Consider the following 53,136-nt stretch of genomic DNA (forward strand, 5'->3'; position numbering starts at 1 on the left):
GCTTAATGGTCGTGTAATTCGTCAACATTGGGGTATTGAAAACCAAGTTCATTGGACTTTAGATGTCACTTTTAATGAAGACCAATGCCGCATTCGGTCGTTAAACAGCCCTCAGAACTTGGCTCTTCTAAGACGAATGGCACTTAATGCCATCAATCAAGAAACGACTCTCCGGCGTAGTGTGCGACAAAAAAAGAAACGAGCGGCGATGAATGATGACTATATGATGCAGATTCTCAAATGCTTGTGTCAAGCCTGATTAAGATGCTCTTACCCTGCAACTATTAGAAACAGAACATCAAAGCAAAATCCTCTTCACCAGTCGCGAAAGCTTAGCCGAATTGCCGCCAACTGTCACCCGCGAAATCCAGCTCAACGGATTGAATCGAGATAGCGCAGTTGCCCTCTTGCAATCTTTTAATTTGACTGCAAATGCAGAGGAATTAGCCGAAATGGGCGATCGCTATTCTGGACATCCCAAAGCCTTACAACTCGTCGCAGCCTTGATTCGAGACGATACCGAGTTTCAGGGAAATGTCGGGATTTTTCTGCACCAGAGAGACTGGTTGCTGATTCGAGATATTGAAAGAGCGATCGATGAAATGATAGCGCGTCTGGGCGACGGCGAGCAAACTTGTCTCAGCCGAATTTCTATCTATCAAACCTCAGAATATCCGCTATCTTTTGCAGGAATTAGCGCTCAAATGCCAGAAGTTAGCAAATATGAACTCAAAGAAAATATTATTCAGGCACTCAAACGCCGACAATGGCTATATTACGATCGCCACCTCAAATCCTATCAGTTGCATCCGCTAGTCCGAGAAAAGGGCGAGTACCTGCTAAGTCAACATCCCGAAAATGTCCGTACCGCCCACAGCCAAGCCTATAACTATTATATCAGCATTCCCCTAAAACCAAAATCAGAATGGCAAGATATCGAGGATATTAAGCCGCTAATCAGAGCGCACTATCATGCTTCTCAAGCAGGAGATTTAGAGGCGGCAAATGCGATTATTTCTGAAGTTTGTGAGTATTTGCGACAGTGGAATTGTGCAGAGTTGGTGTGTGGAAATATAGAGTTGCCACTGTTAACAAAGGTTAAAAACATTAGCCTTTCAGGGGCGGGCAAGATGCCCACCCCACAAGAAATTTGATGTGTTGTGGAACGGGCATCTTGCCAGTTTTCTTATTAGTTTGGGCGGGCAAGATGCCCAACCCCTACTCCCCACCATAAACTTGATATATAAACTTCAACCACTAGAATAAATCCCTCTTTCTTGCAGTTGCTGCATAAAAAACTCTTCCAAACTCGGCTTAGCCAAATTCATCCCAATTAGCTGCCCTCCCGTACCGTTCAGACTAGAAAGAAACTCCTTCGGATCGCCCTGCAAATGACCGTACCACAAATCATTATCAACTTCCATATCCGGTATCCATTTTTTCAGGATATTCAAGTGGCCCCCCCTACCTTCAACCCGGTAAGTTTCTGTTTTGCCGAGGATTTCGTCGATCGCACCAATGCAGATTAACTCACCCTTCGCCAAAATTGCCACTCGATCGCAAATCTTCTCCACATCAGACAATATATGCGAATTAAAAAAAATCGTTTTACCTTGATTTTTCAGCGATAAAATTATCTCCCGCATCTGATAGCGCCCCATCGGATCTAAACCAGACATCGGCTCATCTAAAAATACCACATCTGGATTGTTAATCAAAGCTTGAGCCATGCCGATCCGTTGCAGCATTCCCTTAGAATACTGACGCAACTGTTTTTTAATTGCCGCCGATTGAGATAGCCCAACTAAGTCTAGTAAATTCGGAATTCGCTGTCGCTGAATTGAGGGGGGAATTTCAAATAAGCCGGCCGCAAATTGCAAGAATTCCCACCCCGTGAGATAATCGTAAAAGTAGGGATTTTCTGGCAAATAACCGACTCGCTGCTTCACAGTGCGATCGCCCAAAGGCCTCCCCAAAAGCAGCGCCCGCCCAGAAGTCGGCCGCACTATACCCAGCAAAGTTTTCAGCAGCGTAGTTTTTCCCGCTCCATTTTGCCCTAACAACCCGAAAGTTTCCCCCTCAGAGACAGTCAGAGTGCAACTTTTGAGCGATTCAATCTTTTGGTTCATCCAAAAGCCAGTACGGTAGAACTTGCCCAGATTAAATGTTTCCACTACTGGGGTAGCTCCGGGCATCTCCGTGGAAGTTGGCGCATCTATAAGAGGTTCCATTTTCGTAAGCGAAATAAGTAGCACCTGATTATATTCTATGGCATAAGTTCAGTAATAATCGCTCTTTTTAATGTTAAACTAATATTAGCTGCACTTAAAATTTTATGAATATGGATCGTTCAAAAATTATTGCTATTATCACTGGGGTGATTTCTATAATTTTAGCAGTTGCCTACCTGCTGCTCGTCACCCTCCTCGACTTCCGAGGCGAAATGCTGCCCGCACCTCAAAGTCAGTTGCCAGTCTCCATGCCACTTCAGCAATTAGGCACTGCTTACCCGACTTTGCGAGCACCCAGGGTTTATTCTCAATCGTGAAAAAATAATACAATTAAAATTCCGAAATTCCCCCTGTACACGATTTAGACTAAATTACCGATCAACTAACGATAGGTTGAGATAATCGGGTAATAATTCTCACCTATATTTTGGCTAAATCAAGTCAACTTAGCATGATGGAGGACTTTAGATATGAAACCGATAATCCTACTCGTTATCTTAACTCCTTTGTGGTTGACTCCGCCCGCGCCAGCGGAAAATATTACTTGTACCAGACAACGGATTGCCACAAATTACTGCAAAGATCATATTAGTCAAGCTCAGAATATTACTCTCGGACAAGCTTCGGATTTAATTAGCAAGTGGCTGGAGGCAAAGCAGACAATATTTGCTCCTCCATTCGATCGCCAATTGCTGGCTAAAATGACTACAGGTATTTTGTATGCCGATACAGTCAAAGGGATAGACAATCTGACAAACAGCAATTCTCAGTACAGATACGGTGTCCAAAAAGTTGAATCTGTCGAACGCTTTGCAGCATCTGGGAACAAAGCCACTATTGAAGTCAGAGTCACCGAAGATGCCACAGTTTACCGAAATGGCAAAGTCGAGACTAGCAGTTTCAATACTAAGCTAGTGCGCTATACCTTAGAGTATTGGGATGGCATCTGGAAAATTGCCGACTCTCAAATTCTCAGTCATTAGTCCTGGGTTAGTTGTTATTTGTTACTAATGTGAATTAGTAAGTGCTAAAGGTGAGTGGAACTAAGGACCACAGACAAATAAACAAATAACAACTAACCAATAACAACTAACAACTAACTAATAAACATGAATTGCTTTCATCATGTGATATGCAACTAGCAACTGCGTCAAAGCTAGCGGGTAACTTTGCAAAACTTCGCCAGTTGTGCCGATCAGTTTGCCAATTTCTGGGTTGCCTTGGGCGCTGCAAAATCCTCGCAGGTGGGGCAACTCGCTGCACAACATCATTTCCAGTTCGTTTACTTGCTCGCTAGTAGCGTGGGAGTCTACTTCCAAAACGTCAACTGGTTTGCCCATATCCCGATCGAGTCCCAAGCGAATTGCAGGTTTAAAACTCTCACTGCCTCGACCTAAAATCTCAGTAAAATCAGGGTGAGGTATAGTAGGCCTGAGCACTAAACGGACGCTCAAATTCGATTCATTGTCCGCTTCGGGCGGGTAAAAACTAACTACAACGTCGGCAAATTGACGCTGGGGGCGAATGAAGTCTTCTGAATCCGGTTCCCGCTTTTGCATTTCAGCCAGCACCTGTTCTTCAGTATAACCGCGCTTCATGATATCGCGCTTAACTTTCCACTGAGTTCGCAGCTCTTCTGGGGGAGCGAGATACACTTTTACATCGTAAGAATCGCAGATTGTTCGGGTTGAGTAACCCAGCAAACCTTCAACAATTACAAATTTGCTGGGCTTGATGTATTCTGGCGGATCGAATGTACCTGAGTGGTGGTTGTAAATGGGTTTGAGAATTGCTTGTCCGGTACGCAGCAGGCTGAGGTGCTGCTGCATGATGTCGAGGTAATTGCAGTCGGGATGCAATGCTGTGATCCCGATTTCGGCCCGCTGCTTTCTGTCGTAGCGGTGATAGTCGTCAGTGCAAATCACAGTGACATTTTCAGGGCCCAATACTTGGGCAATTCCCCGCGTGAGGGTGGTTTTGCCCGCTGCGCTGTCTCCGACAATACCGAGAATGATTGGTCGATCGCTCATTGTTTTTACCCGGACGGACAATAGCAAATTTTGTTGTGAATCTTCAATCTTATCAAAATTGTGTTCGGTTCGATCAATCTCTCGCATAGTTTGACTTGATCCCCCCCGGAGTCTCCCCCATTTGTAAAATTATTGTAAAATTTCTTAATAAAATTCAACAAAGCAGACTCAGGAAACATCTCATTGAACGATCGTAATTACCCAATTCTCACTTCCCTGTTTGGCTAATTCCCTGTTTGGCCAATTCCCCATTACCAGTCATCCTTTCGCTTGTTGGTGTGGGTTTCCCAATCATCATATTGCGGCGGCTCATACAAAGGTTCGGGTTCTAATTCTGCTGACATTTCTAATTCGGGTTCCGATTCTTGCTGATAGATATTCAGAGGTTCGACAACGCGAGCGATCGCATCTTTGACAAATGCTTTGACAAACTCGTCTTTCCTATTTAACTGAAACTGCCTTTGTACAACTTCGGTGATGCCGCCGTCGCCCCAATCTTGATCATGGCGGAAATATTCAATAAAACTTTTACCGGCAATTCTGGTTAAATAAGCGGCGCTGACTGCTTGAATTGCTTTGCCAAGTACAAACCCGGCTACGCTTAACTGCAACGCCCTTGACACTACTTGAATTACGCCTTCAACTATTCCCAAACTTGCTAGGGTTTTTGCTAGAGATAATGCCAATTCTTTGGCGCGATCGATATTTAATTCGCAGCCGTAAATCTTGGCAATTTCTACTACCATTTGAGCGTTAACTGCTGCTGTAGCTAACAAATCAACAACTGGCAAAGGCGTTACGGCAATTACTCCGGCTCCGATCCACTGAAATCGCTCTACTGCCTTATCAGCTTGCCGCCTTCTTTGAGCATCAATTAACTTGCGCGCTTGGTCACCCAAGTGCTGAGATTGCAGCAAAATATTGTCCGCAATTAAGTCTTCGCCTTCGGCTCGCAAAATCGCAGCAACCCGCCGAATTAATGGCATAATATCCGGGTATGGCTGAAAAATTGTGCCGTCTTCTAGTACAACTTTTTGCGGATTGGCGCTAATCGCTACTACATCCATTCCTGATACAAAACCTTTGACTCGCTGCCGCAGTCGATCGAGAATCTCATCTCTGTCGTTGTCGGGATAAAGGTCAACTTTATTAAAAACCACGATCGACCTTTTGCCAATTTCCGCCAAAGTCCGCAGCGGTTCGTACTCGGATTTTCGCAAATCGCCGTCCAAAACAAATAAGATCAAATCTGCCCTCGCCGCCAACTGCCTCGCCAATTCCTCTCTGTAAGTCCCCGCAACTCCCGCTTCCAAGATACCTGGGGTATCAGTAATTGCTAATTCTCGATCGATTCCTTTCAATTTCAGAGTGTAAGTTTCCCCAACCTCAGTAGTTCCCATCGGCGCGCCCACCTGTCCCGCCATCCGCCCCACCAGCGCATTCACAGCGGAAGTTTTGCCCGCAGAACCGGTCCCGAAAACAACTACTCGAACGCTGCCCCTAGCCATGCTAGCTTCAATTTCGCGAGCTCTCAATAGCAAAGCTTGCCGCGCTACTTCATCTTGAATGCGATCGACTTGTTGCCGAATTGCTTTGAGATTTTCCGAAGCTGCTTCACTTTTTACAACAGGAACCTTCGGAGTAATCGGCCGTTTTCCCTTAACTTTCTGAGGGCGTTGCAGCAGCCTAAAATAGTAAACCAGCGCAAAAATTAGGGTTCCCAAAAGTACAATTATTAGGAAAATCAGCAAATTAGCCAACAGCGGAGAAGCAGACCACGCAACTTGACTGTAAAGCCCTGTTAAGGAACTCACCAGCCCAATAATCAGCCCCAGGGCGAGGCAGAAAGCAGCAATTAAGGTTAACAGGCGCGGCAAAGGCATGAGGGCAGTGGCAAATAAAAGGGTTATGCTTTGATTTTTACATTACGCCGATAGTCATCAGTCATTGCAAATCTAAAATCTAAAATCTAAAATCTAAAATGCCGAAGCGCCCGTTAGCGTTAGCGAAGCGATCCGAAGGAAAGCCCTCGAAGAGGATCGTACTGCCCGAACCCGCAAATCCCGATTCTGTGCGACTGCGGGCGCGATTTGCGGGGTTTTAGTGGTAGCGGGTGCAGATGGAGTGCGATCGCGCCCTAGTCTGCAATTGTAGCTTGCACGAGAACTAAGTAAGTCGGTGGGAAAATTCGCCAGTATGTAACAAAAGATTAAGTAGGGTGATTCGAGTTAAATTTAATAGGTTGTGTAAGGTTGTGTACGGTTTTTTGTTTACCTTCTATCCCATGAATTACCCCAGAAGCAAGCTCTAATTCGGAGTCAAATATTTGCCCTGCTCCTTCATCTTTTTTGATGTGTTGCCACTCCCATGCAAAGCAAATTTATTCCTTCTCAATCTCCATAACGATGCCACCGGACTTTATAGAAAAACTCATGCTAATTGCGGACAATCGGCAGAGTGAGATGTACCGTTGTTTCCTTTTGATAGATACTAGTAATTGAGAACTCTCCTCCTGCCAGTTCGACAATTTTCTGGACAATTTTTAAGCCGATACCGGTGCCCTGCTGCTCATACTTCTTGCGATCAAACTGCATGAAGGCACCAATTTTAGCAATTTGTTCTTCTGTCATGCCCTGCCCCCAGTCATGTACAGATAAATGCAGCATCTCCCCTACGACTTGACTACTAACTTTAATGGTTGTCTCTGGTGAGGAGAATTTCAGTGCATTATCAATTAATTCATGGAGCATCCTTGATAGATATCGCTCTGATAGAGCGATATCAGCTTCCTCAAGCGTTAACAACAGATCGTTGCTACGGTTGACCTTCTGAGCCTGGTATTTCAACTCGGCTTCAATAGCGGAAGCTGAAAATTGAGTCCGGGCAGATTCGATCTTGTGCTGTTGACTTGCCGATAGTTCTAATCCTAAATAAATCAGGAATTTTTTCGTTAATTTTTCTAGGCGACGGGCAGAGTCATGTGCCCAGCCTAAGATCTCACGGATTTGGGCGAGCTCCATGTCTTCGAGCTCGTCCTTGAGCCACGAGATCGTGCCTAAGATGCCATTGAGGGGCGTATTCAGTTCGTGGGATAGAGTAGAAGCTAAGTTGCCACGCAGCTCATTGAGGGTGCTTTCCAAGAGATTGATGGTATTTTCTTGGATGTGGTATAAGTTCTGGATATTATCATACTGTTGCTTGATTCTGAGCATTGAATGCACGCGAGCACGCAGTTCAATAGCATTTACAGGTTTACTAATGAAGTCGTCGGCTCCGGCAGTTAGACAATAGGCAAGGTCTGATTTTGAGCTTAATGCTGTCACCATAATGATGGGAACGGCTTGCCATTTTGACATGGCTTTGATTTGCCGACAAATCTCGATGCCGTCTATTCCCGGCATCATCACATCCAGCAAAATAAGATCCGGATCAAATATGTCGAGGGATGCGATCGCATCTTGCCCGCTGGCAGCGTAATGCAATTGATAATCCTGCTCTGATAACAGGGTTTCAATCACATCAAAGTTATCCGGCTCATCATCAACAATTAAGATAGAGAATTGAAACATAATTGTCACCAGTTCAATAATGTAAAAAGTGTGATGATTTCATGTGATACTCGTCAGCTATGCTGCCAAACTGATTTCAAAAATAGCACCTTGTGGTTGGTTGCTTCTCACGCCAATTTCGCCGCCATGTGCCTCAATGACCATTTTGCAGAAAGCTAAACCCAACCCTATTTGAGAGACATCCGACATCAGATTTCCAATCTCGTATTTCTCAAAAATCTTGTGCCTCAATGTATCAGGAACACCCGGGCCCGAATCTATAACCTGGATTTTGGCGTTGCCCGATGTGAGGAATTCTACATTCACTATGATTTCACTATTGGGTGGGGAAAACTTAATGGCATTCGAGAGGAGATTATCCAGCGTTCGATGTATCATGGTGGCATCAACAGAGACTTTTCTACTGGTTTCTTCTGGTAATTGAGCGACCAGCGACTGATTTTTTTTAGCAGCGATCGCTTCAAAGTTTGATAGGGCAGACTTTACCAGATCGCAAAGATAAACCTCTGTGTAATTGAGACGATTCTTACCGGATTCTAGTAAAGCAATTTGCAATAAATCATCAATTAATAGCTGTATTGCTTGTGCTGACGAGTAAAGTCGAGCCAGTTGCCTTTGTTGTTTTTCTCTAGGATACTCTACGCTTTTTAGGAGTTCCAAACCAAGCAAGATACCAGCCAGGGGATTGCGTAAATCATGGACTACCATTTTAACCATATCTTCCCGCAATTTGAGTAAGCTTTGCAGGTCGTCATACTGGTGCTTAATTCGCAGCATACAGTGAACTCTGGCACGTAGTTCAATAGCATTGACAGGTTTACTAATGAAGTCGTCAGCGCCGGCAGTGAGACAAAGGGCAAGGTCGGATTTTGAGTTTAATGCTGTCACCATAATGATGGGAACGGCTTGCCATTTTAACATGGCTTTGATTTGCCGACAAACTTCGATGCCATCTATTCCTGGCATCATCACATCCAGTAAAATAAGATCAGGCTCAAATATGTCGAGGGATGCGATCGCTTCTTGCCCGCTGGCAGCGTAATGCAATTGATAGTCTTGCTGGCTCAAGAGGGTTTCAATTACATCAAAATTATTGGGATCGTCGTCAATGATTAAAACGGAGGGTCTGTTCACGGCTTATCTTTATTTAGAAGCTAAAAGTTGTTGAATAGTGCTTGCCAATTGCTTCAGCTTGACGGGTTTGGTGAGGTAATCATTGGCTCCGGCGGCAAGACAACGATCGCGATCGCCCGTCATGGCTAAGGCAGTTAGGGCAATGATCGGCAGATCGACTAAGTTTGGCTCGCAGCGGAGCTGCTGCATAGCTTCTAGACCATCCATACCAGGCATTTGAATGTCCATCAAAATTAGATTGGGGTTTTCCGACTTGGCCAGGGCGATCGCCTCTTCTCCATTCTTAGCCAAGAGAATGCGATAGCCTTTAGCTCTCAGGTAGCTCGAAATCGTAGTGATATTGGCTTCGTTGTCTTCCGCCAGCAAGATTAAGGGAGAGCCTCCCTGTTCGGGCTCGCTGGGTTCGATGCTGGGATCTGTCTGGGATTCCAGGTCAGGAGAGGATGGCGCACAAGCAGTGCAGGGAAGGTCGATCGTGAAGCAACTTCCTACACCCACAGTGCTGGTAAGCCCCACCAGCCCGCCGTGGAGTTCGACGATGCGTTTCACCAGGGCAAGCCCCAAGCCAGTGCCTGTATATTGACGATTCAGCGCGCCATCTATTTGGATAAAAGGCTGAAACAGTTTGTTGATATGTTTTGGGGCAATACCAATACCTGTATCGATGACGGCAATTCGCAGAGTCTCTTTGACCAAAAAATGGGGTGGGGAACCGGCAGAATCTGGGTCGGCAGGGCGCTGTTGACGGCTGACTTCTAGGGTGATGCGTCCTCCGTTAGCAGTGAATTTGACAGCGTTATTGAGCAGGTTGATCAAGACTTGGCGCATCCGCCGTTCATCAATTAATAAGTCCGGCAGATGGGGTGGCATTTGAATCTCTAGCTGGATGCGTTTTTGCAGGGCTTGTTGTTTGATAAATGCCAGACTGGATTGACAGAGATGATTGATAGAAACAGGGGTGCGATCGAGTTCCATTTGACCCGATTCAATTTTGGCGACATCCAAAATGTCGTTGATTAACTCTAGCAAGTGAGAGCTACTCCGCTCAATGGTTTGTAAAGCTTTGATTTGTTGTTCGTTGACGATGCCAAAGACTTGCTCCTGTAGCCCCTCGCTCATGCCCAGAATGGCGTTAAGAGGGGTGCGGAGTTCGTGGCTCATGTTTGCCAGGAATTCGTCTTTGAGACGGGTAGCACGGGCGAGTTCTTGGTTAGAGACTCCCAGTTGTTGGTTGCGCTCGGTGAGCTGCTGCTGGGCTTGTTGTCGTTCGGTGAGTTCTTGCTGCAACTGCTCAAATAGGCTAGCTTGTTGAATTGCGATCGCCAACTGGTTGGCAATTTGTTGCAGGAGTTGCGCTTCAGAGTCTTGCCATACTCGTTGTTCTCGACAGGCATGGATGACTAAAACCCCCCAGAGCTTCTTGGTTTGCCCTGGGGCAACCCATCTATGGCTTTCGCTGCTTCGGACTTCTTGCAGGATAGGTGCAACGATTTTGGACTGGACTTGACCAACGGTTGCGTATTCCACCAAGCAATCAGTCCAGATATCTGTCATTACATCGGGGACGATGCGGGGCTTGCCCTGCCAGTACCGGTTGAGGATTTCTTGAGACCACTGTTCGTCCTCCCAGTGATGGTCTTTGAGTGCGGGGAACTCGCTAGACACAGCTTCTTCAACAATTTGACTTCTGCCATCCCCAAATAGCCGGAACACGATGATCCGATCGCCTTGCAAGATTTCTTTGACTTGCTGTGTCACAGCCGCCAAAATTTGGTTAATATCCAACGATTCGCGAATTTGCTGGGCGATGACTCCCAAAGTTCGCTGCCGTTGCAGTTGTAAAGCTATCGCCTTTTCTGTTTGCTTGCGGATAGCCAGTTCTGATTGTACCTGTTCGTAGAGATAAGATTGCTGAATTGCGATCGCTAATTGGTTAGCAATTTGTTTAAGTAAATTGATTTCCCCGTCTTGCCATTGGCGCGGACGATCGCATTGATGAACAATCAGCAACCCCCAGAGGGTTTGATTCTGAATAATTGGAACTACGAGTTTGGCTCGGACCTCGATGTCTGCGAGAAATTCCACCAAGCAAGGTAAGATTGACTCGTTTTCATCTTCCCTATCGTTGAGGGCATAAACTCTTCCTTGGATATAGCGATCGTAGTTCTCTTGGGGGAAAACTTCTTCAGGGAAGAGGATATCTAGGAGCTTAAGCCTATTTTGCGAAACAGATTCAGCAATGGCAGCCCCTGTCCCTTCAGGAAAAACCCGATAAATTAGCGTTCGGTCTGATTGCAAGAGCTGATGGATTTCCTCAACAGTGCTATTGAGAATATCGTCCAGATTCAGAGACGATCGCATCCGTTTAGTAATCGCTCCCAGCAAACGTTCCTGTTTTGCTTGTTGTTGGAATCTCACTTCGACTTCTTTGCGATCGGTGATATCCTGAAACGTGCCTACCAGACCAATAATATTACCTGAGCAGTCTCGCAGGGGAGCCTTGTGGGTTTCGATAAATATTGGTTTACCATTGGGTAGGGTTAGCGTTTCTTCGATCCCTAATATAGCTTCACCCGTTTCCATTAACCGCCGATCCATCGCACAATACTCGTTCGCCTCGACTTCTTCCTGGCAAATATCTAAATCTTTTTTACCTATACTTTCCGTCGTAGATGGCAAGCCTAGAGTTTGGGCAAACTGCTGATTGCATCCTAAAAAAACCGACTCTCGATTCTTCCAAAACACGGCGAGCGGGATGGTATCGAGTACCGTTTGCAGAAACTGCTGAGATTCCTGCAAAGCCTTCTGGGCCTGTTTGCGATCGCTGATGTCTACTAATACACAAATAGTTTGCTCCTCTGAGCCTGGAAGAAGTGCGGCTCCGAGCAGGACAGAAATCCGGCTGCCATCCTTACGGTAGTATTCCTTTTCCAAGGACTCGATCTCGCCATCCTGTGTCAGGCGCTCGATCGCTAAAAAATCAGCGGGGAGATATTCGGGGGGGGTCATGGCATCCCAATGAATCATCCCAGCATTTAATTCCTCCCTAGTGTAGCCAACCATCTGTAAGAAGCGATCGTTGGCATCGGTAATTTTCCCCTGAAAATCGGCAAACATCATGCCGCTCACACTGGAATCAAACACCCGGCGGAAGCGCATTTCACTGCTTTCCCTGGCGAGTTCAGCTTGTTTGCGATCGCTGATATCCGATAAAATTCCCTGGAAGCTAATCAATTCCCCTTCAGCATTTATAACGGGTGTGGCGCTGCTTCTCACCCAGACATAATTGCCATCTCGGTGGCGATGTCGGAACTCATAATCACTTGACTTTTTACCAAATTTGATATTCTCCCGATACTCAGTAACCACCAAAGAGCGATCGTCTGGATGCACCAGATATATAAACGACTTACCAATCCATGCACTCTCATCCCAGCCAAACATCGTCTTGAATTGCGGTGACACATAAGTGAGTAGGCCATCGGGTTCACATGACCAGATCAAATCATTAGCCCCTTCTACCAGCCGCCGGAATTTAGCTTCACTCTCTGCTAATTCGGCTTCGATCTGTTTGCGATCGCTGATATCCCGGCATACACAAATCAATAATCCATCGTCTGTGAAGGTTAGGGATAGCTCTTGGGCAAAGGTAGAGCCATCTTTGCGGAGGGCGATCGCCTCTCCCTCCCAAGGGCGAGCGCGCCTCAGCACCGGCAAGACTTCCCGCTCAAACCGTTCTAACTCCTGTTCGGAATACAAAAGTTTCCAAGATTTGCCCACCAGTTCTTCGGGACTTTCGTAGCCAAACAGTTCTAGATGGGCTTGATTCAAATAGAGGTAGGCATCTCCGTGCATAATCGCAATGCCGTCGATCGCCGCCTCAATTGCCGCCAGTTGTATTTTTAGGGTTTCTTGGGTTTGTTTGACATCGCTAATATCGGCAAAATAGCCAACAATCTCGGTTGGGCGACCTTGTTCATCTCGCACCAGGCGCATTGCATCCCTTATCCAAACGTAGTAACCATCGCGATGCAAAAATCGATATTCATGCTGATGAGTATCGTACTCAAAGAGAGCGGATAGATCTGCAAAAACTCTAGGGGCATCTTCTGGGTGAAGATGGTGAGCCCAGAAGCTGGGGGTCGATACAACTTCTTTTGGCTTGTAGCCCAAAATGGTTTCGATATTTTTGCTGATGAAGGTTGAGTCATAGTCGCCATAGGGCTTACAGCTATAGATCATCGCGGGACTGGATGCCAGAAGAAATTCGAGGCGTTCTTTCAACAGGCGATTTTCTCGCTCTGTCTGTTGGCGATCGGTAATGTCTTGGATCAGGGCCAGCGAATAGAGATGTCCATCATCAGCCGATAGGATAGAGGTGGAAATGGAGATAGTGCGCCGCTGTCCATCTTGACGCTGGATTTCCCTTTCCACTGTGATCGGGTGCATCTGTCTACAGTTGGCGATCGCCTGTTCTCGATCTTCTAGATTCGGGTACAAGGTTTGATACCACCCCAGACGGTTAATTTCTTCTAAGGTGTAACCCGTAATCACTTGCATTTGCTGATTCCAGACTGTGAAGCAGACAAAGGGAAACTCCTCAACTTGATGGAAAACGCACAGCCCTTCTACCATGTTTTCTACAATTTCTTGACGGAAAGTATTTTCCTGCTGAAGCGTTGCTTCGGCCAACTTGCGATCGGTAATGTCGAAGCGAATGGCTAGATACTGAAAAGGTCGCCCTTGTTCGTCCAAAAAGGGGACGATGGTGGTCGCAACCCAGTACAGGCTACCGTTTTTTGCCCGATTGCAAATTTCACCGCGCCAAATCTGACTGCTGTTAATGGTGCGCCACAAGTCTTGGAAAAAAGCAGGTGGATGATAGCCAGAGTTGACAATGCGATGGGTTTGTCCGATCAGTTGATCGCGAGAGTAGCCAGAGACTAAACAGAAGCGATCGTTGACGTAGGATATCACCCCTTCGCCATCGGTGATGACCACAATGGCAGACTGATCCAAGGCCTGTTTAAAGGCTGATAATTCTTGAATTAACTGCTGTCGTTGGAGTTCAGCCTGTTTGCGATCGCTAATATCAAAGTTGATCCCAATCATGCTCTGGGGATTACCTTGGACATCTCGCACCACCACTCCATTGGCTTTAATAAAGTGGATGCTGCCATCGGGATGCAACACTCGAAACTCGGTATCGTATTCTGCCTCTCCTAAGACGGCTTGCTGGAGCAAGGTTTGGGTGGGGATGCGGTCATCGGGATGTAGGCTGTTTTGCCACAAGTCGTAGGTCTGACAGAAATCAGATGGTTGTCTCACAGGAAACAGTTCGTACATCCGCTCATCTGCAAGGATGGTATTCTGTCCAACGTTCCATTCCCAACAGCCGATCGCCCCTGATTTGAGGGACAAAGCGAGGCGATCCGATACTTTCTGTAGTTCCACTTCTGCACGTTTGCGATCGCTAATATCTTGGGCGATGCCTAAAAAGCCGATAATTTGCTGATTGGCATCCTTGAGGGCGGTGATGGATAGCGACACAGGAAATCGAGAACCATCTTTGCGGATATAGCTCCACTCTTCTTCGCTCACCATCCCTTGGCGTGCTTTGGCAACAAAAACCTCAAAGCCGGGAGGAATATTTTGCCCTAGTTCGGCAGATAGTGATGGTGCCCGCTCAATTACCTCATTTGCATCGTGGATGAGTGCGGGGGTGGCTTTGCCGATGATTTCTTGACCACTGTAACCCAGCATCCTTTCGCCTGCAGCATTCAAGGTCTGGATGATGCCAGTTGGGTCAGTGGAGATGATCGAGTAATCAGCACCATCGAGGATGGCGCGTTGCAGGCTGTTGACTTGGGAAAGCTCTTGGGTGCGTTCTGCGACTTTGGTTTCTAGTTGTTGGTTGAGTTCCTGGAGTTGTTGTTCGGCTTGTTTGCGATCGCTAATGTCTGTAGTAGTTCCTATATACCCGATAACTTGCCCGTCTGCATCCAGTTCGGGAACGGACTGCCCATATACCCAAACCACAGCACCGTCGGGATGTTGAAAGCGATATTCGAGTTGGAAAGGGCCCTTTTCTTGGAGAGATTGCTCCCATTCGGCGATCATCCAATCGTGATCGTCGGGGTGTAGCCCTTGTTGCCATCCTTCCCCGATGGCGGTTTTTGGGGTAAGTCCGCTAATCAGACACCACCAATCGTTAACATAGATGCACTTGCCCACAGCATCAGCGCGGAAAATCCCCACAGGTACGGCTTCCACTAGGCTGGCGTAGCGTTTTTCGCTTTCTTGCAGGCGGACTTCAGTTCGTTTGCGATCGCTAATGTCGGTAACGGTGCCTATATAGCCGCTCCGAGGTCCATTGGCATCGAGTTCGGCGACGCACTGCCCATAAACCCACGTTACCTTACCGTCGGGACGTTGAAAGCGATATTCGAGTTCAAAAGAGTCGTTACCTTGGAGGAATTGCTCCCATTGGGCGATGACCCAATCGCGATCGTCGGGGTGCACTCCTTGTTGCCATCCCTGGGCGATAGTGGCTCCTGGTCTGAGTCCGCTGATCTGAAAGTAGCGATCGTTGACATAGGTGCATAGCCCCTCCGCATCGGTGCGAAAAATCCCCACCGGAGCGGCAGCGGCAAGGGCGGCGTAGCGTTGTTCGCTCTCGATCAGGGTGGCTTCGATCCGCTGTCGCTTTACCAGTTCATTCTGCAATTTTTGCTGGATCGTGTCTTGCCCAAGGGCGATCGCCACCTGTAGAGAAACTTGTCGCAGGAGTTCGATCTCGTCAGTCGTCCAAGAGTGTGCAGTGGCTCCATAACTGGCAATCATTAATCCGCGCAGTTGTTCCTCAATCACGATCGGCACCATCAGCTTGGCACGAATATCAAACCCCACTAACAGTTGCTGATGGCACTGGGTCATTTCTGCGCCGTAGATGTCGTTGATGACGCGAATTCTGCCCTGGCGATACGGTTCAAGCCATTCTGGGCTCATACAAGGATCGTGGGCTTCCCTATGGAGTACCGATCGCCCAGGGTCAGTAATCGCTTCCGCAATCACCGTGCCGCTAAAGTCAGGCCGAAACTGGTAAATGATGACGCGATCGCACCCCAGAAGCGAGTGAATTTCCTGCACCGTAGTATGCAGAATATCTGACAACTTCAGGGACGAGCGGATCTGCTCGGCAATGGTATTGAGAAGTTGCTCTCGATCGGCCTTTGCTTTGAGGGCGGCTGTCCCAGCTTCCACCTGCTGCTCGATCTCAACGTTGCGATTTGCCAGCAGCGCTACCTTTTCTGCCTCTAGGCGCACCACCTTTTCTTCCCACTTCTGGACCAGTTTGTATAGCTCCAGCGGGTTGAGGGCTTGCAGCAAACTGGTCTGGGTGACGATGCCTAATAGTTCTCCTAGCTCCCCTGTCACCGCCAACCGACGGATCGATCGCTGCTCCACGATCTGCTGCACAGTCCAAAGCGACTCCTCTGGCTTGACTTTAAAAATCGGTGTACTCATTACCGCCTCAGCCAGACAGCTTTCCAGCTTCAAGCCCAAGGCCTGAAATTGCACCATATCCCGCTCGGTGAGAATCCCCACTGGAATTTGTAGCGGTTCAGTAGAGATTCCGCCTGGGTGTACAATCACCACGGAACTGACGTGATGCTCTGCCATAAGTTGGGCGATCGCCAGTAGGGAAGAATCTGGCGCAGCACAAATAACTTCGCGGGTCATCACTTCTGCTACCATACGCAACCGCAGCAGGTCGATCGGTCGAGAGGTTTGGCGCAGACTTTCGTGAGTCACTAGGCCCACTAGGCGATCGAGCTCGTCCAGGATGGGCAAATGGCGAATGTGGTGCTGTTGGAGCAGGTTAATCGCAAAAAATAAATCGGTGAAGGCGGATTCGCGGAGGGTGACGACGGGGTGTGCCATCACCTCCCGGAGCGCCAAATTCTCCAAGGAACGCTGCTGGGAACTCAGCCGCACCACGTCTCGCTCGGTCAGTAAGCCGACCAATTGCTTGTTTTCCACTACAAACACGCAGCTCGATCGCGCCTCTAGGTGGAGGTCGTCGAGTTGACCATCCGCCGTTTTAGGGGTGTTGCAGAGCGATCGTACGCCGCTCATTTGGGCGATCGCATCCATCACCGTCGTATCGGGCGAAACCACCAAGGGCTCCCGGATGATCGCAGTCCTGAGTTCTATTGGAGTGAGAGCCGTAGTACCACTGAACATGAGTTTATAGGGTTTTCTTGCTGATTATTTTTTTAAACACTTCGCCTTAAACACATGAGCTGATAGCGTAGCCTGGCGTCAGCCATAGTAACGAGAAGAGTTACTTAGCTGCACGACATTCTCTAAATATTATATTTACTTACAGTTCGCTTCTGGATGAAATGAGTTAGGGAAATTTTGCGACTCTAAGGTAACGATCTATTATCAATTTCATGAGATAATAAAAAGAGAAAGTAACGATCTATTATCAATTTCATGAGATAATAAAAAGAGAAAGTGCCGTAAACCCTTTACTCGACTATGTTGAAGCTCGGAGAACCCGCCGTAACGATAAAATTTGTTGACGATTGACGATTACTGTGAATTATACAGAGCATACAGAACACTATTCCCCGAAGTGAGAAATTGTGAGGCGTTTAATTAATTCCCTAGATGAATTTTCTGATATTAAGCGTAAAACACTACTAGCAATATTTCGTGTACTGGGATTAAGCAAGAAACAAAAAATATGGCATTTTCTCAGCAAATTACTTGACAATTAGAACGCTTGATAAATGCTAGATTAAACCTTATTCTACCCGAACTCGCGGCACAATAAATTTTTATAATAATTATTGTTGATAAAGTAGCAAATTCAAAGAAAGGGAAGACAACGATTATCTGAAACGATGTCACCAATCAAATAGAGTTTAAGTAAGTCGGTGTGAAAAAAACGAACTCTGTTAAAAAAACAAGTGAATACAGAGAATGTTTCTACTGAGGCAATTCAATATATGGGCGCTATATTAACAGAAACCCGGTTTTTTAACCCCAGTGCCTCCTGGAAGCTCCGAAAGTAGAAACGAGAAACCCGGTTTCTTAGGCAAGGTAAGAGCGTCCTAATTTACAAAAATTATCACATTAAATATCAATGCGGTACTATCAAATCAGCCGCGAGTTAAGTTAGACTGAATTGTCAGTGCGTGAATTATTCACAGGTTAGCATCTATGCAGCTCAAACATCTGAATCAGCCTTCACAAGAACTCTCTACCTCTTGCGAGCATAACATCAAAGAGAGCCAGCCACTTAAGCCCAATTATTTCGCTCACATAGCCCATTCCTTGGGCAACCTCAGTATTCGCGACAAAATCAGCAGTGGGTACGCACTGGCTCTTTGTGTTGCGATTGGGGGAACGACTGTCGGGATGTTGGTGGGCACTCATTACTATCGCAGAACTAACAATCAAGTACACATCGATCGCGAAAGTCAGCTTTTAAATAACTTGCAGGTGGCTTTGCTGCGGATACAAAATAGCCAAGAGTGGCTGATTTACTGGCTCGACAAGCCAGAAATATTTGACAGGAAATACCAAGAACTACAAAACAATATCTACAGTTTAAAATTTTCCTTATCAGAACTTAAGAATCAGAAACACAGGGACGAACATATAGATGGTTTACAAAGTTTTCAACAAACTTACGGTTCGCTACTGTCTAATTACATTGACCAGCTAGAAGTAGTTAATAAAAAAATAAGTAATTCGCCCAAAAAAGCCGATCAAAAAAGTGTTAAACGCAAGTTGCTGTCTAACTTGGAGCGAGATAAAATTGGGTTGCAACTAGATAGGGCGGTCAATGATATAGCAGAAATTATGGATCGCGCCCAAGAGCAAGAAGATGCTGGGCGGGAAGATCTGCTGCGAGCCCAGGCGCTGCGGGTGCAAATAATTTTGGGTAGCATGGCACTGTCGATCGTCGTTGCAGCAGTGCTGGCGGGCTTCACCAGTCGGGCGATCGCCAAACCCCTAGCCGCTGTAACTAAAATCGCTCAGCGAGTGACTGAAGAATCTAATTTTCAGTTGCAAGTACCAGTTACCAGCACCGATGAAGTGGGAGTATTAGCAGCTTCGCTGAATCAACTGATTCAGAAAGTAAATCAGTTGCTAGAAGAATTGAAATCTGAACAACAAACCCAGATACTTCAAAATGAAAAAATGGCAACTTTGGGGCGGATGTTAGCTGGTGTTGCTCACGAAGTTAACAACCCAATCAATTTTATTTATGCCAATATCGACCCAGCGAGAAATTATGTTGAAGATATTTTAGATTTGCTCAAAACGTACGAAAAAGAAATTGCTAACCCGCCTGCGGCAGTGCTGGCGAAAGGCGAAGAAATAGACATCGATTTTCTCAAAGAAGATTTGATCAAAATATTTGACTCGATGCAAGTAGGCGCTGAAAGAGCCAAAGCTATTATCTTAAGTTTGAAAGATTTTTCTCGCCTCGATGAGGCAGCCCCTCATCCCGTCGATTTGCACGCCTGCATAGACAGCAGTTTGCTGATTCTCAACAGCCGCATCAAACAGGGTATTGAAGTGGTGCGACATTACGGCAATATTCCGACTGTTGAAGGTTATATGGGTTTGCTTTACCAGGTATTTGTTAACCTTCTCAACAATGCACTAGATGCTGTGGAAGAGAAAGTAAAAATTGAGAAAGCCAGCTCTGAAGAGGCGAAAAAACAATCGGCTTCGGACTCAAGAAAACCAGAAGCACCGAGTTTTTCGCCGAGAATTGTGATTGCTACAGAATACTTGGACGACGACTCAGTGGTAGTGCGAATTTCCGATAACGGTATGGGAATAGCGCCAGAGAGTCAAGAAAAAATGTTTGAAACATTCTTTACTACTAAACCGAGAGGTGTAGGTACTGGTTTGGGATTGGCCATTGGTCGCGAAATTATCGTCAAGAAACACGGGGGGACGATTAACTTTTGGTCGGAGGTGGGAACGGGGACGGAATTTTCGATCGCCCTGCCGATTAAGCAGGAGGATTTAATGCCAAATACGCTCTTAGAACCTCAAATTTCTCGCGAATATAATTCCCTAGGTAATGAGAACGTGCCAACCAAATCCGAAAATAGAGGAACTGTAAAAACCAAAAAATAATATTTTTTAGTTTTTTACGAAAAATAATACAACTGCAAGCAAGCTAAAAACTCTGAGGTCATAATTCAGGCCAAATCTCAAATTTCAAATAGCTATGAGATTGCTTACTGACTGGCTGTCGCTATCCCACTCACTGAGTGATAATACGAAAATAAAAACTATTTTCCCTAATCTTTAAAAACAGGATTTGCTATAATTTAAAGTTGAGCAATCACTGTACGGAGCGAAAATTATGGGACTATTTGACCAAATTTTGAGCGCGATCGACAATCCCAACCAACAAGCAAACCCCAATCAGTTGGGCAACATTCTCGGTGCGGTAGAGCAGTTGAGCAGCAACCAGGGCGTCAATACGGGCACGACTCAGCTAGCAATGTCGGTTTTGGGCGGATACGTGCGATCGGCATTACAAGACGTGCGATCGCAATCGGGAGACGCACAAGCTCAAGAAGTTGTCAACCAATTTAGCGGCACAAATCCCAATCCGCAGGCGGTACAGAGTTTGTTCGGAGCCGGGCAACTGACGCAGATAGTGAACGATATCGCCCACAGAACCGGTTTGAATAACGCCACCGTGCAGGCGATGATACCTGTTTTGGTACCGATCGTACTGAATTTGCTACAAACCGGCAGCAACGCTCAGAATCCAGCGCAGGGCGGAAATCCGGTTTTGAATACGTTTTTAGATGGAGATGGAGACGGCGACGTAGATATTACTGACGCAATGTCTATGGCAAGTCGCTTTTTGAATCAGCGCAGTTAATTTGGAATTTTGTAACCGCAGATATCAGCGGATGGACACAGATGAACGCAGATAGGAATTTATCTGCGTTCATCTGCGGTTACAAAAATTCCAACTTTAACCCAAACCCAAATCAGTCACAGCACCAACACTGCTAGAAGAAACCAACTTAGCGTATTTAGCCAAAACGCCCTTAGTATAGCGAGGTTTAGGAGGCTGCCAAAGAGCGCGCCGCTGCTCCAATTCCGCATCAGAAACATTGAGCTGCAACAAGCGATTTTGAGCATCAATTGTAATCGAATCGCCCTCTTTTACCAAAGCAATTGTGCCTCCTACTTGCGCCTCCGGTGCAACGTGACCGACAACCATGCCGTAAGTTCCGCCAGAGAAGCGACCGTCAGTAATTAATCCTACAGAATCGCCCAAACCGGCGCCAATTATTGCCGAAGTTGGTGCTAACATTTCGCGCATTCCCGGCCCGCCTTTGGGGCCTTCGTAGCGGATGATAATCACATCTCCGGCTTGAATATTGCCCGCTAAAATTGCATCCAAACAATTTTCTTCAGATTCAAATACCCGCGCCGGGCCGGTAATTTGCGGTTTTTTAACGCCAGTAATTTTAGCAACGGCTCCTTCGGTTGCTAGATTTCCCCTGAGAATTGCTAAATGTCCTTGGGCGTACATCGGATTATTCCAAGGGCGGATGACATTTTGGTCGGTGCGGGGTTCGACTGGAATATCTGCCAACACTTCCGCAATTGTTTTGCCGGTAATTGTCATGGCGTCTCCGTGCAGCAAACCCTGTTCTAGCAACATTTTCATTACTAGAGGAATGCCGCCGGCTTTGTGCAAGTCGGTTGCTACGTATTTGCCGCTGGGTTTGAGGTCACACAGCACCGGCACTTTTGCTCTAATTGTTTCAAAGTCGTCGAGGGACAGTTCAACGCCGATCGCATTTGAAATGGCTAATAAATGCAGCACAGCGTTGGTTGAACCGCCGATTGCCATAATTACGGCGATCGCATTTTCAAAGGCCTTACGAGTCAAAATTTGGCTCGGTAACAACTGTTTGCGGATCGCTTCCACCACAACTTTTGCAGATTCGGCAGCGCTGTCAGCTTTTTCGGCATCCTCAGCAGCCATTGTCGAAGAATAGGGCAAACTCATGCCCATCGCTTCAAAAGCGCTCGACATCGTATTTGCTGTGTACATTCCGCCGCAGGCACCCGCACCGGGACAAGCTTTTTGTTCCACTGCGTTGAGTTCTGTTTCGTCAATTTTGCCAGCGCTGAATTGACCGACTGCTTCAAAAACGCTGACAACTGTTAAATCGCGTCCGTTGTGGTGTCCGGGTTTTATCGTGCCACCGTAAACAAAAATAGCAGGAATGTTCATGCGGGCGATCGCAATCATCGCCCCCGGCATATTTTTATCGCAACCGCCGACAGCCAGCAACCCGTCCATACTTTGGCCGTTGCAAACAGTTTCGATGGAATCAGCAATCACATCTCTCGACACCAGAGAATATTTCATCCCTTCAGTTCCCATCGAGATCCCGTCGCTGATAGTAATCGTACCGAACATCTGTGGCATGGCCCCGGCTTCCTTTGCACCCGCAACAGCCCGCAAAGCGAGGTCGTTCAATCCCATATTGCAGGGCGTAATCGTGCTGTACCCGTTGGCAATCCCCACAATCGGCTTAGTGAAATCGCCGTCGCCAAAACCGACTGCCCGCAGCATTGCCCGGTTGGGCGAGCGCTGCACGCCCCCAGTCACAGCTTGGCTTCTCAAATTTTCAGGCATTTTAAAATTTCCTTTCTCTGTTGACAGTTGACAGTTGACAGTTGACAGTTGTTCAGTTGTCAACTGCCAGCTCGCCCCAAAACGGATACAAGTTTCCGATAATCGTCGTGGTGAGCCCATAATTTTAGACCAAATTTCCGGCTCCCAGATGAATCTGTGGAGCAAATCTAAAATCTCAAATCTACAATCGACTGACTCAGTGCCCAGTGCCCATAGTTTTACTCTATTGTTGATTTTCTCAGAAGGCTTGATATTTGTCAGGCCCTTTAGGAGCGAGTAGCACAGCATTGCCAGGAAAACAGTGCAAAGATTCTACAGATACTACAGCGTGCAGAGTGAATACCGTGGTTATCTGGGATGATGTGGTAACACCCATCACTCTAACGTTTGAAAACAATTGCGAGGCGAATGACATGGAGGCCGATCGAATTCTGAGGCAATATGCGGCCGGAGAAAGAATTTTTCGAGAAATTAACCTCGCCGGGGCAGACTTAAAAGGGGTAAACCTCAGCGAGGCTAACTTTACCAGAGCGAATTTCCAAGACGCAAACCTCAAAGGCGCTAACCTGACGGGAGCGAACTTGCGCGAGGTGAAATTGACAGGGGTGGACTTGACGGAAGCCAACCTCAGCGAAGCAAATCTCATCGGTACCGATTTGAGTCGCGCCAATCTCAGCGGGGCTAACCTGACGGGAGCCAACCTGCGCGGCTCAATGGCCAGAGAAGTCAACATGACCAAGGCTAATTTGACCGAAGCTAATTTGACCGAAGCCAACTTTACCGAAGCGAATTTGTTTGCGGCCAACTTAACCGACGCTAGCATGATTCGCATTAATTTGATGAAGGCAAATTTGAGTTGGTCAACTCTCAAAGCGGTAAACCTGACAAATGCCATCCTTAGCCAGTCGCTTTTAGAAAGAGCTAACCTGAATCAGGCAATTCTCAGCGGGGCGATGCTCAGCGGGGCTAACCTGACTGGTGCAGACTTGCGCCAAGTAACGATGGTGGGAGCTAATCTCACCGAAGCTAATCTGAGCAATGCTAATTTGAGAGTTGCTAATGTGAGTTGGTCAACGCTAGCAAAAGCTAATTTGAGCGGTGCTAATTTGTACCGTGCCAAGCTGTGCTGGTCTAATTTTAGCGGGGCTGTTTTGGTGGAAGCGGTTTTGATTGACGCTAATCTCAATCGAACTAACTTCCGCGATGCAGATTTGAGGCGGGCAATTATGCCGGACGGCACGACTAATGAGTCTTAAAATTTGATTGTTGACTGTTAACTGTTGACTGTTGACTGTTGACTGTTGATTGTTGATTTTTAACTATTGACTAATGACTATCAGTGAATTATTGATTCTCGGTGTGGCAGGAATTTTTGCGGGAATTCTAGCTGGATTTTTGGGTATCGGCGGCGGTACGGTGCTCGTACCTTTGTTGGTGGCTCTCAATTACGCTCCGGTGCAAGCGGTTGCTACTAGCGGTTTGTCGATCGTCATTACAGCTATTTCTGGCAGCATCCAGAATTGGCGCATGGGCTACCTCAACTTGAGCCAAGTCGCAGGCATCGGATTTCCCGCCGTCATCACAGCACAAATCGGTGCTTATTTGGCGGGGATATTTCCGCCTTACTTGCTGTTACTTACTTTTGGGTTGTTGCTGTGGGTGAATATTTATTTGATTGAAGTTCGCAAGCGCCTGACAGCTAAGAAGAAAGCGGAAGCAGAACAAGGGGAACTAGGAGGAGAAGCCGGACAAGGAGACAATGCTCAATTACCAATTACCAATCACGAATTACCCAATAATTCAAATATTTTATTCAATCCAACTTTTGCTAAAATTGCCACCGGGAGTGCGGCGGGTTTATTAGCGGGTTTGTTCGGCGTAGGCGGCGGCGTAATTATGGTTCCCCTGCAAATTTTGCTGTTAGGAGAAAGCATTAAAACCGCAATTCAAACCAGCTTGGGCGTCATCGTCATTACGGCTATTTCGGCGACGGTGGGACACGCGGCGCGCGGGAATGTTTTGTGGGTTGTGGGGTTAATTCTTGGCGGTGGGGGTTTGTTGGGCGCGCAGGTGAGCACGCGGTTTTTGCCGAGATTGCCCGATCGCATTGTTAGTTTAGCTTTTCGATCGCTTTTGGCAATCTTATCGATTTATGTTTTCTGGCAAGCTTGGCAAAAATTTAGTAACGGGTAATCGGTAATTGGTAAGCTGCGCGGCAGAATAGCCCCCTACGAAAAAATCCCGGAAGGTGCCCGCGCAGCACCCTACGAAAAACTAATAACTAAGACACATCTCCCAAAAAGCCAGTCTGGAACAGGCAGGATGCCTATTCCACAATAATTATTGGAGATGTCTAAGACTAATTTGTTGATAGTTTCTTCACGGCGCGAGTCAGACGCTGCAAATAAGGCTTGACAATTTCTTGATTTTGCCTCTGCAACTCGGAAACTTGCTGCTGCAAATGCTGAATCTCGGTTTGCAGCATCCCTGTGTCTATTGTGGGTCGATCGAGCAAATCCTGTAATTGCTTGAGAGAACCTTGGATTTGATCCAAGTCTACTTCTGTCGATCGCTCCTGTAACTGAGCCGTAATAGTTTTAACTTCAGTTAACTTTTCGCCCATCAATAAAAATCGGACGTTGACATTTTCCCAATCATGCTCTTTGAGGGCGCTAGTTTCCAAAATGCGGAGTTTTTGCTGCAAATCCGACAGTTGCGTGTAGAAATCCTGAGAATCTGCCGGCAGCGCCTGCGCTTGGCGTTCGAGGGAGGCTACGGCAGCTTGTACCTCGGCGATGACGCCGGATTCCAAACCGAGGAGTTTCTGCTGCAAGTCGGAGACGGCGGTGTAGAGTTCCGCAGGTTCTCCAGGTAGTATCTGAACTTGCTGTGATCGACGTTCTACTGCGGCCTGTACGTCCGTAATCGCAGAATTTGCCTTTTGTTGCATTTGTTGCTCGAAACGCTGGCGATTGGCGAGATTCAGCGAGAGTGCTGCGGTTAAGGGGGCGGCAGCGTAGAGAATTTGGCCCGACAATACAGCAGCAATCGTGCCCATCGCTGAACCAGCAACAGAGGCGTATTCTGCAAATTCTAGCCAGTCCGGCTGGTTCGGGGCACTTCTGGAAGCTGGGAATGATGCTTTTTCAATCTTCTGCATAGCCTTTTAGTCGTAGTCGGATAGATGGCGATACGGACATGATAAAAGCGATCGGCAAATAAATCAGGGCTATTTGTCAAAATTTCCGGATTGTGGTATTTTTATTGACCTCGTGCGGAATACCTTGTGCGTTCAAAACGGTCAGTCTCAGGTAAAATTCAGGATTAAGTCGATCGCTCAACAGTTAACCAATAACCGTTAACCGCCATCTGTCAGGAGTATACAGAAAATGGGTCTTAAGATTATTGAAAGCTACGATAGCAGTTTTGTCCTCGAACCAGGGGCTAAAACTGCACTGTTCGGTTTGTTAACCGGTGAAAGCTTTGTCAAACAAATAGCGCTACAATTGCAATGCTCGCGCATTGAGTTTGCCGAGTTACTTTTTCAGCCAGTCCCTTACAGCAGCGAGACGCCGAAGGGAATGCCTGCTGAATTTGAAAAGTATCACGAATCGAGCGATTTTGCGATCGTCAACGTCCCCCCTAATTTCATGTTCCAAGCCAAAATATTTAAACCCAGCCGCCTCTGTGCCGTTTATCGAGTTTTTAAGAGTTAGGTAAAGGCTGGTTAATCTGTGGTTTAATCTAAAATCTAAAATCTAAAATCTAAAATCGGATGACAGAAGACATTCAATCTCTCGCCAGCTTAGAATTCATTTCATACATAGACTCCGAGGGGAAATTGCCCGATTTTCTCCAGGGAAAAATTGGCGTTTACGCAATTTTTGACAACGAGAAAGCCCTGCAATTTGTCGGTTATTCTCGCGACATTTACCTCAGCATTAAACAGCATTTGGTTCGCCAAACCCAATATTGCTACTGGCTTAAAGTCCAAACTATTGACAAGCCCAGCCGCACTATTCTAGAAAGCATCCGCTCAAGTTGGATTACAGAAAATGGTTCGCAGCCCCAAGGCAATGGTGTCGATGCTGCCAAGTGGAACGATCCCATCGACACCAAAACTGTGATGACTGCCCAAGAAACTGCAAATTATGAAGGTATTTTTGCCGATGAAATTGCCAAAGATAAATTGTTGAAAAATGTCGCGCGACGGGTGGAAAATGAAATTTTTTCGCTGTTGAAAGCTCGCGGTGTAACTGAAGAAATCCGGTTTAATCCCAAGCTAAAAACTAGCGGATTGCTGGATTTAAAGTAACTGGAATATCCGGTTAATTCCCCACAATCAACCCTGTTTGTAGGGAGGACTTCAGTCCTCTCTCTAAGGACTAAGGATCGCGAATTAAATAATTTACACATATTTGTGGGATGGGCGTCCCGCCCGTTCTTTATGGACGGGCGGGACGCCCATCCCACAAGAACAATAAAAATTGTAAGTTATTTAATTCTCATTCCTAAAGTCCTCACTACCAACTTATAACATTTTAAGATTTATAGCAACCGCCACAGCGGGCGCGGACATAAATAGCCTAATAAATAGAGCCGATACCCGTCAACCATAAATAGTTTGATTCCCGTACTGTCAACAGTCAACAGTCAACAGTCAACTGTCAACTGTCAACTGCTTTAACAGATATCGGAATCTGCAAAATTAACTCTGTCCCTCGGCCCGGAGCAGAAATACAACTAATTTGACCTCGATGTTTTTCCACTACAATATCGTGACTGATTGCCAACCCTAATCCAGTACCGCGGCCTACAGGCTTCGTAGTAAAAAATGGGTCAAATATCTGGTGGCGCACTTCCTCACTCATCCCACAACCGTTATCGGCAATTAAAATCACAACTGATTGATTGTTTTGAGTGGCTAATATTGAATCGTGATTGTGCAGCGCAGCTTCTGACTCAAAACCTACTGAAGTGCTGATGGTAATTTTTCGGGGAGAAGGTTGAGTTTCCAGGGCATCAATAGCATTACTTAGCAGGTTCATGAACACCTGATTTAACTCACTGGCGTAACAGGTGACTCTTGGGAGTTGGCTGTAGTTTTTAATGACCTCTATCTCACCAGCTTTGTTTGCTCCCTTTAGCCGATGTTGTAAAATAACTAAAGTATTGTCAATGCCTTCATGAATATCCACGGGTTTGTACTTTTGTTCCCCAAGGCGGGAGAAGTTCCGCAAAGACATCACAATTTCGCTAATCCGACAAGCACCCTCTGTCATCGACTTCAGCAGTTTTGGATAATCCTCTGCGATGAATTCGGGTTGAATCTCCTCCAATTCGCCGATAATTTCTGCAACGGGGTGGGGGTAGTAATGTCGGTACAATTCAACGAGGCGAAGCAAATCTCGTGCATACTCCGCCGCTAGAGCAATATTGCCGTAGATAAAGCTGACGGGATTGTTGATTTCGTGAGCAATTCCTGCCGCTAGCTGACCTAAAGAAGCCATTTTTTCTTTCTGTATTAACTGAGCTTGAGTTTTCTTGAGTTCAGTTACGGTTTGTTCGAGTTGCTTGGCATAGGATTGTGTTTGCTGGAACAAGTGGCGCTGCACGATTTGATTTGAGACGCGGGCGAGAACTTCTTGTTCGTGAAACGGTTTTGTGATATAATCTATACCACCAAATTCAAAGGCTTTGACTTTATCTAATACTTCATTCAAAGCACTGATAAAAATAACCGGAATGTCCTTGGTTGTGGGAGAAGCTTTCAATGCTTGGCAGACTTGGTAGCCGTCCATACCGGGCATCATGATGTCGAGCAAAATCAAGTCAGGAGGAGTTAACTCGATTGACCGTAGCGCTAGTTTGCCGTCGGGTGCGGTGCGTGTTTTGTACCCTTGCTGCGAGAGTATTTGAGCTAAAAGTTGCAAATTAGCCGGAATATCATCAACAATTAAAATATTCCCTTTTAAGACGGGAGTTGGTTCGTAATTCATATCTATTTCGGTAAAATAACCTTTATAGGTTTGTAGTGAGTACGATCGCCCGATGGGGTTTTATGAGGACGATCGTACTCACTACAAACCCGATATAATATCATTTTTATTTGGGGTTTCGGGATGGATGAGAGCTAGTATTTGATTGAACTGAAACTCGTTAGCCAATGCGGCTAGAGCGCTAGCTAAAGCGTCATTGCGATCGCGAATTTGCTCAATTTGGATCAGAATTAACTCTAAATCGCACTCAATTGTGGCTTTCTCTAAAGCTGCCAGCCAATCTGCGGGTAAAGCTGCCAGAGTCTCTGGAGTCGGAGCTTCAATTTGAGTTGACTCGGGAACACTCTCCGGTTCATCGTAAATGTAACGCACTCCCAGATGTTTGTGGAGGGTGGCAAAAATTTCTGTATCTCGAAAGGGTTTGTGGATAAAGTCATCGCAATCATCTGATACAGTAACGGTTGGCACTTCCTCGGCGTTACCGGCACTCACGGCAATAATTGCCGTAGCTTGACCTTTAACGGTGGCTTTAATGCGTTTGGTCGCTTCATGTCCATCCATCACGGGCATCGACATATCCATAAAAATTAAGTGTGGCTCAAAACTCGTCCACATTTCAATAGCTTCCATGCCATTGCTGGCTTCTTCGAGTTCAAAGTTAAAGCCAGCGAGGAGTTTGATCAGCAGTTGGCGGTTGTCCGATCGATCGTCCACAATCAAAATACGATAGCGCGGCTGATTGCGTTCCAGGGCTATCACCCGACGCGGTGCCTGTACGGGTTGAGTCGCCGGGGCATCAACGGCGCTGACGGGGATATCAAACGCGAAGGTGGTGCCACGTCCTTCTTCACTGCGTACAGTAATGACGCCGCCCATCAGCTTGACAAACTGTTGGCTGATAGCCAGCCCCAAGCCTGTTCCTTGCTGAGATTTTGTTCCTGTTTTGGTTTGCACAAAGGCTTGAAAAAGCTTATCTAACTCATCGGTGGCCATGCCGGAGCCAGTGTCTTCTATTTCAAAATGTAATTTGTAATTACTGATTTGTAATTGCTGATTTTTACCCTCCATAACCGAACTTACTCTTACCGCAATTCCTCCTTGTTTCGTAAACTTAATTCCGTTAGAAATCAGATTAGTTAAAACTTGGCGCAACTTAAGTTGATCGGTTTGCATGTATTCGGGAATATCTCTAGAACACTCAAATATTAACTGCAATTGTTTGTCTCGTGCCTGGAGTTGGAACATCTCTTCCACCTCGTTCAACAGGCTGCTTAATTGAAAGTTTGTTGGGTTGATTGTAAGGCGTCCCGCCTCTATTTTGGCGAAATCTAATATTTGATTGATTAGAGCGAGCAAGTGTTCTCCGCTGCGGTTGATAATGCGGATATTTTCCTGTTGTTCGCGAGTGAGGTTGGTAGAGCGCTGCATCAATTGGGAGAATCCCAGAATTGCGTTTAGCGGGGTGCGGAGTTCATGGCTCATATTTGCGAGGAAAGTGCTTTTCGCCACGTTGGCCGCTTCGGCTGCCCAGGCGGCTTGTTGAAGCTGTACTGCTTGCTGTTGAGTGGCTTCGAGCAATTGAGCTTGTTGTAAGGCGACTCCCAATTGAGTGCTAATTTGCAGCCCAATATTGATTTCTGCTTCGCGCCAAGTGCGGGGCCCAGAATTTTGATAGCTGGCGAGCAAACCCCAAAGTTGACTGCCGCAAAATATGGGGAAAATAACGTAGGCTCTAGCTTGAAATTGCTCTAACACTTGCAGGTAACAAGGACTCAAGCCAGCGGTGTATATGTCTTCAATTATGTGGTAAGGAACGCCTCTAGCATACATACCGCCTTGATTTCTTTGTAGATAGGTGTCCCGCACTGGTTCAGCGGAGGCTTGCATAGTTTTCACGGTACAGTGAGAGTCTTCGACGAGAGTGTTGGGCAAATTCAAATCGTCGGATTGTTTTTGCATCAGAGAAATCCAGCCCGGAGCCATTGACTCGGCAACAAATTCTCCACTCCAATCAGGATTAAAACGATAGATACCCACACGATCGCATTTTAGGGTTTGTCGCACTTCAGAGGTTGTAGTTTTGAATATTGTGTCAATATCTAAGGATTGACGGATGCGCTCGATCGATCGGGCGATGGCTTGTTCTCCCTGGGTGCTTTCTCGCAAAGCTGACTCGGCTTGTTGGCGATCGCTAATATCCAAGACAGTGCCAGACAAACGGATCAACTGCCCTTTTTCATCATCAAGCGGTTGCCCTCTGACTTGAATGTAACTGAGCGAGTCATCTGTTCGGATCAATTGCTTGAGTTGGCTCTCGCTCTGCGCTAAAGCTTCATTTAAAGATTTTTGGTCTGCCAAAGCCTGTTGCAGTTGTGCTGCCATAAGATTAAAGGAATTGGCGAGTTCTCCGACTTCATCCAAGCGTGTAATTTCTAAAGGTTGATCCCATTTTCCTTTGGCAAAATTTTTGGCGGCGGTATTCAAGCGCATAATTGGCTTTGTCACCCAGCGGGAAGTCAACAATCCGATCGCGATCGCCATCGTACCAGCGCACAACCACAATATGTTGCGGGTATTTGCTTGAATCGGAGCCATGAAATCAGACTCTGGCACCACCACCACAATCAACCAATCCAAACCACGGACATCTCGATAGGGAGTGACGCGGACAAACTGCCTATCGCCCTTGCTCGCTAGGGTAAATTTCTCGGTTGTTTGCAACGTCCGGAATTTGCCAAATCGGTTGGCGAGTTGTCGAGCAATATCTCGCGTGCGGGCATCCTTGCTGTTAGTGGCTAGCAATGGCGTCGGTTGCTTTTTTGCTGGCGTCACCAAGGGTGTTTCTAGTGTGGATGTGGCAATCAGATTGCCCGATCGATCCATAATAAAAGTTTGTCCTGAAGCCGAGAATTGCAGCCTAGCCAGAAAGGTATTGATTGCCGACAGTCCATTATTATCGCTGAGGCGATCGCTAATTCGTTCTCCTACTTGTTCGATTAGCTGATGCGCTACATCCTCGACTGATTCTTGACCACTTTTGAAAGAAAGATAGCCCACTAGCCCAACTACACTTACCGTTTGCAAAACAAACGGAACAATCAGAACCGTTCGCAGCGGCAGCTTGCTGAAAAATTTGGCGGTTAGACGGTTGAGCTGATAAATGGACATGGGTGTGAACCAATTGTGCTGATAATCGTATTTTAACTGCTGTAGCGTGCCTTTCCCGGCAATTGGCGCGCCCTAAAAACTGTGAAATTTTCCGCCCGGTTCAATATAGCCAACTACCAGCGAAGATTGGGCCCTGCTGTCAAAATTTGCTTCTGTCAGTTCTGTTTCTAGCTGTTTGGCATTTGCTTGATTTTTACTGACAATCACTGTCATAAATTTTATATTTTTTTCTGTTTCTCGGCAATTATATCGTTAATTAAAAGCTGTATAAATGGCTGATGAGTGGGCAGGTAACAGCTACACTCCTCAATCTTATACCAATTATTAAAAGTCTAAGCGAACCGTAGGGAAAGGGCATTGCCGTGTCCTACTCCCCGCGCCGGACACGGCAGTGCCGTGTCCCTACAGATGCTTTTCAGAATTGGTATAAGATCGTGTGGGGTCGAGGGATCTCAGTAAAATTAGTTTGTCATGAGGACGAAAGTCCTCAATAATCAGAGGACTTTCGTCCTCACTACAAACATTTTTTATTAACGGTAATTGACCGGATATGATATCAAAGTTTGCAGTAATGCCCGATCGCCCTAATGCAATTTTGTTAACTTGGGTAAAACGGTGGCCAATAGAGCAGGATCGATCGGCTTTGCTAAGTGTTCGTTTTCAGTTGACAGTTGACAGTTTGCCCTGAGCGAAGTCGAAGGGTTGACAGTTGACAGCTTTATAGCGACCTCTACCTGGAAGGAAGAGGATTGGAGTAATGAATAGTCTTCTTTTAATTTCTCCCGACGATCGGGCTTGGGGCTTTAAACCAATTCTTTCTGGTAAAATGTCGATAGCCTTTGGGGCCGTTGCAGCCGCCATTGCCGTCGCCCCCAACTGTTCGATCGCAACAATCAAAAACTGGCGATTGTCGGGTTCCTCGTCAACTACCAACACTTTTAAACCTGCCAAAATACCCGAACCCATTCAATCGAATTTCCTTCCCCCTCTCAACTGCCGCTGCTTACTCCGAGGCTGTTTGAGTGGCAGTATCACCGTAAATGTTGCACCCTGGTCTTTACCGGGACTTTCTGCAGTCACAGTGCCCCCGTGGAGTTGCACCAAGTGCTCGACGATCGCCAATCCCAGTCCCAAACCGCTGTCAGCCTTAGTTTTCGAGGCGTCTGCTTGTCGGAAGCGATCGAACACATAGGGCAGAAACTCAGCAGGAATGCCCTTTCCGGTATCGCTGACAGTAATTTGCACGTAATTTGCGGATGAGGAATCGCTAACAGCCAGCGCCGACAAGCGCAGTTGCACAGTTCCCCCCGAAGGCGTAAACTTCACGGCGTTAGTCAGCAAATTCCACAGTACCTGCTGCAACCTCTGGGCGTCGCCCCACATCAAGCCGACTGCGGGGTCAAGTTCTAACGAAACGGTGACAGACTTGGCCTCGGCTGCCAAACGAACTGAATTATGAGCCGCCTCGATCGTCCTTACCATGTAGAACCAGCCGGGTTTCAGAACCAGCTTGCCTTGAATAATCCGGGAAACGTCGAGCAAATCTTCCACTAGCTGGATCTGCACCTTCGACTGACGCTCAATGGCTTCCAAACCCGAAGCTAATTTATCTTCGTTGTAGGGGTGGGCGCGCAGGATCTGTGCCCACCCCTGAATCACATTTAAAGGCGTTCGCAATTCGTGGGAAAGAGAGTCTAGAAACTCGTCTTTCCGGCGGCTGATAGCTTCTGCTTCCGCCCGCGCGGCCTGTTCGCGTTCGAGCAACTGAGCGCGCCCGGCCTCGATTTGCTTGCGATCGCTGATGTCGGCAACGATCGACATACAGTTGATGTTGCCGTTGCTGTCGCCGACTGGAGTTGCCCACACAGCGAGGTCGATCGAAGTGCCGTCTTTCCTTTGGCGCTGGGTTTCCATTCCGGCGATCGGGTTTCCTTCGCGAATTCCTTCCAAGTTCGCCATGAATTCCTCCCGCTTGTCTGGGGGAATGCTGGGCACAAATTGACCTACCGCCTCTGATTCGGGCCAGCCAAAAATCGTCTCGGCGGCTGGGTTCCACATTTTCACAGTGCCGTCGTCGGCACTGAAAACGGTAATTGCCAGAGGACAAGCCTGAATCAAGGCTTCTAAAGTTTGATTGATCTGCGATCGCGCTGCTTCTGCTTGTTTGCGATCGGTGATATCGACGTTCACCCCGATCATCCGCACAGGCAAACCGATCTCGTCCTGAAACACCTTCGCCCTGCAAGCCATCCAGCCCACGCTTTTGTCCGGGCGGCAGATGCGGAACTCAATGTTTAATTCCTCCCCGGACGCCACCGCAGCCTGCACCTGCTTTTCGGTAACAGCGCGATCGTCTGGATGCACCATTTCCACCCAACTTTGATAGCTGTCGATACTGCCGACAGGCAGCCCGTACAAAGCCTCTAACTCCGCCGTAAAGGCGACCTCGCAGGTTTGGACGTTCAATTCAAAAGTTCCGATTTTGCCGGCTTGCTGAGCGATTTGCAGCCGTTCTTGATTGTGTTTGAGTTCTGCTTCCACGCGGGAGATCTCGGTCAAGTCGATGAAGAATGCCACCATCGTCTCTGGTTCGCGATCGTCCGGACACAGGGTTGTCCCGCCCATCAGAATCGGCACGCGGCTGCCATCTTTGCGGATGTACTCTTTCTTGAAAGGAGTTGCGACTCCGGACGCCCGCAGTTCTTGGGCCGCCAAGGCGTCTAGGTGCAGGTATTCGGGGGGGGTCATCCTGTCCCACCGCATTTGACCGGAGAGCAAGTCTGAGCGGGTGTAGCCCACCATGTTGAGCAGGGATTGGTTGGCGTAGGCGATGCGGCCGGTAAAATCGCCGATCGCGACTCCGAAAATATTTGAATCCATCAGCCGCCGGAATATGGCTTCGCTTTGCTGCATTATCCGTTTTGCTTGGTTGCGATCGGTGATTTCGGCAACCACGGTGCTGACTCCCAACAGTGTTCCTGATTCATCGCTCACTGGGTAAAAGCTGATTTGCCAATCCCGCAAAACTCCCGGCTGTTGCTTGGTTTGGGCCTTAACTTCCAAGTCGAGCACGGGGGTTTGCGTCGCCAGCACTTGGCGGTAAATCCGCTCTACCATATCAGCCCATTCGGGAATGACTTCTCTAACGGTGCGCCCGAGGTGATCTGCGATCGATCGGCCGTTGATCTGAGCGAGGCATTCGTTGATGCGGATGTAGCGCAAATTGGTATCGACAAAGCACAGCCCGACTGGTGTGGTGTTGTAAACTAAGTCGAGTTCTGCTAGTTGGTGGCGAATGCGTATTTCGTTTTCTCGAAGTTGATTTTGAGCTTGTTTGCGATCGGTGATATCTAGTACGAAGAATGCTCCTTTGTCTGTGCATCCTTGGAAGTTTCCGCCGCCTACTAAAACTGGGAACCGGGTGCCGTCTTTGCGGAGATATTCTTTTTCAAAAGGTGTGCAACTTCCTTCTGCTTCGACTTGCGCGAGGGCGATACGATCGAGTTCTGCGTATTCCGGCGCCGTAAGTTCAAGCCAGCAGATCTTTCCCGAAACTAAGTCTTCTTTCGTATATCCGATCATTTCCAGCAAGGCGTCGTTAGCGTCAGTAACTTCGCCGCTGGCATCCCAGAAACCGATGCCGATCATGTTAGACTCTACCACACTGCGGAAGCGCATTTCGCTTTCCCGCAAAGCTAATTCGGTTTGTTTTGATGCGGTAATATCTGTGATAATTAGGCCGACTCCGATTATTTCTTCTCTTTCATTTTTCACTGGGTAGTAGTTGGCGAGCCAGTAGCCTAAAGTTCCTGGTTTTTCAGGAGGTTCCCCGCTCATTTCTAAGTTTAAAACAGGCTGACCTGTTTCTAAAACTTGCTGAATTATCGGCGCAAATTTGGCTGCGGATTCTGGCAACAATTGGCGGAAGTCTTTGCCGAGATGCTGTTCTATCGGCAAACCGTTGAGTTCTGCTAATACTTGATTGATACGGATGAAGCGCATTTCGCGATCGAGAAAGCAAATCGCTAGGGGAGATGCTTCTAACAGCGAGTCAATTAAGGCGAAGGATTGCGATGTTTGAGATAGTGCTTGCTGCGCTTCTGCGTAAAGTCTGGCGTTGTCTAGGGCGATCGCCACGCGATATGCTAAATCTTCTAGCATTGCCATGTCTTCTGCACTGTAGCGGCGGCCCAACTTTGAGGTAAAGCAAGTGATGGAACCCATTACCCGCCCGCGCGCTTTCAGCGGTACGCAAGCATGAGATCCGATATTGAGCGATTCCCTACGGGATAGCTTCGCTTCACGCAATTTTTCTAATTCTGCTGCATTTTCGGCTCCTGCTGCTAAAATTTCCTCATCCACTTCGGCAATTAGTTCGGATATTCCGCTGCGGATTACCAGCGGATAGCCGTTAACAGCATTGTCCGCGATCAAATTGCGGATGCTGAAGTTATTAATAGTCTCAACCATAGAGGGTTCTGCGTGAGCCACAGCGACTAGACGCACTTTTGAGTCGCTTTCGGTCAAATGAATGCAGCACCCGTCGGCGATCGAATTTATTGCTAATTCTGCTACCTTTTGCAGCACCGTTTCCCCGTCAAACCCAGCAGCCAGCATTTTGCTGACTTCTGCTAAAAATGCCGAGCGCTGCTGTTCAACTTCCGCTTTTTCCCTCGCTGTTTGCTCGATTGTTAACTGCAATCTTTGAGTTTCTGCAAGTTTTATTTCTGTAATATCGCGGGCGACAATTAAGGCTGATTCTGGTATGCCATTTTTGTCAAATTCTGGAACTACGCGGGATTGATAATTTCGGAGGCCGTTGATTGAGAAAGCCTGAAATTCGACAATTTCTTCTTGACCTTTTTCTAACACTTTGTGCAGGGTTTCATCCCATATCTGGCACAGTTCCGGCGGCATTCCTATTTCTTGACTGGTTTTACCTAGGAAGAATGAAATTGGTTTTTCTTGGCTTCTTTCAACTGCTTGATTGACATACATATAACGCAGTTCTTTGTCAGTACGGATAATAATATCCGGCGTATTTTCTAGCAGCGTTCTCAGTTGCTGTTCGCTGCTTGCCAATGCTGCTTGCGCTTGTTGTCTTTCCGTGACATCTCTCACCGTGCCCACGTGTCCGATGAGTTCGCCCGAGTCGGAGAACATCGGCGAGCAACAAACGTTAATCCAGCGGACAATTCCCTGTGGTGTTTGCAGGCGATACTCGATCGCATATTCCCCACCTTGCCGAGTATAATCCAACCATCGGGCCAATACGCGATCGCAGTCTTCCGGGTGAATACAATTCTCCCAACCGTTTCCTAAAAGTTCTGCCAAACTCAAGCCGGAAATAGCCTGAAAGCGTGGGTTTGCATAGGTGTAGCGCCCCTCAAAATCTGCCATAAAAATGCCGACAGGCGAACAGGAACTTAAACAGCGAAATCGTTCTTCTTGAGCTTGCAGCGCTTCTTTAGCTACTGTTAGTTCTGCTGTGCGCTCTTTAACGCGGCTTTCTAGCTTAGTGTATGATAAAGCTAGGGCTATTTCTGCTTCTTTGCGGTCAGTAATATCGATCCCCGTTGCTATCACATATTCTACCAAACCCTCGCCATCAAGGGTCACAGTATTAGACCAATAAATTAATCGCTGGTTCCCATTCTTAGTGCGCCAATAGTTTTGATATTCGCTGTTAAAATTTTCGACTTTGAGCTTTGTAAAAACACTTTTAACTGGATCTATTTCTTCGGAGATCAAAAATAAATCCCAAACATATTTATTAATGACTTCTGCTGTCGAGTAGCCTGTAGTTTTTTCGCAAGCTTGGTTAAACCGGACAATCCGTCCTTGGCTGTCGAGAACTACAATCAAGCAAGCCGTCGTGTCAACTATTTTAGAAATAATATTACGTTCTATTTCTAGTTCTTGTTCTGTGGACTTTAAGCCAGCATACCAAGCGCTAACCATTGCAGCGGCCAAAAGTAAGATTGCAAGAGCTGCCTGGAAGGAAAAGAGTAACAGAGTTGTCAGCAGTAAAGCCGTGCCGGCACTAAATGTAGCAATACTGTAAGATTTAATGGGTAAGGGCAAGACCTGAAACCGACTCATTTTTGTTGACCTGTAGCGATGGCGCGATCGCACTATTGCTTATGTCGATGAAACAACCGTGTGAAAACTAACTTAAAACGAAGTATCTATTTTTTCTATACAAAACCACATTTGTCGGTCGTGTGCCATCTTCCCAGAGACAGATTGGCAGCGGGATTGGTGCTGAATCAACTGCTATCATAGATCAAGGGACAAATTAGATTATCTAATTTCTGGGAGCAATAAGCGAGTGAATCACAAGCTGGCCAAAATTATCGGATTATTTTTCGCAGCCACCATCCTCTTTGGATTCGTCGGTTACGCGCTTCAAAATCCCAACCTAGCCAGCAGCTCAGCGATATCGATCGGCTTCCCCAATCTTACCATCGCGACTGTAGGCGCGATCGACAACAAACGATCCCAAATTTATCTCAACGGAACTTGGCAATTTGTCCCCGCAGTTGGCAACCCCCAAAACCCCCCCGTCTCCCCAAGTTGGGGCTCCATCCAGGTGCCCGGAGACTGGCAAAAAGAAAACAACCAATCCGTACCCGGAATCATCACTCGCGGCACCGGCCAAGATTGGGAAAACTTCAACAGCAAACAACTATCAAAAGCTTGGTATCAGACAAATATAGACATTCCCGGCGACTGGACAAACCGCCGAATCTTTATCGACTTAGCCAGAGTCAGTACCGATGCAGTCATCTTTGTCAACGGCATTAACTGCGGTCAAATTGCATGGCCCTACGGCACTATTGAAATTACCAAAGCAGCCAACCTAGGTCAAAACACCCTATCTATTTTAGTCCTGGCAGTATCCGACGAAAAGGAAAAAGCCGTCATCATGGGCCCCACAGAAATCTACACAGAAAAATCCCAGTTGCAATCGCGGGGAATCATCGGCGAAGTGCGGCTTCTAAGCGTTCCCCCAGGCCCGCTAATTAGCGATGTTTTCGTCCAAACTTCCACCCGAAAAAAGCAAGTTAAATTAGATGTAGAACTCAAAGACGTTGCCCAAAACGGTCAAGTTGAATTAATCGCGAAAATGCTCGACGAAAAAGGTAAAGTACAACAAAAATTCACCGCAAATGCCAAGGTTCAAGCTAAACCCATTCAAACCGTACAAGTTCAGTGGAATTGGCCAAATCCCCGTCTTTGGGATGTCGGGCAACCCAACCTTTACACCCTGCAATTAGAAGTAAAAGGCAGCGGCATAGACACGCAATACAACCAGCCTTTTGGCTTCCGCGAATTTTGGATAGAAGGGCGCAAATTTTTCTTAAATGGAACTGAATTTCGGCTGCGACCAAACTTACACTCCGATTCTTGGCAAGGCGGGATATTAGAAGTCTCGGACCGGCTAATTGATGGCTACGTCAAGGCCGGTTTTAACATAACAGAAATGTGGCCTTGGAATCACGACGAACGGGGTAGATGGCACTTCCGAGAGCTGTTTTCCGAAAGAGCAGACCTCAAAGGTTTTCCAATTATGGCTCCCGCTTTAGACATTGGTTCTATCGCTTGGAACAACGGCAGGTGGAAGCACCCCCAGTGGAAAGACCGCTGGAAAGCCCGAATGGTGACTGAAATGCGCCGCTACCGCAATCATCCATCAGTATTAATGTGGGCGACAAGTCCTAATTTTTTCGGCAACGCTGACGACCTAAATCCCCGTCGCATCGGCAAAAGCAAAGTAGAAGGAACTCTCAGTCCCTCCGAAAACGAGCGTTTGCGGGCTAACACTCCCCTAGGAAATGACGCTATAGCTGCGATTAAATCGGCAGACCCAACCAGACCTGTGATGATACACCAAGGCGCCAACTTCGGCGATGTTTATGCGCTGAATTCTTATTTAAATATGATTCCCTTGCAAGAACGGGAAGAGTGGATTTCTGAGTGGAGTAAAACCGGAGAAATGCCCTACATGGCAGTCGAGTTTGGGACTCCTCTGCACGCAACGATGATGCGGAACCGCAAAGGTTTTGGTCAGGCGATTCTCAGCGAACCTTGGATGACTGAGTTTGCGGCAATTTATTTTGGCAAGCAGGCTTACGAGTTGGAAACGGCCGCTTATAAATCTAAAATTCGCGAGCAATTTGTCAAGGCTCAGGAGTATCAAAGCTGGCATTTTAAAAAAGAGTTGGATTTTGCCCCAGCTTTTCAAAAGTTGCAGCAGTTATTCAGTACAAATACTTGGCGGAGTTGGCGGACTTTTGGAATCTCTGGGGGGATGATTCCTTGGAATGACGGACATGGTTGGGAAATTTCCGAAGCTGGCAGAAAAAAGGTGGATATGGGGGCATTTCAACCGGGTAGTCGGGGAGTTTATTTGAAGCAAGTCTCGAATAATCTTTTGAATTATTTGCAGCCCGAAGCTTACACTGTTCATCCTGGGGGCGAGGCAATTATCAATAATAATAGCTCTACTTTGGCTTGGATTGCTGGTGCTAGCCCGCTTTTTACTGCGAAAGATCACAATTTGTTTGTGGGCGGAAAACTGGCAAAGCAAGTAGTGTTAATTAACGATACGCGGGCGCCGCAGGAATTTTCGTTTAATTGGCGAGTTTTTGTGGGGGGTAAAGAAGTAAAAAAACGCGAGGAAAAAGGCACGATTGAGTCGGCAAAAACGCTGTTTTTCCCAATAGATGTAAATTTGCCAAATACCATTTCTAGCAAGGCTGACGGCGAAATTCGCTTGACTGCACGGGTGGGCGAGCGATCGCATTCTGATACATTTGCTTTCCGCGTTTTTCCCACACAATCCAACATCAAAGATTCGGTGACAATTTTCGATCCAGCGGGCAAAACATCGGCCATGTTAAAACAGTTAGGTTATCAGCTTGTACCGTGGAATGGTTCGCAACTTTCATCGCTTTTAATTATTGGTAGGGAAGCATTTTCTAGCGGGGAAAATTTGCCGGGAAGTTTAGAAAATTTTGTCCGAAACGGCGGCAAAGCAATTGTGTTTCCTCAGCGCCGGGAATGGCTGGAAAACATGGGTTTCCGGGTTGCTGCCCACGTCAGCCGCCGTGCTTATCCAGTTGACAGCAACCATGCGGCAATTAGCGGTTTAGACAGTGAAGATTTGCGCGATTGGGTGGGGGAAAGCACGCTTGTTGAAGCTTATCCAGATACGATTCAAACTGGCGCCCATTTGACTCCAGCAAATAAACATTGGTACGGCTGGCGTTGGGGAAATCGGGGCGGTGTCAGTAGCGCTTCAATTGAGAAGCCGCACCGCAGCGGTTGGCGCCCAATTTTGGAATCAGAGTTTGATTTAGCTTATTCGCCACTGATGGAATTGGATTACGGAAAAGGGCGGCTGATTTTAAACGAGTTGGATTTGGAAGACCATTATTCTGTAGATGCTGGGGCGGCGCAGTTAGTGCAAAAAATTGTGAGTTACGGGATGAATTCTCCGGTACTTGGAAAGCCGGATCAAGTGGTTTTAATTGGGGGAGATGAAGATGCCCAAAAGTTGGACAGTTTGGGGGTAATTTATCAGCGCGCTAGTTCGCTTTCTAATGATGTGGGTTTGGTGATTGTGGGGAGAGAATCGAATCTGAAAGATGCAGATTTGCGCGGTTATTTGAATGCTGGTGGGAAGGCATTTTTCTTGCCGCGTCAAGTGCCTGCTGCGGGTTTGGGTGTGGGTTTGCAGCAAGCGCAGGATTTTGGGGGTTCGCTGGCGGTTCCGAGTTGGGATGAGGTGAAGGGGGTTAGTGCTTCAGATTTGCGATCGCGCTCTTTTTATGATACTTGGTTGATTAAGTCTGGGGGAGAACTCGGCGCTGACGGTTTGTTAAGTCGGATAAAAGTTGGCAAGGGTGTGGCGATTTTTTCTCAGATTGAACCGGACAGTTTGAATGCTGATACTAAGACTTATTTCCGTTTTACTCGCTGGCGGCAAACCCGTGCAAATGCTCAGATTTTGGCTAATTTAGGCGCGAGTTTTAAGGCGGATGGAGATATTTTTAACGGTGCGAGTCGGGAGTTTTATCACTGGGATTACAAGACGGAGTTTGAGAATGGGGACGATCCTTATCGGTATTATAGATGGTAGGAAGAAGGAAGTTTAGCAACGGATTCGCTCCAGGGATGTAACCGATGTAACTGAGATGTTGCACCATTCTCAATTACTTGCTTAGGAACAGGCAAGATGTGAGATGTAACGGATTGAAGGAAGAAGGAAGAAGGAATAATGTATGAGTATGCAGCAGTAGCTTCATAGATTCCCTGTCCAAAATTCGTCTGGTAATGGTTCATCAAAATCGTCGCTTGTCCAGATCGATCCTGCGTGCAATCCTGCTGTACGCTGCTTAGTTGGGGATGGGATGGGCGCTAAACGGACAAGAGGAATGCCACCTTCTATGAGAATAACCTCTATGCCTTTAAGTGCTAGAGATAATAACTCTTTTAAATTTGTCTGTGCTTCTTGCACATCTACTGTTTTTGTCAGCATTGCAGTTATCCAAGCTAGGGATTAAAAGTGCGATCGGACAGAGGTTAGCAATTTCAAGCTTAAATTGCTGAGTTTATTATACTGTTAAATATCAAAGGTCAAAGTGTCGCCTGAAGCGCGGGTCTAATTTGTCGGTTTTCTTTTGGTTGCAGGTGCCGCAGAGGGTTTGCAAGTTGCTGATGTCGTTGCTGCCGCCGCGCGCTAGGGGGATGATATGATCGATCGTCAGTTCTGCTTCTAGTTTGGTTTGACCGCAGCTTTGGCACTGGTATTTGTTGCGGGTGAATACGTATTTTCTGACTTCTGGGGGAATGCGAATTCTGGGGGTTTTAGTCATGAATTGTTCGGTTGATTTTCTTGATTGAGGAGTTGGCGGCGCAAATCATCGAGGGGGGATTCTGGTTGGCTAGTTTCTGATTCGTTGTTTTCTGGTGTTTCTTCGACTTCGGGTTCGTCGGGGCAAAACTCTATAGTGACATTGAGTTTGAGCTTAATCTTTCCTTTCTGCCAGCCCTGAGCACCCACTCTGAGAATTTCACAATCTATACCTTCACCAAACCAGTTCTCATATAAACGACGTGTTTGATCGGTAGTTAAAGGTACATCAATATTTAGGGCTTGCTGGCTTAAGAACTGATTGAGTGTTTGTCCTAACCCATTTTCAGGCAAAACTCTATTTACTGTTTCCTTGAGTTTTTCTACTTTAAGCATTGCGTTACCAAAAGATAAAGCATCCTCATTACCGCAGTTGTGAAAATCAAATTTATCTTCCATATTGATATCTAAGTTTTTTAAACTATCATCCTAACTATTTTAGAGTAGTATCTCTCTTTTGGCAATAATCCCGGCGAATAGAATTCGCAGCTATACAAACGATGTCCGCCTGCGCGGACTAAGAATGTTTTCAACCCGCGCAGGCGGGTTTTGTCTGTGTAGCCGCGATTTCCAATCGCCTGGTTTCCAATCGCCGAATTTCAATCATTCACCATCCACCGAAACGCTATCATTTTGTCCAATTACAGGCAACAAATGCTCGTGCAACTTCATCGCTTGCAAACAACTATTAATCCCAGAAACGGCCCGATCGTACTCTTGAATTTTCTGCTCGTTCTCAGCTTGCAGCCGCAGATTCTTAGCAATCTTTTCCTCAGCTTCCTGTGCCAAAGTTTGCTCTAAATAATCGCGGGCTTGACTGTATTTCTGCAAAATATCATCAGCTTGCCTTTGGGCCAGCGGCAACAAATGCTCTTTCAGGGTTTGGTTGACAGTTTGGCGGAAAGTTTGCCGAATAGTTCTAGATACTTTCGGCTCGAAATCTAGCCGCAATAATTGCCGAATTGCGGGTTGGGCATCTACCATGTTTTCGCAGTCGTAACCTTGAGATGTTTGCTGCAATGTTTCCCGGAATTGATAAATGGAAAATGTGCCTTCGTCGTAAAAACGCGGACTTTCTCGCACGTAGCGATCGCACTCAACGCCCGCCGCATTTACCAAAGCATCAGAAACCCGCTTTGATAACTCCTCTAGCTGCTGTTCAATTCCCCCGTCGTTCCCCAACAACCGATAAAGTAATCGATAGTATTCCGACTTGCGAACGCTATCTTTCAAATACTGGAAATAATTATCAACCAGTGACTTAGTAGCCTCTACTAAAATATCTTCCAACTGATTCGCTAGATAATAAAGTGCTTCAACTAAAACAGCAATTAAAGGTGCTGTCGCATTGCGGGGATGATTCCGCAAAGTGCGTCCGTAAGCCGCCTCAACCGAAAATCCGTCTAACAATTCATCCAAGCGGCGGATCATCCGAGATTGCAGTTGCCGAAAGTCTGTATCGAAAATATCGCATTTATTCATAATCATTTCATTGACTTCCTCGGCAATATGTTCGCGAAAATCCTCCCCAACTTGCTGCAATTCTTGATTTAGCCGCAAAAGTTCCTGTGCTTTCATTGCCTCAATTTCGCGGGGCTGGCTGTCCAAATTCCGCTGAATTATTTGGTAATGTTTCCGCAGTTGAATGCACAAATCTTCTAAATCGTCAGCTAGATTTTTGAACAGTTGCGGGCGTTTTTCTTCTGTGAGGTAACGGGTGATGGCTGTCCGAAAATCTTCGATCCCGCTATCTTGAATTAATTGAGTAATTAATGGTTGTCCTTGCTCTGCAAGAATCCGCACGTAGTTTTCATTGGGTGTTTCGTAGCTGTTAACTGAAATGCGAAATCGGCTCGGAGATAGCTTGCCAGAATTCGCACAGTAGCGATTAAATTCACTAACAAATTGCGGAGTTTCTTCACTATTACCGATCAATTCTGAATCTAATTTATCATCTCCAGAAACTCGCTCTTGACTGGTGGCAAAGATTGTATTTAAACCAAAGCGATCGCGCCCTGTTGTCCCTCGAATCAAACTCCCGTAAAATCCCAACAATCCGCTAGTTTTGTAAACTCTCGCAGTATCGCGAAAGTCGGAATTAATCAGATTTTCTAAGCGCTGTCGCAGTTGCGTGTTGTACCAAGTTTCGTCGATGCGGTTGAAAATGTAAAACAGTCGATCGCGAATTCCCGGATTTCCCCGTGTTTTTTCCATCAACTCGGTTTCTTCCGTCGTCATTTCCCCTGACGAAGCTGCTTTCAAAACGCAGACAACCGCCGAAGTATCGGGGCTTTCAATCTTATCATAAGTCAATTCTGCATCCCGCTGCACCGGCGCATCAATTCCCGGCGTATCGATAATAATATTGCCATCTTCCAGCAGCGGATGATAACAGTAATATTCTACTCGCTTGAGTACAGCACTGTTGCTACCGCGACGGGCATAACTAGCAGCTTCTTTGAGATTGGAAAAGTTAAACTGTTCCATCGAGTAGGTAGCGTTTTCGAGAGTTTGGATGCGATCGCGATTTGCCTCAAAACCTTCTAACAGCAGCATCAAAGCCTTAGCTTTTTTGGCTACCTCGGATTTATTTTCGCCACCTTCTGTTTCAATAATTATGTTACATCCCTCAGACAACAGCGACACTACATCTGTTTGATTAATATTAAGTTCAGTAGTTAAACCTAACTGATGGCAAAGCACAGAAGCTTGCTGGCTAATCTCAAACTCGCTCAAAAAAGTTAGAACAACGCGCTCTTTTTCCGGCTCAGCAAAGGCGATATAACATTCCGTACCTGTCGCGTGTCCTTCAGCACTGTAGAGCAATTCCCGCTCCAGCAAAGCATTAATTAACATAGATTTTCCCGCACTGAAAGCGCCAGCAAACACAATTTCAAACTCAGGAGAAATTGCTTTTTTCAAAGAAGCTTGTACCGCCGTGATATCTTGTTGTCGCAAAGACGATTCCTGACGCAGCAGTTGCACTAACGAATCAACTTGCTCTTGCAGATTGTTGCATTGAAGGGGCATTTGAGTCATGGCGGCAGACTGCTCCTGATTGTGGGAAAATTACCTTATTGTTAATTCTCTGCTAGTTCAGGAATAATCGCAACAGTAATTTTACTTATGCGATCGAGGATTGCTGAAAGTACGATCGGCTATTCTGGCGACAAATCATATCGTTTACAATTGTTTCGGAATGATTAAACCGCAGAGGGCGCAGAGGGCGCTGAGGCAGAGAAGAGAGAGATGAATAATTCCGATACCAACGGATTTGTTATTATCTATTTACGGTCAAGTGGCTAAATTTGATATGTCAGTAAAATTTAGCCAAGAATCTCCTAATTTTTCGTACACAGTTAGTAGTAAGGCGTGCCTTATTGCGCCCCTACAAAATTAAACTGGGGCCTTGCGTACTCTACATTAAACCGATAAATCCTGACGCGGTTTAAAAGACTCAACCTGCCGCAACTTTTCGTATAATTCCCGTTCCTCTTCACTAATTTCCTTGGGAATTAACACCTGAATTTCTACCAATTGATCGCCCCGATCGCCATTTCCTGTCGGATAGCCTTTGTTAGCCAGCCGCAACCGCTTTCCCGAGGTTACTCCCGGTGGCAATTTCATTTTCACCCTACCATCCAGCGTCGGCACTTCAATATCTCCACCCAACACCGCTTCGCTGGGAGTCAGTGGCAATTCGCAGCAAATATCCGACATTTCCAATCGAAAAAAGGGATGGAGAGAAACTGTGATTTTTAAATATAAATCTCCGCCGCCAATACCTTGATTTCGCAAGCGAATTCGCTGGCCAGATACCATCGCAGGAGGCAGATTTACCTCGATCGCTCGCCCATCTTCCAGACGAATTCGCTCGGTACCGCCCGAATAAGCCCTTTCCAAAGGCAAAGTCAGCCTGGCCTCAATGTCTCTTCTCGCTTCGCGCTCGACTGTTTCCCTAATTTCTCGTCGCATTTCGCGATCGACTATATCCTGTCGAATTTCGCGATCGACTATATCTCGTCGCATTTCCCGATCGACTATATCCCGTGGCATTTCGCGATCGACTGTTTCTCGTCGCATTTCGCGATCGTCGAAATCCCTTCTAGGTGGGCGAGAATTAGCAACATAACTCGTTTTCTTAGAAGCCGTACTCCACGGTTCAGAGGAGGCTACTCCCGGTGCATCATTCGCTGTCGCCATCCTCACTTCCCGGCGTCTTCCGAGCACTTGATCGAGAAATTTATTAAAATCTGAGTAATCGCTAAAATCGACATCTTCGGCCGGTTTTTTGCGAGTAGTTTTACTGTTTCCCCAAGTTTTGAAATTGGGAAGTCGCACCCCTTGCTTTCCTTGAAATCCCTTTTGTTTCCAGAATTTACTAAACTGATCGTATTGAGCGCGCTTGTCGAGATCGGAAAGAATATCATAAGCTTCATTAATATCCTTAAACCTATCTTCAGCAGATTTGTCCCCCGGATTCACGTCAGGGTGCAACTGCCTCGCCAGTCGTCGATAGGCTTTTTTTATCTCATCAGCCGTAGCATCTTTGGGCACTCCCAAAATTAGATAGTAATTGCGAAAATTCTGCATAATTAGTCATTAGTCATTAGTTATTAGTCATTAGTTATTAATTATTAGTCATTAGTCATTAGTCATCCTGCTTCCCTGCTTCAAACTAGGGACTAATGACTAGGGACTAATGACTAACCACTAATTAGAGCCAATCGTCGTCATCATCCCAATCATCGCTTTGATTTTGATAAGGGCGACTTGGGCGATTAGCACTGCTTCTACGATCGCCCATACGATCGCCCATACGATCGCCCATACGATCGCCGGTGCGATCATATGGACGATCGGGAATTGGATCGACAGTCGATCGCCTGTACGGTTTAGCATTTTGATAATAGCTGCTGTCATCGCTGCGCCGCTTAGTACCGTCGCCCGTAAAAGTCCGCTTCACAGACTCAAAGAAATCATCATCATCGTCATCCATCGCAAACGCGGAAACTTCCCGGCTCAAATCGTAAAGAGCATCCTGCAAATCAGAACCAACTTGGTCAACTCCCCGCTCATCATTGCGTTCCAAACTGTCTCGCAATTCCCGAATTAAAGTTTCAATTCGCTGGCGACTTCTTTGAGCAAACTGCATTCCGCGATCGAGCGCAACTTCTCGCAACTGCCGCTCAGCTTGATAAGCTAAAGCTTCAGCGCGATTGCGTTTTTCCACCTTTTCCCGCTGCAACTTATCAGCTTGAGCAAACTGTTCCGCATCGCGAATCATTTGATTCACTTCCTGCTGAGTCAGCGTCGAAGCACCTTGCACAGTAATGCTTTGTTCCCTGCCGGTAGTTTTGTCCAAAGCAGTCACCAACAGCATCCCATTAGCATCAATATCAAAAGCTACTTGTACCTGCGGAATCCCTCGCGGTGCCGGCGGAATTCCACTCAGTTTAAACCGTCCTAAAGACTTATTATCTCTGCCTAATTCCCGTTCCCCTTGGATGACGTGAACTTCTACCACAGTTTGGTTGTTTTCAGCAGTGGAAAAAATGTCCGATCGCCTGACAGGAATAGTAGTATTGCGAGGAATCAATTTTTTCATCACCCCGCCGATAGTTTCCAAACCCAGCGACAGCGGCGTCACATCCAACAGCAGCACGTCGCGGACATCACCACCCAAAATTCCCGCTTGAATTGCCGCACCCACCGCCACAACTTCATCGGGATTCACATTTTGATTCGGCTCTCGATCAATCAAACTGCGAACCACTTCCTGCACCAAAGGAATGCGAGTCGAACCGCCGACTAACACAACTTCATCAATGCGAGAAGGACTCAAACTTGCATCAGCCAAAGCTTGTTTCACTGGCCGCCGCAGCCGCTGCACCAAATCTGTGCACAGCCCCTCAAATTGACCGCGAGTTAATCGCGTTTCCAGATGCAAAGGCCCATCTTCATTCGCATCAATAAACGGCAAATTAATCTCCGTGACACCGACTCCCGACAGTTCAATCTTGGCTTTTTCTGCCGCTTCGATCAAGCGCTGCAAAGCTTGGCGGTTGCGTCGCAAATCAATTCCTTCTTTTTCTAAGAATTGTTCTGCCAACCAGTCAACAATTTTGGAGTCAAAATCATTGCCACCTAATTGAGTATCGCCGCTAGTTGCTTTAACTTCAAATACTCCGTCTCCCACGTCTAAAATCGACACATCAAAAGTACCGCCGCCCAAATCAAACACTAAAATAGTTTGACTTTCTCGTCTCTCCAACCCGTAAGCCAAAGAAGCCGCTGTCGGCTCATTTAAAATGCGCTTAACATCAAGTCCCGCAATTCGTCCAGCATCCCGCGTCGCCTGTCGCTGCGAGTCGTTGAAATAAGCGGGAACAGTAATTACAGCCCCCGTCACCTCTTGTCCCAGATAGCGGCTGGCTTCATCGGCCAGCTTTCGCAACACCATCGCCGAAATTTCCTCGGGGGCAAAATCTTTTTTCAGGCGGGGACACTTGATTTTGATGTTCCCGTTTTCCTCGCGGCGAGTTGTGTAAGGAACGCGCTTTGATTCTGGAGTCAGTTCGGTATATTTGCGTCCGATGTACCGCTTGACAGCGTAAAAGGTGTTTTGCGGGTTGAGAACAGTCTGGCGTCTGGCCATCTGTCCCACCAGGCGTTCTCCTTCCTTTGTGAAAGCAACTACCGAGGGAGTTGTCCGCATCCCTTCTGCATTGGCAATCACAACCGGTTTGCCGCCTTCCATGACGGCTACTACTGAGTTTGTTGTTCCGAGGTCAATGCCAACTACTTTACCCATGCGTCAGTTGTCTCCTGTGGCGTTTTGTGTAGCCTTTTCAATATAAGCGTTAAGTATGATTGCATTTATTGTACCGCGTCGAGAAGCGGGGGCTACGGAGGGATTGCCTCACTTGGGGCCCTGGGTGCGGTTGGCTGGGTACGATCGCTCCGCTGGTGGATCTGCGATCGCCTTTATGAGTAGGAGTGTCAACTTGGGAAGGCCGTGTATGTCCATCTTTTGAGAGCAAAAAAATTTTGAGAATTGATTAACTACTGCCTTTTGCTAAACTAAAAGCAACTAGCAGGATTGTTGAGCAAACAGGAACATAAAAATATGACTGTCAACTCTGTTCAAAATTCAGAATCCTCTCAAGAACACTCGATAGTTGACGTGCAGCATACCAACTGCTGCATTGTGGGAGGTGGGCCAGCAGGTGCTGTTTTAGCATTACTTTTAGCGCGGCAAAACATTCCAGTCATCCTGCTAGAACTACACAAAGATTTCGATCGAGAATTTCGGGGCGATACGCTGCATCCGTCAGTAATGGAAATTATGGAGCAATTGGGTTTAGCAGCACAATTGCTGGAATTGCCCCATACAAAAATGCGCCAACTCACCATCCAAGCTGCTGCAAATACCGCCACACTCGTAGATTTGGCTTGTCTCAAAACCAAGTATCCTTACATCACTATCCTTCCGCAAGTCAAGTTTCTCGAATTCATCACTGCCCAAGCGCAGCGCTACGCCAGCTTTCAGCTAGTAATGGGAGCTAATGCACAAGAAATGATCGTAGAAAATGGGGTTGTGTGCGGAATTCGATACCGGGGACGCGGGGGATGGCATGAAGTGCGATCGACCCTAACTGTCGGTGCAGACGGTCGCTTTTCCCGCCTTCGCCAATTAGCAGGTTTTGAACCGATTAAAACTTCCCCGCCGATGGATGTCCTTTGGTTTCGCTTGCCGCGCAGTGCCAATGATGCCCAAGATTTGGGCGTGGGAGGTCGAGCTGTTGGAGGTCATTTATTAGTCATGATTGACCGCTTGGATTATTGGCAACTCGGTTACATTATTCTGAAAGGCAGCTATCAGAAATTGCGCGAATCAGGAATAGAAGCTTTGCAAAAATCTGTTGCTGAATTAGCACCAGAATTTGCAGATAGGGTCGAGCAACTGAAAGATTGGTCGCAAATTTCTTTCCTATCCGTTGAATCGAGTCGCCTTCCACGCTGGTATCGTCCCGGTTTGCTCTTAATTGGGGATGCCGCTCACGTCATGTCGCCCGTAGGCGGTGTGGGAATTAACTATGCTATTCAAGATGCTGTCGTCGCGGCTAATGTACTCAGCGCCCCCCTGAAAAACAATCGCGTGCATCTGTGGGATTTGGCAGAAGTGCAGCGACAGCGGGAGTTGCCTACACGCATCATTCAAGCATTTCAGTCCTTTGTACAGGAGCGAATTATTAAAGGGGCATTAGATACCAATCGACCGTTTAAACCGCCACTTTTGTTGCAGTTACCAATTTTGCGAAATATTCCAGCGCGATTAATTGGTTTTGGATTAAACCGGGTTCGGGTGCGAAATCAATGAGATACACCAATCCTAAATATAGAGGTAGAATGACGCACGGGTGGTCAGAAACCGGGTTTTTTGACGAAAATCTTTCGCACTCACCCATAATATAACAGAGGAAACCCAGTGCCGCATATTTTTGACAACATTGAACTGCCGCTCCTGCCAGCATTGCGAGAAACCATTAAACTCTCCTATCGGGCAGATTTTTGTGTAGGCTATTTCAATCTTCGGGGATGGCGGAGAATTGGGGATTTAATAGAAGCATATGTGGGAAACCAAGGAGCCTGCTGCCGCCTTTTGGTAGGAATGCAAAGTTTGCCTGCCGATGAATTGAATGCTAGTTTTAGCCTAATTTCCCATCACCGGGGGATTGACAATAATGCCATTATTCGGCTCAAAAAACGGATGGCTGAGGAATTTCGCCACCAGTTGACGATCGGCGCTCCCAACGATCGCGACGAGCAGGGCTTACGCAGGTTAAGTTATCAGATTAAAACCGGAAAAGTCATTGTTAAATTATTCTTAGCTTACCCACTGCACGCTAAGCTGTATCTCGTTCACCGTCACGATCCCAACAGTCCGATCGTCGGTTTTTTGGGCAGCAGCAATCTGACTTTATCGGGACTATCGAAACAAGGGGAATTGAATATTGAAGTTCCCGATCGAGATGCTTGTAATAAGTTGCAAAAATGGTTTAACGCTCGCTGGGAAGAATACGGCTGTATTGATATTTCTAAAGAACTCGCAGAAATTATCGATCGCAGTTGGGCGAGAACCGAACTAATTCCACCTTATCACATCTATCTCAACATTGTCTATCATTTGTCCCGCGAGGCGATCGCAGGTATTGCTGAGTTTCAGATTCCCCGCGATTTTAAGGGTTTATTTAAATTTCAAGAAGAAGCGGTTAAGTTAGCCGCCCGTCACATTACCAGACGGGGAGGCGTGATTATTGGCGACGTTGTAGGGTTGGGTAAAACTTTAGTCGGAACTGCGATCGCCAAAATTTTACAAGAAGACTGTCTCTTGGAAACCCTGATTATTTGTCCCAAAAACTTGGTAAAAATGTGGCAGGAATATGCAGATAACTTTCGCCTGCTTGCCAAAGTCTTATCGATCAGTCTGGTACAGCAAGAATTGCCAGAATTGCGCCGCTATCGAGTTGTGTTAATTGATGAAAGTCACAACCTCAGAAACCGAGAAGGCAAGCGATATCGAGCGATTCAAGAATATATTGCCATCAACGAAAGTAAATGTATTTTGCTTTCAGCAACTCCCTACAACAAAACCTATTTAGATTTATCTTCTCAGTTGCGGCTGTTTATTCCTGAAGACCAAAATTTAGGACTGCGGCCCGAAGCTTTGCTGAATCAATTGGGCGGAGGCAGTCAAGGAGAGTTAGAATTTATTAAGCGGCATCAATGTTCCGTGCGCTCTTTAGCTGCTTTTGAAAAAAGCGAACATCCTGATGATTGGCGAGATTTGATGAAGCGCTACATGGTGAGACGCACTCGCTCGTTTATCAAAGAAAATTATGCGGAAACTGACGCAGAGAAGGGGCGCAAATATTTAGAATTTGCAGATCTCACCCGCTCCTATTTTCCCGATCGCATTCCCAAAACCATTAAATTCAACTCCGAAGCCTCAGCCGCTAACTCCCATACCCAGCTTGACTTCCCCGAAATTGTCGAAGTCATCAATGCACTGAATCTGCCGCGTTACGGACTCGGAAATTACATTGCCAAAAAACCCAAACAAAAGCCGACTGAAGCAGAACAGCGGCAGTTAAATGCCTTATTCCGTGGGGGTCGCCGGTTAATGGGGTTTTCGCGGACAAACCTGTTTAAACGGCTAGAAAGCAGTGGCAGTGCCTTTATTCAGTCGATCGAGCGCCACATCCTGCGGAATTTTATCTATTTTAGGACTTACGCATTGACAAAAAACATGATCTATGCACTCTCGGTCATAGCATCACTCTGAAGGTTCGCCAAAATAT

Annotated in this window: 33 protein-coding genes; 14 read left to right on the forward strand and 19 right to left on the reverse strand. The window is 46.7% G+C overall.

What is annotated here, in order from left to right; translation table 11 throughout:
* Both QUA40_RS09565 and QUA40_RS09570 read left to right on the forward strand, forming a co-directional pair.
* On the forward strand, positions 1-259 hold a 259-nt coding region (locus QUA40_RS09565), incomplete at its 5' end, for an ISAs1 family transposase (protein WP_333124500.1).
* 82 nt (positions 260-341) lie between these two features.
* Positions 342-1,154 (forward strand): hypothetical protein, encoded by an 813-nt coding sequence (locus tag QUA40_RS09570; RefSeq protein ID WP_333124502.1) that lies wholly within the window; start codon positions 342-344, stop codon positions 1,152-1,154.
* A 96-nt stretch (positions 1,155-1,250) separates the two neighbouring features.
* Here QUA40_RS09570 and QUA40_RS09575 read toward each other — a convergent pair whose 3' ends face one another.
* Complete coding sequence (locus QUA40_RS09575; protein WP_333124505.1) at positions 1,251-2,231, reverse strand: ABC transporter ATP-binding protein; 981 nt, start codon at positions 2,229-2,231, stop codon at positions 1,251-1,253.
* Between the two features lie 110 nt (positions 2,232-2,341).
* Between QUA40_RS09575 and QUA40_RS09580 the strand changes: the two genes are divergently transcribed.
* Together QUA40_RS09580 and QUA40_RS09585 are read left to right on the forward strand one after the other, a co-directional pair.
* Positions 2,342-2,548, forward strand: coding sequence for a hypothetical protein (locus QUA40_RS09580; protein WP_333124508.1), 207 nt, complete (start codon positions 2,342-2,344; stop codon positions 2,546-2,548).
* 153 nt (positions 2,549-2,701) lie between these two features.
* On the forward strand, positions 2,702-3,214 hold the full coding sequence (locus tag QUA40_RS09585; RefSeq protein WP_333124510.1) for an ARC6/PARC6 family protein: 513 nt from the start codon (positions 2,702-2,704) through the stop codon (positions 3,212-3,214).
* 117 nt (positions 3,215-3,331) lie between these two features.
* Here QUA40_RS09585 and QUA40_RS09590 read toward each other — a convergent pair whose 3' ends face one another.
* The 5 genes from QUA40_RS09590 to QUA40_RS09610 all read right to left on the reverse strand — a co-directional run bounded on the left by QUA40_RS09590 (position 3,332) and on the right by QUA40_RS09610 (position 17,211).
* A complete protein-coding gene (locus QUA40_RS09590) occupies positions 3,332-4,348 on the reverse strand; it encodes a phosphoribulokinase (protein ID WP_333124513.1) in 1,017 nt (338 codons plus the stop codon).
* Between the two features lie 164 nt (positions 4,349-4,512).
* Positions 4,513-6,144, reverse strand: coding sequence for a GTP-binding protein (locus tag QUA40_RS09595; protein ID WP_333124515.1), 1,632 nt, complete (start codon positions 6,142-6,144; stop codon positions 4,513-4,515).
* Positions 6,145-6,696: 552 nt separating this feature from the next.
* Positions 6,697-7,830 carry a hybrid sensor histidine kinase/response regulator gene (locus tag QUA40_RS09600; RefSeq protein WP_333124517.1) on the reverse strand — a complete coding sequence of 378 codons (1,134 nt, stop codon included), beginning with the start codon at positions 7,828-7,830 and terminating at the stop codon, positions 6,697-6,699.
* Positions 7,831-7,887: 57 nt separating this feature from the next.
* Positions 7,888-8,964: a response regulator gene (locus QUA40_RS09605; protein WP_333124519.1), complete on the reverse strand. Its 1,077-nt coding sequence runs from the start codon at positions 8,962-8,964 to the stop codon at positions 7,888-7,890.
* A 9-nt stretch (positions 8,965-8,973) separates the two neighbouring features.
* Positions 8,974-17,211, reverse strand: coding sequence for a PAS domain S-box protein (locus QUA40_RS09610; RefSeq protein ID WP_333124522.1), 8,238 nt, complete (start codon positions 17,209-17,211; stop codon positions 8,974-8,976).
* A gap of 987 nt (positions 17,212-18,198) precedes the next feature.
* Between QUA40_RS09610 and QUA40_RS09615 the strand changes: the two genes are divergently transcribed.
* Together QUA40_RS09615 and QUA40_RS09620 are read left to right on the forward strand one after the other, a co-directional pair.
* A complete protein-coding gene (locus QUA40_RS09615) occupies positions 18,199-20,139 on the forward strand; it encodes an ATP-binding protein (RefSeq protein ID WP_333124525.1) in 1,941 nt (646 codons plus the stop codon).
* Positions 20,140-20,371: 232 nt separating this feature from the next.
* Complete coding sequence (locus tag QUA40_RS09620; protein WP_333124529.1) at positions 20,372-20,902, forward strand: DUF937 domain-containing protein; 531 nt, start codon at positions 20,372-20,374, stop codon at positions 20,900-20,902.
* A gap of 96 nt (positions 20,903-20,998) precedes the next feature.
* On the opposite strand, the gene ilvD is transcribed toward QUA40_RS09620, so the two are convergent.
* Positions 20,999-22,684, reverse strand: coding sequence for a dihydroxy-acid dehydratase (gene ilvD, locus QUA40_RS09625; RefSeq protein ID WP_333124584.1), 1,686 nt, complete (start codon positions 22,682-22,684; stop codon positions 20,999-21,001).
* Positions 22,685-23,097: 413 nt separating this feature from the next.
* Here ilvD and QUA40_RS09630 point away from each other — a divergent pair, with 413 nt between their 5' ends.
* Both QUA40_RS09630 and QUA40_RS09635 read left to right on the forward strand, forming a co-directional pair.
* Complete coding sequence (locus tag QUA40_RS09630) at positions 23,098-23,940, forward strand: pentapeptide repeat-containing protein (RefSeq protein ID WP_333124586.1); 843 nt, start codon at positions 23,098-23,100, stop codon at positions 23,938-23,940.
* A 73-nt stretch (positions 23,941-24,013) separates the two neighbouring features.
* Complete coding sequence (locus QUA40_RS09635) at positions 24,014-24,877, forward strand: sulfite exporter TauE/SafE family protein (protein WP_333124532.1); 864 nt, start codon at positions 24,014-24,016, stop codon at positions 24,875-24,877.
* A gap of 166 nt (positions 24,878-25,043) precedes the next feature.
* Here QUA40_RS09635 and QUA40_RS09640 read toward each other — a convergent pair whose 3' ends face one another.
* Entirely contained in the window at positions 25,044-25,844 is an 801-nt protein-coding gene (locus tag QUA40_RS09640) for a hypothetical protein (protein ID WP_333124534.1), read from the reverse strand.
* 229 nt (positions 25,845-26,073) lie between these two features.
* Between QUA40_RS09640 and QUA40_RS09645 the strand changes: the two genes are divergently transcribed.
* A complete protein-coding gene (locus tag QUA40_RS09645; RefSeq protein WP_333124537.1) occupies positions 26,074-26,400 on the forward strand; it encodes a hypothetical protein in 327 nt (108 codons plus the stop codon).
* Between the two features lie 59 nt (positions 26,401-26,459).
* A complete protein-coding gene (locus QUA40_RS09650) occupies positions 26,460-26,999 on the forward strand; it encodes a GIY-YIG nuclease family protein (RefSeq protein ID WP_333124540.1) in 540 nt (179 codons plus the stop codon).
* Positions 27,000-27,351: 352 nt separating this feature from the next.
* On the opposite strand, the gene QUA40_RS09655 is transcribed toward QUA40_RS09650, so the two are convergent.
* The 5 genes from QUA40_RS09655 to QUA40_RS09675 all read right to left on the reverse strand — a co-directional run bounded on the left by QUA40_RS09655 (position 27,352) and on the right by QUA40_RS09675 (position 37,953).
* Complete coding sequence (locus tag QUA40_RS09655) at positions 27,352-28,683, reverse strand: response regulator (RefSeq protein WP_333124543.1); 1,332 nt, start codon at positions 28,681-28,683, stop codon at positions 27,352-27,354.
* Between the two features lie 81 nt (positions 28,684-28,764).
* The gene (locus QUA40_RS09660; RefSeq protein ID WP_333124546.1) at positions 28,765-31,851 is read right to left on the reverse strand and encodes an ATP-binding protein; all 3,087 of its coding nucleotides are present in this window, start codon (positions 31,849-31,851) and stop codon (positions 28,765-28,767) included.
* Between the two features lie 72 nt (positions 31,852-31,923).
* The gene (locus QUA40_RS09665; protein WP_333124549.1) at positions 31,924-32,064 is read right to left on the reverse strand and encodes a hypothetical protein; all 141 of its coding nucleotides are present in this window, start codon (positions 32,062-32,064) and stop codon (positions 31,924-31,926) included.
* Between the two features lie 447 nt (positions 32,065-32,511).
* Complete coding sequence (locus tag QUA40_RS09670; protein WP_333124553.1) at positions 32,512-32,817, reverse strand: hypothetical protein; 306 nt, start codon at positions 32,815-32,817, stop codon at positions 32,512-32,514.
* A complete protein-coding gene (locus tag QUA40_RS09675) occupies positions 32,818-37,953 on the reverse strand; it encodes a PAS domain S-box protein (protein ID WP_333124556.1) in 5,136 nt (1,711 codons plus the stop codon). It lies immediately after the preceding gene.
* A 229-nt stretch (positions 37,954-38,182) separates the two neighbouring features.
* Here QUA40_RS09675 and QUA40_RS09680 point away from each other — a divergent pair, with 229 nt between their 5' ends.
* Entirely contained in the window at positions 38,183-41,998 is a 3,816-nt protein-coding gene (locus QUA40_RS09680) for a sugar-binding domain-containing protein (protein WP_333124560.1), read from the forward strand.
* Between the two features lie 162 nt (positions 41,999-42,160).
* Here the strand turns inward: QUA40_RS09680 and QUA40_RS09685 are convergent, their stop codons facing one another.
* The 6 genes from QUA40_RS09685 to dnaK all read right to left on the reverse strand — a co-directional run bounded on the left by QUA40_RS09685 (position 42,161) and on the right by dnaK (position 49,586).
* Positions 42,161-42,397: a toxin-antitoxin (TA) system antitoxin gene (locus QUA40_RS09685; RefSeq protein WP_333124562.1), complete on the reverse strand. Its 237-nt coding sequence runs from the start codon at positions 42,395-42,397 to the stop codon at positions 42,161-42,163.
* A gap of 91 nt (positions 42,398-42,488) precedes the next feature.
* Positions 42,489-42,734: an HNH endonuclease gene (locus QUA40_RS09690; RefSeq protein WP_333124564.1), complete on the reverse strand. Its 246-nt coding sequence runs from the start codon at positions 42,732-42,734 to the stop codon at positions 42,489-42,491.
* The gene (locus tag QUA40_RS09695; RefSeq protein WP_333124566.1) at positions 42,731-43,171 is read right to left on the reverse strand and encodes a KGK domain-containing protein; all 441 of its coding nucleotides are present in this window, start codon (positions 43,169-43,171) and stop codon (positions 42,731-42,733) included. Before QUA40_RS09695 ends, QUA40_RS09690 begins: the two co-directional genes overlap by 4 nt.
* Before the next feature lie 204 nt (positions 43,172-43,375).
* A complete protein-coding gene (locus QUA40_RS09700) occupies positions 43,376-45,811 on the reverse strand; it encodes a dynamin-like GTPase family protein (protein ID WP_333124569.1) in 2,436 nt (811 codons plus the stop codon).
* 384 nt (positions 45,812-46,195) lie between these two features.
* The gene (locus QUA40_RS09705; RefSeq protein ID WP_333124571.1) at positions 46,196-47,365 is read right to left on the reverse strand and encodes a J domain-containing protein; all 1,170 of its coding nucleotides are present in this window, start codon (positions 47,363-47,365) and stop codon (positions 46,196-46,198) included.
* A gap of 124 nt (positions 47,366-47,489) precedes the next feature.
* The gene (gene dnaK / locus QUA40_RS09710) at positions 47,490-49,586 is read right to left on the reverse strand and encodes a molecular chaperone DnaK (protein WP_333124574.1); all 2,097 of its coding nucleotides are present in this window, start codon (positions 49,584-49,586) and stop codon (positions 47,490-47,492) included.
* 55 nt (positions 49,587-49,641) lie between these two features.
* Here dnaK and QUA40_RS09715 point away from each other — a divergent pair, with 55 nt between their 5' ends.
* The 3 genes from QUA40_RS09715 to QUA40_RS09725 all read left to right on the forward strand — a co-directional run bounded on the left by QUA40_RS09715 (position 49,642) and on the right by QUA40_RS09725 (position 53,120).
* The gene (locus QUA40_RS09715; protein ID WP_333124576.1) at positions 49,642-49,809 is read left to right on the forward strand and encodes a hypothetical protein; all 168 of its coding nucleotides are present in this window, start codon (positions 49,642-49,644) and stop codon (positions 49,807-49,809) included.
* Positions 49,810-49,901: 92 nt separating this feature from the next.
* Positions 49,902-51,155, forward strand: a complete 1,254-nt coding sequence (locus QUA40_RS09720) for an FAD-dependent oxidoreductase (protein ID WP_333124579.1) — start codon at positions 49,902-49,904, stop codon at positions 51,153-51,155.
* A gap of 108 nt (positions 51,156-51,263) precedes the next feature.
* Complete coding sequence (locus tag QUA40_RS09725; protein WP_333124581.1) at positions 51,264-53,120, forward strand: phospholipase D-like domain-containing protein; 1,857 nt, start codon at positions 51,264-51,266, stop codon at positions 53,118-53,120.
* Positions 53,121-53,136: the final 16 nt, after the last annotated feature.

The organism is Microcoleus sp. Pol11C3, assembly GCF_036701485.1.
Taxonomy (GTDB): domain Bacteria; phylum Cyanobacteriota; class Cyanobacteriia; order Cyanobacteriales; family Microcoleaceae; genus Microcoleus.

Excerpts from the sequence above, each read along its gene's own strand:
- QUA40_RS09660 (WP_333124546.1), bottom strand. The coding sequence starts at position 31,851 with ATGTCCATTTATCAGCTCAACCGTCTAACCGCCAAATTTTTCAGCAAG.
- QUA40_RS09620 (WP_333124529.1), top strand. The coding sequence starts at position 20,372 with ATGGGACTATTTGACCAAATTTTGAGCGCGATCGACAATCCCAACCAA.
- QUA40_RS09630 (WP_333124586.1), top strand. The coding sequence starts at position 23,098 with ATGGAGGCCGATCGAATTCTGAGGCAATATGCGGCCGGAGAAAGAATT.
- QUA40_RS09715 (WP_333124576.1), top strand. The coding sequence starts at position 49,642 with ATGATTGCATTTATTGTACCGCGTCGAGAAGCGGGGGCTACGGAGGGA.
- QUA40_RS09685 (WP_333124562.1), bottom strand. The coding sequence starts at position 42,397 with ATGCTGACAAAAACAGTAGATGTGCAAGAAGCACAGACAAATTTAAAA.
- QUA40_RS09640 (WP_333124534.1), bottom strand. The coding sequence starts at position 25,844 with ATGCAGAAGATTGAAAAAGCATCATTCCCAGCTTCCAGAAGTGCCCCG.
- QUA40_RS09610 (WP_333124522.1), bottom strand. The coding sequence starts at position 17,211 with ATGTTCAGTGGTACTACGGCTCTCACTCCAATAGAACTCAGGACTGCG.
- QUA40_RS09700 (WP_333124569.1), bottom strand. The coding sequence starts at position 45,811 with ATGACTCAAATGCCCCTTCAATGCAACAATCTGCAAGAGCAAGTTGAT.
- QUA40_RS09655 (WP_333124543.1), bottom strand. The coding sequence starts at position 28,683 with ATGAATTACGAACCAACTCCCGTCTTAAAAGGGAATATTTTAATTGTT.
- QUA40_RS09575 (WP_333124505.1), bottom strand. The coding sequence starts at position 2,231 with ATGGAACCTCTTATAGATGCGCCAACTTCCACGGAGATGCCCGGAGCT.
- QUA40_RS09675 (WP_333124556.1), bottom strand. The coding sequence starts at position 37,953 with ATGAGTCGGTTTCAGGTCTTGCCCTTACCCATTAAATCTTACAGTATT.
- QUA40_RS09645 (WP_333124537.1), top strand. The coding sequence starts at position 26,074 with ATGGGTCTTAAGATTATTGAAAGCTACGATAGCAGTTTTGTCCTCGAA.
- QUA40_RS09635 (WP_333124532.1), top strand. The coding sequence starts at position 24,014 with ATGACTATCAGTGAATTATTGATTCTCGGTGTGGCAGGAATTTTTGCG.
- QUA40_RS09590 (WP_333124513.1), bottom strand. The coding sequence starts at position 4,348 with ATGCGAGAGATTGATCGAACCGAACACAATTTTGATAAGATTGAAGAT.
- QUA40_RS09650 (WP_333124540.1), top strand. The coding sequence starts at position 26,460 with ATGACAGAAGACATTCAATCTCTCGCCAGCTTAGAATTCATTTCATAC.
- QUA40_RS09670 (WP_333124553.1), bottom strand. The coding sequence starts at position 32,817 with ATGGGTTCGGGTATTTTGGCAGGTTTAAAAGTGTTGGTAGTTGACGAG.
- QUA40_RS09705 (WP_333124571.1), bottom strand. The coding sequence starts at position 47,365 with ATGCAGAATTTTCGCAATTACTATCTAATTTTGGGAGTGCCCAAAGAT.
- QUA40_RS09580 (WP_333124508.1), top strand. The coding sequence starts at position 2,342 with ATGGATCGTTCAAAAATTATTGCTATTATCACTGGGGTGATTTCTATA.
- QUA40_RS09585 (WP_333124510.1), top strand. The coding sequence starts at position 2,702 with ATGAAACCGATAATCCTACTCGTTATCTTAACTCCTTTGTGGTTGACT.
- QUA40_RS09615 (WP_333124525.1), top strand. The coding sequence starts at position 18,199 with ATGCAGCTCAAACATCTGAATCAGCCTTCACAAGAACTCTCTACCTCT.
- QUA40_RS09690 (WP_333124564.1), bottom strand. The coding sequence starts at position 42,734 with ATGACTAAAACCCCCAGAATTCGCATTCCCCCAGAAGTCAGAAAATAC.
- QUA40_RS09665 (WP_333124549.1), bottom strand. The coding sequence starts at position 32,064 with ATGACAGTGATTGTCAGTAAAAATCAAGCAAATGCCAAACAGCTAGAA.
- QUA40_RS09720 (WP_333124579.1), top strand. The coding sequence starts at position 49,902 with ATGACTGTCAACTCTGTTCAAAATTCAGAATCCTCTCAAGAACACTCG.
- dnaK (WP_333124574.1), bottom strand. The coding sequence starts at position 49,586 with ATGGGTAAAGTAGTTGGCATTGACCTCGGAACAACAAACTCAGTAGTA.
- QUA40_RS09595 (WP_333124515.1), bottom strand. The coding sequence starts at position 6,144 with ATGCCTTTGCCGCGCCTGTTAACCTTAATTGCTGCTTTCTGCCTCGCC.
- QUA40_RS09600 (WP_333124517.1), bottom strand. The coding sequence starts at position 7,830 with ATGTTTCAATTCTCTATCTTAATTGTTGATGATGAGCCGGATAACTTT.
- ilvD (WP_333124584.1), bottom strand. The coding sequence starts at position 22,684 with ATGCCTGAAAATTTGAGAAGCCAAGCTGTGACTGGGGGCGTGCAGCGC.
- QUA40_RS09695 (WP_333124566.1), bottom strand. The coding sequence starts at position 43,171 with ATGGAAGATAAATTTGATTTTCACAACTGCGGTAATGAGGATGCTTTA.